This is a genomic window from Spongiibacter pelagi, assembly GCF_014705705.1.
Lineage (GTDB): Bacteria > Pseudomonadota > Gammaproteobacteria > Pseudomonadales > Spongiibacteraceae > Spongiibacter > Spongiibacter pelagi.
Genome location: NZ_JACXLD010000004.1, coordinates 230,687 through 287,518 on the forward strand (window position 1 = coordinate 230,687; position 56,832 = coordinate 287,518).

Genomic DNA, 56,832 nt, shown 5'->3' on the forward strand with positions numbered 1-56,832 from the left:
TGGACTGCCGATGCCGATGACTGACTACAGCGCATCGGGGCAGGTGAGTGACTTGGGCGAAGGACGTTCCCGTCTAGATTGGTATGGTCGCTGTAAACCATTGGAAGGTTTAAGCGAAGCCGATGCCAGCAAAATTCTCGAAGATACTTATGTGATGCTGCTTGGTTGGATTAATGACAGTGTAACCGCTTGAGCTCTGTTCAAGCGGGGCGCTTTCGAATTTTGCTAACTGACTTTATAGCGGCTTGCGGTCGCTGGCAGGGTGTCCACGCCAAGCAAATAGCGGCGCAATAAATCCAAACCGAGAGCGGTGACCATGTTTTGGAAAAAGGGCCGCTCAAAGGGCAGGCGCAGGCACAGTGTTTTGATATTGTCTGCGGCTCCCCAAGCTAGCCAGACTGTACCTACGGGTTTGTCTTCGGTTCCACCATCGGGGCCGGCTATACCGGTTACAGCAATACCCACATCCGCGCCGCTGACCCGCAATGCACCGCTGAGCATTTGCTGGGCGACCACTTCGCTTACCGCGCCTTCTTGCTCCAGCGCCTTCCAGCTAACCCCTAGTACTTCGGCTTTCATGCTATTGCTGTAGCTGACAATACCGCCTAAAAAGCGCGACGACGAGCCCGGAATGCGAGTGATTTCTGAGGCAATTAAGCCGCCGGTGCAAGATTCGGCGGTGACCATATTGCTGCGTTTATCATTCAATTGTTGCAAACACGCTGCGGCCATTGTGCAGGGCATTTCGCCTAAAACATGTTCGGCGAGTAGCGCTTTCACCTTGTTTTTCCAGCTTTCGAGTTGCTCGTCCATGCCTGCTAAGCGAGCGGTTAGTTTTACTTCTAGCACTGGGAATGAGGCGCGAAAACCCAATTCGATGGTTTCTGGCCAATCCGGAAAGGCATGGTCAAACATTTCCTGCAGAGTAGATTCGCCGAGCCCAAAAACACCGATCCGCACGGTTTTGATATAGCCGCTGGCATATCGAGATTGCAGGAAAGGGATAATCTGCTGGCTAAGCATGGGCCGCAGTTCTGAGGGCACCCCCGGTGTGGCAATAATAATGCAGCCTTGGTGCTGTAAGTTGATGCCAACAGCACTGCCGGTGGCATTGGGGATAATGGCGCTGCCTTTAGGTAAAAAGCTTTGTTTTAGGTTGGCTTTGTTTAGCTGATAGCCTCGTTGTTGTGCCCACTGTTGGAGATGTTCAAGTGCTTCGGGGTGTTGCTCTAAGGGGTTCCCGCTGACCTTGGCGAGAGCGTCGGCGGTAAGATCATCCACGGTAGGGCCGAGGCCGCCATTGATAATTAGCACGTCTGTATCACGACTGAGTAGGTCGATTTCCTCGCAGAGTAATTTTATATCATCGCCAACAGTCACCTTTTTATGAAGCCGCCAGCCGAGAGGAGCAAACTGGTTGGCAATCATTGAGGAGTTCGAGTCAATGGTATCGCCGGCCATTAATTCGTTGCCGGTGAGCAGTAAATTTATTTTCATGATTTCTCTATCGAAACGGGTAGTCTGTACTACGATTTGTATGGCGTTTGGGATTTAATTTAACACGACTTTGTCTTACAAAAATAAGTTATGACCAATAGGGAGAGAAATCATGAAATCGTCACTCACTAGCGCGTTGCTGGTACTCATTATTATTGCATTGGGTGCTTATGCCTTTTGGGATCACCGCATGCAAACTGAGCGTAATGCGGCGTTGCAGAATGAACTCATTGCGGTGAATAGCCGGCTCGAACGCTTGGAAATGAATATGGCTAAAACCCGCGCCGATATGGATGAGTTGGGTGAGTCATCGCTTGGCGGAATGATTGAAGATGCCAACGATGCCTTGATTGAAGGTTGGTCGGCGATGATGAATGCGGTGGGGCGCGAGTTGGAAACAGCCCGCCAAACGTTTGAGAAAAAGCGCCAAGAGATGGAAGCACAAAAACAGCAAGAAGATCAGTCTGCCGCTGGTAGTGGTGATGGGGCGCTATAAGCCCAGTAGGGAGCTTCTGATTAATTGCTGCGCTCGCTACATTAATCAGAATCTCCTAGGGTTTAGGAGCTGTTTGAATTAAGAGCTGGGCAGAATATCCAGCCTGCGGCCAGCACTCCAACCGCCATCAACTAAAAACTCTGAACCCGTTGAGTAACTGCTTTCGTCAGAGGCTAGGTACAGGCTCAGGTTGGCGACCTCGGCGGGCATTCCCACTCTTGGTAGGGGAAAGTCTGCGTAAAACGCATTGTCCTGTTCGGTGGGTTGTTGGTTGGGGGCGGCACCGTGCATGGTGCTAAAAATACCGCCGGGGTGAACGCTATTCACGCGTATGCCATAACAACCCAGTTCGATGGCGGCGGCTTTGGTGAGGCCGCGGATGGCAAATTTTGAGGAAATATAAGCGGAGAGTCCGTTTTTGGCTTGTATGCCGTCGATGGAGGAAATATTGATTATTGAACCGCCTCCGGCTTTTTTCATAGGTTCAATAGCGGCGCGAATGCCGTTGTAACAGCCGAGCTGGTTAATTTGAATAACCCGCATATAAGCATCGGCGTCGGTATCTTTGATTGAGCCGACGGCCAGCACGGCAGCGTTGTTAATCAAAATATTAAGGTCGCCAATGGCTTGGGCGGTTTCCATTAAGGCCTGCCAATCCGCTTCAGATGAGACGTCGCAGTGCTGGTAGGTGGCGTTTTCCCCCAGCGAATTTGCTAGCGCCTTGCCTTGTTCATCGAGGATATCGGCAATGATGACCTTGGCGCCTTCTGCTATAAAACGGGTGGCGGTGACCGCGCCGGTTCCGCCCGCGGCGCCAGTAATAATGGCGGTTTTTCCTGCCAGTCGTTGCATTATTATTTTCCTTGTTTGAGTGTGGCTTTATTAGAAATTTAAGGGGCTTGCCTGCCAATGCCCCAATTGGATGAGTGTGGCGTTATGGGATTTTTCAAGGCATGGGATGGTAAAAGCCTTGCCATGGTATTGGTGACGGTATGGGTGAGGGTATTGGTGACGGTATTGCTGATGGCGAGTTTTTTGGGCGTTTCGGCATGTAGTGAGCGTCCTGCAGGTGTGGCAGAGACGGCTCGGTCGAGTGATTCAACGGAAGTGCCTACATCGGAAGCTGCCAGTGCAACTAGTGCTGAATCGGTACTTTCTAAGCCTGACGGGGAGCAGGCATCCGCGACTGAAGAAGAGTCGGTTTCAGGCGAAGAAGTGGGTATCGAGCCGGAACAAGAATCAGAACCTAGCTCAGAACAGGGGGATTTAGATTTATCCTACGAGCCACAAGAGCGGCAAGGCCTGTCAGAAACAAATGAATTTTCCGAGTCATCCCAGCGGCCAATTAATATGGATAAGGCCTTTGCCGAACAAAAAGAGTCGGAGTCGCGCTTAAAAATTAATTCCAAGATACACGTTAAAGACGGCACTGATCTGAATAGTGTGCGACAGGATTATCGCGGTGCGGTGGATGGTGGCGAGGTGAGTGTGGAGTATAAAACGCGCTGAGCTATTTTTAAGTTGGTCGTGGACTAAGTTGGTCGTGAAGTAAGTTAGTCAGAGGAATCAGGCATATATAAAAAAGCCCCGAGAACGGGGCTTTTTTATTGCAGATGACTGGCGATTAACGCTTGTCCAGAGGTACGAAGTCACGCTGCGCTGGGCCGGTGTACAACTGACGTGGACGACCGATTTTGTAGCTGCCGCTGATCATTTCGTTCCAGTGTGCAATCCAGCCTGGGGTGCGGCCCAGAGCAAAGATTACGGTGAACATGCTGGTTGGAATGCCGATCGCTTTCAGGATGATGCCTGAGTAGAAGTCGACGTTCGGGTACAGCTTTTTAGATACAAAGTATTCGTCTTCCAGAGCAATTTGCTCCAGACGTTTGGCGATACGCAGCAGTGGATCGTCTACGCCCAGTTCAGCCAGTACTTCGTCAGCTGCTTGCTTCATTACTTTGGCGCGTGGGTCAAAGTTTTTGTATACACGGTGACCGAAGCCCATCAGACGGAATGGATCGTCTTTGTCTTTGGCCTTGGCAACAAATTCGTCGATGCGAGATTCGTCACCAATTTCTTCCAGCATATTCAAAACCGCTTCGTTGGCACCGCCGTGAGAAGGTCCCCACAGAGCTGCAATACCCGCAGAAATACAGGCGAAGGGGTTGGCGCCAGTAGAGCCAGCCAGACGTACCGTAGAGGTTGAGGCGTTTTGCTCGTGGTCTGCGTGCAGGATAAAGATTTTATCCATGGCGCGGGCCACAACGGGGTTCACTTTTGAAGGCTCGCAAGGGTTGCCAAACATCATGTGCAGGAAGTTTTCTGAGTAGCTCAGGTGGTTCTGCGGGTACATGAAAGGCTGGCCAATGGTGTATTTGTAAGTCATGGCCGCCAGAGTTGGCATTTTAGCGATCAGGCGAATAGCTGAAATTTGGCGGTGCTGTTCGTCTTTAATGTCCAGTGAGTCGTGGTAGAAGGCTGATAGGGCACCAACGACACCACACATAATTGCCATGGGGTGCGCATCGCGGCGGAAGCCTTTGAAGAAAGTGCTGACCTGGTCGTTGACCATGGTGTGCATACGCACTTTGTTTACAAATTTTTCTTTTTGCTCCGCAGTGGGCAGGGCTCCGTATAACAACAGGTAGCAGGTTTCTAAGTAGTCTGACTGCTCAGCCAGTTGGTCGATGGGGTAGCCGCCGTGCAGCAGAATGCCTTGGTTACCATCGATGTAAGTGATCTTTGACTCAGTAGATGCCGTAGAGACAAAGCCTGGGTCGTAGGTGAAGTAACCATTGCCGGTCAGGGGGCTAACGTCAATGACGTCTGGGCCAATGGTACCGGAGTAAACATCGAGCTCCAGTGTCTTACCATCTACGCTCAGGGTTGCTTTTTTATCGCTCATACGGGCTCCTATTTTTTCATAGCTTTTGGCGATGGCTTTTGATGTCTGGTAAACCACAGGGTAATTCGGCTACCCACATCAAAAAGCGGCCTTTCACGCCGAGGTCAACAGGGGGTGACCTCCGGGCATAGTAGGCGGGACTGACAATATAGAGAGATGAATTTGTTTGTCAACGGTGAAGACATTTTACCTTGGTCTAATTGATTCACCAATTGCTGTTGATTATTTTGTCGACCGAGCAGTAGTTGCGCCCCTTTATGGTGCGCTATATTTTGGATGGGGCGCTATGGCACCATAATTGTGCGAAATAGTGCCTTAAGCCCTTGATATTATGCTTGTTTGTGTCTTTATTTTAACTTAATTACCGGTTTGTAATTAATGGGGCATGGCACTATAATGCCCCGCGTTTCTTCAGGGGCGGGGCTCTGTAACGTAGTGCGCAGGCCTGCTGTACGCTGTCTCGCTCAGTAATACCGAAGACAACTCCTACTATTAACCGCCCGATTTACTTGGGCCAATGACTAAAAGTGTGGCAACCGTGAACGATAAACGACCTGTTAATCTGGATATCGGAACAATCGCACTGCCGATTACCGCGTATACATCAATATTGCATCGCGTCAGTGGCGTTTTTCTCGTCGCTGGAATGGCAGTTCTATTCTGGCTCCTTGGTACCAGCCTTTCTGGTGCAGAAGGTTTTGAACAGGCTAAAGCCTGTCTGGATTCTTTTTGGGGCAAGCTGGCCGTGTGGGCTGTGTTGGTCGGATTGAGCTATCACGCAGCAGCCGGTGTTAAGCACCTGATTATGGATGCCGGTATCGGTGAAACAATGAAGGGCGGTGAAACCGGTGCCAAGCTGGTGTTTGCGGTTACCGCGGTTATGGTTCTGTTGACGGGGTTGTGGGTATGGTAAAGGCAGTTACAAGCTTTGGCGGCAGTGGTCTGTCGGATTGGTTGGTGCAGCGCGTTTCTGGCGTTGTGCTGTTGGCTTACTTCCTGGTAGTGGGTTCTTTCTTGGTATGTAACGGTGCCGAGCTGACTTATGAGCAGTGGAGCGCCTATTTTGATTCCACATTTATGCGTGTGTTTAGCACTGCGGCGGTGCTGTCGGTTGTGGCGCACAGCTGGATTGGTCTGTGGAGCGTGTCCACTGACTATCTGACCGAGAGAATGATGGGTGGTAAGGGCACGGTTCTGCGTCTTGCTTTCCAAGCTGCTTCGGCAGTGGTTCTGTTCACTTACCTCGTCTGGGGCATCCAGATTCTGTGGAGTTAAGCAATGGCTAATGTTCGTACTATTTCTTTCGACGGTGTAATCGTCGGCGGTGGCGGCGCGGGTATGCGCGCGGCACTGCAATTGGCTCAGTCGGGCTACAAAACAGCAGTAATTTCTAAAGTATTCCCAACTCGCTCACACACTGTGTCTGCTCAGGGTGGTATTACCTGTGCAATCGCCAGTGCCGATCCTCAGGATCAGTGGCAGTGGCATATGTATGACACCGTAAAAGGTTCTGACTACATCGGTGACCAAGACGCGATTGAATATATGTGTCAGGTAGGTCCTGAAGCGGTATTCGAACTGGATCACATGGGTCTGCCGTTCTCACGTACCGAAGAAGGCCGTATTTATCAGCGTCCTTTCGGTGGTCAGTCTAAGAATTTTGGTGAGGGCGGTCAGGCTGCTCGTACTTGTGCTGCTGCTGACCGTACTGGCCACGCACTGCTGCACACGCTGTATCAGGGCAACCTGAAAAACAACACTGTGTTCTTCAATGAGTGGTACGCCACTGATATCGTGAAGAACCAAGACGGCGCGGTTGTGGGTGTTATTGCTATCTGCATCGAAACCGGCGAAGTGGTTTACGTTAAATCTAAAGCGACTGTGTTTGCTACAGGTGGTGCGGGTCGTATTTACGCGTCTACTACTAATGCGCACATCAATACTGGTGACGGTATTGGTATGGCACTGCGTGCAGGCTTCCCAGTACAAGACATCGAAATGTGGCAGTTCCACCCAACTGGTATCGCTGGCGCGGGTGTACTTGTTACTGAGGGTTGTCGTGGTGAAGGCGGCTATCTGGTAAATAAAGATGGCGAGCGTTTCATGGAGCGCTATGCGCCAAACGCGAAAGACTTGGCCGGCCGTGACGTTGTTGCGCGTTCAATGACTCGCGAAATCATCGAAGGTCGTGGCTGTGGTCCAGAGGGCGATCACGTATTCCTGAAACTGGATCACCTAGGCGAAGAAGTGCTGGAAAGCCGTCTGCCTGGTATCTGTGAGCTGTCGCGTACATTTGCACACGCTGACCCAGTAAAAGAGCCAATTCCGGTAATCCCAACCTGTCACTACATGATGGGCGGTATTCCAACCAATATTCACGGTCAGGCACTGACTGTAGACGCCAATGGCAACGATCAGGTGATCCCCGGTCTGTACGCCTGTGGTGAGGTGGCTTGTGTATCTGTACACGGTGCTAACCGTCTGGGTGGTAACTCACTGCTCGACTTGGTGGTATTCGGTCGTGCTTCAGGTCTGTTTATCGAGAAAGCACTGCGCGAAGGTATTGATATGCGCGATGCCTCTGAGACCGATCTTGAAAACGCGCTGTCTCGTCTGAACCGTGTGAACAACACTAAAGGCGGTGAGAAAGTGGCTGACCTGCGCAAAGAGCTGCAAGGCGTTATGCAGAATCACTTTGGTGTATTCCGTCGCGGCGACTACATGCAGGAAGGCGTTAAGAAACTGGCTGATCTGCGTGGTCGTATCGAAAACGCGCACTTGGAAGACAAGAGCAATGCCTACAATACTGCACGTATTGAAGCGCTGGAGCTGCACAACTTGTTTGAAGTGGCGGAAGCAACTGCGATTGCCGCTGAAGAGCGTAAAGAAAGCCGTGGTGCTCACGCTCGCGAAGATTTCCAAGATCGCGATGACGAAAACTGGCTGTGCCACTCTATGTACTACCCAGGTGAAAAACGCGTTGGTAAGCGTGCGGTTAACTTCGCACCAAAAACCCGCGAAGCTTTTGCGCCTAAAGTACGTACCTACTGATCCAGGAGATAGGCAATATGTTGAAGGTAAGTCTCTATCGCTACAATCCTGAGGTTGATCAGGAACCCTATATGCAAGACGTCGAGATCGATACCGCAGGTAAAGATCTGATGGTGTTGGACGTGTTGGAATTGCTGAAAGCCAAAGATCCTTCTTTGGCCTACCGCCGCTCATGCCGTGAAGGTGTGTGTGGATCAGACGGCATGAACATGAACGGTAAAAATGGCTTGGCTTGTATCACGCCAATTTCAGAAGCGCTGAAAAACGGCAAAGGCGGTAACACGCTGGTGCTGCGTCCGCTGCCTGGTCTGCCGGTTATCCGCGACCTGGTTATCGACATGAGCTTGTTCTATCAGCAGTATGAGAAAGTTAAGCCATACTTGGTGAACAACACGCCTGCGCCAGCCATCGAACGTCTGCAAAGCCCAGAAGAGCGCGCCAAGTTGGATGGTCTGTACGAGTGTATTCTCTGTGCCTGCTGTTCTACTGCGTGTCCGTCTTTCTGGTGGAACCCAGATCGTTTTATTGGTCCAAGTGGTTTGCTGCAAGCTTATCGCTTCCTGGCTGATAGCCGTGATACGGCTACCGAGCAACGTCTGTCTGAACTGGATGATCCATTCAGCGTGTTCCGTTGCCACGGTATCCAAAACTGTGTGAACGTTTGCCCTAAAGGTTTGAATCCTACCAAGGCAATCGGTCACATTCGCAATATGCTGCTGAGCCGGGGTACCTGATTTAGCAGTCGCCACCGGCCTAGTGCCGGTGGCAGCTTCCCGTTCTGCAGCGGGAATAAAAATTCTGCGGCTTTTCGTTACTGGCGGCAAAGATTGCCGGAGCGAAAACAAGAACTCGGCACTTACCGGTGCTATAAGAGATTTAAAGTATTGAAAGGGCAGGGGAAACCCTGTGGTTATTGCTGGACAGGCGGCGTACACTTAGCGCTGCTGGCCATCGGGCATGGAGAGGTGCGCTTATCGGCTCACCAATCCTCGGGCAAACCGACCTTTCCTGACAGGTGACAAGAATGCAGAATGCATCCATGGAGCTGCTGTGGCAGAGCTCCCATATATCCGGCGGAAATGCAGACTATGTAGAAGCGCTGTACGAAGCCTATCTTGATGATCCACAAGCCGTGCCAGATGAATGGCGTAGCTATTTCGACACTCTTCCCCGCGTCAGCGACGCCGTCCCCAGCGACACTCCTCACTCTCCTATCCGCGAACACTTTGCTCAATTAGCCAAACAGCCCGTTAAAGGCAATGGCGTCGTTAACAATCAAGTCAGTGACCACGAGCGCAAACAAGTCCGCGTTATTCAATTGGTGAGTGCGTATCGCCAGCGGGGCCATCAGGAAGCTTTGCTAGATCCGCTGGGATTGTGGCAGCGTTCCCGCGTACCTGATCTCGAGCTGCAATATCACCAGCTCAGTGAATCTGATTTCGATACCGTGTTCCAAACCGGCAGCATGTATATCGGTCGCGATCAGGCCACGCTACGTGAAATTTACGACTCGCTGCGCCAGACCTATTGCCGGTCGATCGGTGCGGAATTTATGCACATTGTCGATACCCGCGAGCGCGCGTGGATTCAGCAGCGTATGGAAAGCGTGCGTTCCAAGCCCGTGTACGAACTGGATGTGCGCAAACACCTGCTGGAGCGTTTGACGGCGGCTGAAGGTCTGGAGAAATCTCTGGGCTCCAAATACCCCGGTACCAAGCGCTTTGGTCTTGAGGGCGGTGAATCACTGATTCCAATGCTCGACGCGATGATTCAGCGCGTTGGTGGTTTCGGTGCCAAAGAAGTTGTTATCGGTATGGCCCACCGTGGTCGACTTAACGTACTGATCAATATTCTGGGTAAAAACCCCACCGAACTGTTCGATGAGTTTGAGGGTAAAGCCAAGTACGAAGGTTCTGCCGACGTTAAATACCACCAAGGTTTCTCATCGAATGTAATGACCTCTGGTGGCGAAGTGCACTTGGCCATGGCCTTTAACCCCTCGCATTTGGAGATTGTTTCTCCTGTAGTTGAGGGTTCGGTGCGCGCTCGTCAGGATCGCCGCGAAGACACTACGGGCAACACCGTTGTGCCGATTGTTATGCACGGTGATGCAGCTTTTGCGGGGCAGGGTGTGGTTATGGAGACGTTCCAGATGTCTCAGACCCGCGCTTACAAAACCGGTGGCACCATTCATATCGTAATTAACAACCAAGTTGGTTTTACTACCAGCTTGCAAGAAGATGCGCGCTCTACGGAGTACTGTACTGACGTTGCCAAAATGGTTCAGGCGCCGATCTTCCATGTGAACGGTGATGACCCAGAAGCGGTGTTGTTTGTTTCTCAGCTGGCCGCCGATTACCGCAATGAATTCAAGAAAGACGTCGTGATCGACCTGATGTGCTACCGCCGTCGCGGTCACAACGAGGCGGACGAGCCTTCCGGCACCCAGCCACTGATGTACAAGCAGATTGGCAAGCAAAAAACGACGCGTACTCTGTATGTGGATCGCCTGCTTGAAGAGGGCGCGATTGATAAAACCTTGGCCGACCAGATGGCGGATGAATATCGCCAGATGCTGGACGACGGTAAGCACGTTGCCAAGTCGCTGGTCACCGAGCCAAACAAGGCCATGTTTGTCGATTGGACACCATACCTTGGTCACGCTTGGGACGTCGCTAGCGATACCCGTATTGAGGCAAAAGAGCTGACCGCCATTGCCGATGGCATCAACTCTGTGCCTGCGGATTTTGCGCTACAGCGCCAAGTGCAAAAACTGTATCAAGACCGTAAAGAAATGGCCTTGGGTGAACAGCCAGTAAACTGGGGTTTTGCAGAAACCTTGGCCTATGGTTCCTTGCTGAAATCCGGTTATCAGGTTCGTATTACGGGTCAGGACGTGGGTCGCGGTACCTTCTCTCACCGGCATGCGGTATTGCACAGCCAAACCGATGCTAGCCGTTATGTTCCTCTGCAAAATCTGGCCGGGGCGCAAGCGGATTTCGATATCTACGATTCGCTGCTCTCTGAAGAGGCAGTACTGGCCTTCGAATATGGGTATTCCACCACACAGCCTAAGGCGCTGGTGATTTGGGAAGCCCAGTTCGGTGACTTTGCCAACGGTGCGCAAGTGGTTATCGACCAGTTCATCAGCAGTGGTGAATTGAAATGGGGTCGCCTCTGTGGTCTGACCATGTTGTTGCCACACGGTTACGAAGGGCAGGGGCCAGAGCATTCATCGGCTCGCCTTGAGCGCTTCATGCAACTGTGTGCCGAGCACAATATTCAGGTTTGTGTGCCTTCTACGCCTGCGCAGGTATTCCACATGCTGCGTCGTCAAGCGCTGCGTCCGCTGCGTCGGCCGCTGGTGGTGATGTCGCCCAAGAGCTTGCTGCGTCACAAAGAAGCGGTTTCAAGCATGGAAGAGCTGTCCAATGGTCAGTTCCAAAATGTGATTGATGAGACCGATGCGCTGGATAAATCAGAAGTTACGCGCTTAATTATCTGTAGCGGTAAGGTCTATTACGATCTGCGTGATGCCCGCCGTGAGCACGGTAAAAACAGCATAGCTATTGTGCGTTTGGAGCAGGTTTATCCATTCCCCTATGAAGATCTGCGCAATGTGATTGCCCAGTATCCTAATTTGAAGAAAGTAGTGTGGTGTCAGGAAGAGCCGCGCAACCAAGGGGCTTGGTATAACACGCGTCATCGTCTGTCGCGGGTAATTCGCAGCTTTAAGCCTGAGAAAAACCTGTTGCTGGGCTTTGTGGGTCGCGACCCCTCGGCTTCTCCAGCAGCGGGCTATATGGCACTGCATAACGAACAGCTGCAAACCTTTATTAAACAGGCGCTGAAACTCTGATTCAGCGTTATAACAACTTTTGTGCTTGAAAAACTGACACAGGAAAAATCATGAGTATTGATATCAAAGCGCCTACCTTTCCAGAATCTGTAGCGGACGGATCGGTAGCAACCTGGCATAAGCAAGTTGGTGAAGCAGTGAGCCGTGATGAGCCACTGGTCGATATCGAAACCGATAAAGTCGTGCTGGAAGTGGTTGCACCTGCGGATGGTGTACTGACAGAAATTCTGCGCGGTGAAGGCGATACCGTGCTGAGCGATGAAGTGCTGGCTAAATTTGCTGAAGGTGCTGCGGGCTCTGCTGCGGCTCCTACTGCTGAAGCACCAGCGGCGGCGGCAGCTTCCGCTGATGATGTGAAAGCCAGTCCAGCTGCGCGCAAGATGATGGATGAAAAAGGCCTGGATGCCAGCGCAATTACCGGCACCGGTAAAGGCGGCGTGATCACTAAAGAAGACGTGATGAATGCGGGTAGCGCGCCTGCGCCAAAAGCGGCTGCGGCGGCTCCAGTCGTTGAAGTGGCGGCGGGTGATCGCGTTGAAAAACGCGTTGCTATGACTCGTCTGCGCAAGCGTATTGCTGAGCGTCTGCTGGATGCCAGCCAGAAAACCGCGATGTTGACCACCTTTAATGAGGTCAATATGAAGCCGGTTATGGATCTGCGCAATCAATACAAAGACCTGTTCGAAAAGAGCCACAACGGCACGCGTCTGGGTTTCATGAGCTTCTTTGTTAAAGCAGCCTGTGAAGCACTGAAGCGTTTCCCTGTTGTTAATGCCTCTATTGACGGCGACGATATCGTGTACCACGGCTACCAAGACGTAGGTGTAGCGGTTTCCACCGATAAGGGCTTGGTTGTGCCTGTATTGCGCGACACGGATTCAATGAGCCTGGCCAAAATTGAAGAGAAGATTCGTGACTTTGGTCTGCGCGCCCGTGACGGTAAGCTGGGCATCGACGAAATGCAAGGCGGCACCTTCACTATCACTAACGGTGGTGTATTTGGTTCGCTGCTTTCAACCCCTATCCTGAACCCACCGCAAACTGCGATTTTGGGTATGCACAAAATCCAAGAGCGCCCCATGGCGGTTAATGGCAAGGTTGAGATTCTGCCAATGATGTACCTGGCGGTGTCCTACGATCACCGTTTGCTCGACGGTAAAGACGCGGTTCAGTTCTTAGTAACCATTAAAGACCTGCTGGAAGATCCGGCCCGTATTCTGTTAGAAGTTTGATTTGGGTTTTTATTGAATAACCAAATAAATCAGATTGTTACGGATTCTTTATAAGGTTTAACTGCAGGTAACTCCTGCAATGGGAAATGTGTTATGTCTAAGTATGATGTTGTTGTCATCGGTTCAGGCCCTGCGGGTTATCACGCGGCAATTCGTGCGGCGCAACTGGGTTTCAGCACCGCCTGTATCGAAGGCGATCTGAATAAAGGCGGCAAACCTGCCTTTGGTGGTACCTGTCTGAATGTGGGCTGTATTCCTTCCAAGGCACTGCTGGATACCAGCTTTAAATACCATGAAGCCAAAGACGGTTTTGCCGTTCACGGCATTAACGCAAAGGACGTCAGCATTGACGTTCCTGCCATGATTAAGCGCAAAGACGATGTTGTCGCTCAGCTGACCGGCGGTATCGGTGGTTTGTTCAAGGCTAACGGCGTTACCGCGATTGAAGGTTACGGCAAGCTGTTGGCGGGTAAGAAAGTGGAAGTTACCAAAGCCGATGGCGCGGTTGAAACACTGGAAGCTACCCACGTTATTTTGGCGGCAGGCTCCAAGCCGGTTGAAATTCCACCTACGCCACTCGATCAAAACCTGATTGTCGATTCTACCGGTGCGCTGGAATTCACCGCAGTACCTAAGCGTCTGGGTGTGATCGGAGCGGGTGTTATCGGTCTTGAGCTGGGCAGCGTTTGGTCGCGTCTGGGTAGTGAAGTGGTGGTGCTTGAGGCCATGCCCGAATTCCTGCCTATGGTCGATAAGCAGATTGGCAAAGAAGCCGCCAAAATCTTCAAAAAGCAGGGCTTGGATATTCGCCTTGGCTGCAAAGTGACTGGCTCCAGCCAAACTAAAACCAAAGTTAAAGTGACCTATAACGACGGCGAAAAAGATGTTGAAGAAGCCTTCGATAAATTGATCGTTGCTGTTGGTCGCAAGCCACGCACCGCCGGTCTGTTGGCCGATGATTGCGGCGTGAGCGCGGACGAGCGCGGCTTTATTCCCGTTAACGATCTGTGTGAAACCGGTGTGGCTGGTGTTTATGCGGTTGGCGATATTGTTCGCGGCCCAATGCTGGCTCACAAAGGCATGGAAGAGGGCGTGATGGTTGCTGAGCGTATTGCCGGCAAGAAGCCCACCGTTAACTACGATTTGGTGCCCAGCGTGATTTACACCCACCCGGAAGTGGCGTGGGTTGGTAAGAGCGAAGAGCAGCTCAAAGCCGATGGCGTTCCCTATGAAGTGGGTGTATTCCCCTTTATCGCCAGTGGTCGTGCGCTGGCCGCTAATGATGCCGGCGGTATGGTTAAGATGATCGCCCATGCGACTACTGATCGTATTTTGGGTTGTCAGATTATCGGCGCGAATGCCGCTGATTTGATGCAAGAAGTTGCAATCGCCATGGAGTTTGGCGGCAGCGCTGAAGACATTGGCATGATCATGTTTGGTCATCCCAGTCTTTCAGAGGGTGTAAAAGAGGCGGCTCTCGCCTTGGGTGGGCACGCGATCCACATCCCAAACCGCAAGAAGCGGAAATAGAATTTGCGGTGCGTCGCAAAATTCGGGAAAATACAGCCCCGAATTTTGCGTGCCAGCGCAATGTCAAACGGGGTGGACCATTCACTGACAGGGATGCTGTCCGCTTTTAATTTCCACACACCGAGATGGTAAATCCAATATGAACCTTCACGAGTACCAAGGCAAACAACTGTTTGCCCAATACGGGCTGCCTGTATCTAAAGGCTATGCCTGTGATACCCCGGAAGAGGCAGCGGCAGCTGCAGAAAAAATTGGCGGTGACAAATGGGTTGTTAAAGCCCAAGTTCACGCCGGTGGTCGCGGCAAAGCAGGTGGCGTTAAGCTGGTTAGCAGCACTGACGAAATCAAAGCTTTTGCTTCTCAGTGGCTGGGTAAAAACCTTGTTACCTACCAAACTGACGAAAACGGCCAGCCAGTTTCTAAAATTCTGGTTGAATCCTGCACTGATATCGACAAAGAGCTGTACCTGGGCGCGGTTGTAGACCGTTCTAGCCGTCGTATCGTTTTCATGGCCTCTACTGAAGGTGGCGTGGAAATCGAGAAAGTGGCTGAAGAAACCCCAGAAAAAATTCTGAAGGCGACTATTGATCCCCTGACTGGTGCGCAGCCTTACCAAGGCCGTGAGCTGGCTTTCCAACTGGGCCTGAATCCAACTCAGGTTAAGCAGTTCGTAAACATCTTCATGGGTTTGGCGAAGATGTTCGAAGAGAAAGATCTGGCGCTGCTGGAAATCAACCCTCTGGTTATCACTACCGAAGGCAATCTGCACTGTCTGGACGCCAAAATCGTTATCGATGGCAACTCAATCTACCGTCATAAAGATCTGCAAGAAATGCACGATCCTTCGCAGGAAGACGAGCGTGAGGCACGCGCGGCAGAATGGGATCTGAACTACGTAGCCCTGACCGGTAACATTGGTTGCATGGTAAACGGTGCGGGTCTGGCCATGGGTACCATGGACATCGTTTCTCTGCACGGCGGTTTCCCAGCTAACTTCCTCGACGTAGGTGGTGGCGCGACCAAAGAGCGTGTAACTGAAGCGTTCAAAATCATTCTTGAAGACAGCAAAGTTAAGGCCGTTCTGGTTAACATCTTCGGCGGTATCGTTCGCTGTGACCTGATTGCCGAAGGTATTATCGGCGCGGTTAAAGAAGTTGGCGTAAGCGTTCCTGTTGTTGTACGTCTGGAAGGTAACAATGCTGATCTGGGTTCCAAGCTGCTGTCTGAGTCCGGTCTGGACATCATTGCGGCCACTAGCTTGACCGATGCAGCCCAACAAGCCGTTAAAGCTGCGGAGGGTAAATAATGTCTATTTTGATCAACAAAGACACCAAGGTAATCTGTCAAGGTTTCACTGGTGGTCAGGGTACTTTCCACTCTGAACAAGCTATTGCTTACGGCACCAAAATGGTTGGTGGTGTAACTCCAGGTAAAGGTGGTACTGAGCACCTGGGTCTGCCTGTATTCAACACGGTTCAAGAAGCGGTTGAAGCGACTGGTGCAGAAGCGTCTGTAATCTACGTACCTGCAGCTTTCTGTAAGGATTCTATCCTTGAAGCGGCTAATGCTGGTATCAAGCTGATCGTTTGTATCACTGAGCACATCCCAGTAATGGATATGCTGCAGTGCAAAGTGAAGTGCGATGAGCTGGGTGTTCGTCTGATTGGCCCTAACTGCCCAGGCGTTATCACTCCCGGTGAGTGCAAAATCGGCATCATGCCCGGCCACATTCACTTGCCAGGTAAAGTCGGTATTGTTTCTCGCTCAGGTACCTTGACCTATGAAGCGGTTAAGCAAACCACTGACTACGGTTTCGGCCAGTCTACCTGTGTTGGTATCGGTGGTGACCCAATCCCCGGCTCTAACTTCATCGACATTCTGGCAATGTTCGAGAAAGATCCTGCGACTGAAGCGATTGTTATGATCGGTGAGATCGGTGGTTCTGCAGAAGAAGAAGCAGCGGCTTACATTAAAGCGAATGTAACCAAGCCAGTGGTTTCTTACATTGCGGGTGTTACTGCTCCTCCAGGAAAGCGCATGGGTCACGCCGGTGCGATCATTTCTGGTGGTAAAGGTACTGCTGACGAGAAATTTGCTGCTCTGGAAGATGCGGGCGTTAAAACCGTTCGCTCACTGGCCCAGATCGGTGATGCTCTGAAAGAAGTGACTGGCTGGTAAGCTAGTTCTTCTGTTCTCGCTCCAGTGCTAAGTGCTGGGGCGGGATACCTAAGTGATTAGGTAAAAATAGATACAAAAAAGGCGGCCAATGGCCGCCTTTTTTGTATGTTCTTGTTTTGTCGAGAGCAATTAATTCATTGCCAAACCGTTACGGTTGTAGAAGCGCGCGATGCGATTATATTTTTCTGCTTTGTTTTCCAGTGCGGCAATGGCGGCATTGAATTCAAAGCTATCGCTGCTTTCGCGGCATTCTTCCAGTTTGGTTTCAGCACGGCTGACGTAGTTTTGCATGGCTACAGCAAGGGCGGCAGCGTCTTCGAATTGTGTGTCAGCAATATCTGGGATGGAGGGGGAACCCAAAATGGCCAGAGTGGCACAGCCAGCAAAGCTGGTGTTGGCTGCAAATACCAGTGAAGAAATTGCAACGGCTTTAGTAAGTAAAGATTTCATGATCGTACCTCATAAACGATAAAATGAATGGGTGTTACTGATGCCGTGCAGTGTTACTCATCTACACAACTGTTATCTTAAGGCAAGATTTTAGAATTTTCATTCTAAAATCTATTTCATTGAATTAACTTTAGTTAATCTCAGAATTAGTCAATAAATATGACGTTTTATAGTGCGTCTTTTGACTGTTACCTATTGTGCTAAATTTGCACAAAGTCACGTGTTGCGTGCCATTGCGGTGCGTATTGGGATTTGAATCGCCTTCCTTTCTTATGCGTTCAGTCAGAATTCTTCTCTAGCTTTTCTAATGCCATATTTAGGGCCAAATATTTCTATGGTTTACTTCTTCAATAAAGTGAATCATGATTCACTTTATTGTTGGAGGGGTGAATGGCATACCGAGAAACCACCAAAGTTCTGGAAAAGAAAAGCCAGATGCGAAGCGAGATTCTGCGTTCAGCAGAAACGCTAGTTCGTGTTGGTGGCTTTAAAGCCTTAACCATCCAGGCGCTCGCAAATGATGTAAATATGAGTGTCGGCAATATTTATCGATATTTTGGTAATAAAGATGCGCTTAGCGTTGAGGTGTTTCGGCACTCAACCGAGCGCGAGTTGTTGGCGGTCGCTCAGGCAATTCAGGGGAAAACTGATATTTCGCAATCGTTAGAAGCGGGAGTGCGAGTTTTTGCCGAGCGTGCGTTTAGAGCGCCGGTACTGGCTTGGGCGCTGATCGCTGAGCCGGTAGAGCCGGCGGTTGATGAATCGAGACTGTTTTACCGAGAAGCCTATGCTCGGCTTTTTGAGAAGGTGATCGCTGAAGGGGTGGCTTCGGGAACGTTGCCTCAGCAAATTCCTGCACTTAGCGCAGCGGCAATTGTAGGGGCTTTAGCGGAGAGCTTGCTTGGGCCGCTGGAACACAACGGCCCCGAGCAAGAAGTGATCGACGGACTAGTGCTTTTTTGCCTGCGCGCGGTAGGCGCTTAATACGGAGTAAATGACAATGACAATAAGCGAAAGAAAAACAGTGGAAAGCCCGGTCGTGGACGCAGAGTCTGCAGCTCATACCCATGAGGTGTTTAATCAGGCGCGCCCCCTGGAAAACTACAATATGTTCGCTTCAGATACGGCGCTGAGTGAGGCTGTGAAACGTCATGGTGGTGAGGCTTCGTTGCCTGATTTGGCGGCCTATGGTGTGCGCTGTGGCAGTAGCGAGGTTATCGGCTGGGGTTTTGATGCCAATGAATTTAAACCGCAGTTTGATAGCCACGACCGTTATGGGAATCGTGCGGATCAGGTTCGGTTTCATCCGGCGTACCATGAACTGATGGCGATGGGGCTAAAGCAGGGGATTCATGCTTTGCCGTGGGAGGGGAATACCCGCTCCGCTAATGTGGTTCGTGCCGCATATAGCTATATGCAAACTCAGGTTGAGCCCGGCCACGGCTGCCCACTGACCATGACATTTGCTGCAGTTCCAACTATCCGTCTTACACCGAGTGTAGCTAAAGAATGGTTGCCCCGAATTTTGGCGCGGGACTACCAGCCGGAAAACAAACTTTGGCAGCAGAAAAGTGCGGTCACTATTGGAATGGGGATGACCGAAAAGCAGGGCGGTTCAGACGTGCGCGCCAATACCACTCGCGCTGTAGCTATTGAGGGGCGGGGGCCCGGTGCTCGCTATGAGTTGACCGGACATAAATGGTTTATGTCGGCACCAATGTGCGATGCCTTTTTAGTTTTGGCTCAGGCAGAAGGCGGTTTGAGCTGCTTTCTGGTACCGCGCTGGCGCAGTGATGAAACGAAAAACGCGGTGTTTGTTCAGCGCCTGAAAAACAAAATGGGCAACTGTTCCAATGCCTCTTCTGAGGTGGAGTTTCGCGGTGCGGAAGGCTGGATGCTGGGTGAGGAAGGTAGAGGGGTTCCCGCCATTATTGAAATGGTATCGCTTACCCGTTTTGACTGCATGGTGGGTTCAAGTGCGCTTCAACGACAGGCGGTAGTTCAGGCAGTGCATCATGCTCGTCACCGTGAGGCTTTTGGCAAGCGCTTGATCGATCAGCCATTGATGCGCAATGTTTTAGCGGATCTCCAGCTTGAAAGTGAGGCATCTCTGGCGATGACCATGCGCATGGCGGCGGCACTGGATCAACCTGATAATCACGATGAAAGCCTATTACTGCGGCTCGGTTTGCCCATTGGTAAATATTGGATCTGTAAGCGCACTCCCGGTCTTACCTATGAGGCCATGGAGTGTCTGGGTGGTAATGGCGTTATTGAAACGTCGATCCTGCCGCGTCTTTACCGCGAAGCACCGGTGAATGCCATTTGGGAAGGTTCGGGGAATGTGCAGGCATTGGATGTGATGCGCGCCATGATGAAATCTCCCGAGGCGGTATCGTGTTGGTTGGCTGAGGTGGAAAAAGCCTGCGGCCAATTTGCCGAATTAGATCAGCTTATTGGGCAAATCAAGCAGCGACTCAGCAAACCGGAAAATCTGGAATTTGAGGCGCGTATCCTGCTGGAAGAAATGGCCTTGTGCTTCCAGGCGGCAACGCTGCTTCAGTACGGTGACAGCAAGGTTGCCGAGGCGTATATGTTGTCACGTTTTCAGGGGCGTCATTCGCTCTATGGCAATCTACCTGCCAGCATTGATGTGGACGCGATTCTTTCTCGCGCATTACCGGAAGTTTATTAAGGTCTTGAAATCCGGGGGAGCGCCCCCATAACAGGCAACGAGTAGGGTGATCTCCTCGCGGGATCACCTGTCGTTTGTAATACCGTGTTATGGGATGAACGCATGTCCACTGTAGAAAAAGAAACAATGGGATTTCAAACTGAAGCCAAGCAACTGCTTCAGTTGATGATTCACTCACTTTATAGCAACAAAGAAATCTTCCTTCGCGAGCTGGTCTCCAATGCTTCAGACGCCGCTGATAAGCTGCGCTTTGAAGCCCTTGCTGATGGCAGCTTGTTTGAAAGCGATCCTGAGCTGCGTGTTCGTGTTACCGCAGACAAAGAGGCCGGCACCCTGACCATTAGCGATAATGGCATTGGTATGAGCCGTGAAGACGTGGTCGCCAACCTTGGCACCATTGCGCGCTCTGGCACTGCCGAATTCTTGAAAAACCTCAGTGGCGATCAACGCAAAGACTCCCAGCTTATTGGACAGTTTGGCGTGGGGTTTTACTCTGCCTTCATCGTTGCCGACCGGGTTGAAGTGTTCACTCGTCGCGCCGGTGCGCCTGCGGATCAAGCGGTACATTGGGAATCTTCCGGCGAGGCTGATTTCTCGGTAGAAGCGCACAATATGGCTGAGCGCGGCACCAAGGTTGTATTGCACTTACGCGAAGATTGTAAAGAATTTGCCGATGATTGGCGTTTGCGGTCCATCATCAAAAAATACTCTGACCATATCGGTATTCCGGTTGAAATGCCCAAAATGGCAAGCCCGGCAGAGGGTGAAGAAGAGCCTGCAGATAAGGCGCCAGAATTCGAAGCCGTTAATGCGGCTACCGCGCTGTGGACCCGTCCTCGCACCGAGGTGAGTGATGAGGAATACCAATCCTTCTACAAGCATATCAGCCACGATTTTAGTGATGCCTTGTATTGGAGTCATAACAAGGTAGAAGGCAAGCTGGAATATAACAGCCTGCTGTATCTGCCCAGCCAGCCGCCGATGGATATGTGGAATCGCGATGCGGTACGCGGGCTGAAGCTCTATGTGCAGCGCACCTTTATTATGGATGACGCTGAGCAATTCCTGCCTTTGTATCTGCGTTTTGTGAAAGGGGTGGTGGATTCAAACGATCTGTCGCTGAACGTTTCCCGCGAAATTCTGCAACAAGATCCGGTTGTGGATTCGATGAAAGGCGCGCTGACCAAACGCGTGCTGGATATGTTGTCGAAACTGGCTAAAAACGAGCCGGAAAAATATCAAACCTTCTGGAAAGCCTTTGGTCAGGTGATGAAAGAAGGTCCGGCGGAAGACTTCAGCAATAAGGACAAAATCGCCAAGCTGCTGCGCTTTGCGACGACTACAGACGATAAAGTCGAGCAGACACATTCGCTGGAAGATTACGTTAGCCGCATGAAAGAAGGCCAAAAAGACATCTTCTATGTGGTTGCCGAAAACCACAAAACCGCCGCTAACAGCCCGCATCTGGAAGTGTTCCGCAAGAAAGGCATTGAAGTTCTGCTACTTTCTGACCGGGTCGACGATTGGCTGATGAACCATATGCATGAGTTCGACGGCAAAACGTTAAAAGACGTGGGTCGTGGCCAACTTGATCTCGGCGAGCTGGAAGGCGAAGACGAGAAAAAAGCCCAAGAAAATCTGGCAGAACAACACAAAGACCTGATCGAGCGTGTTTCTAAAGCGCTGGGCGAGCAGGTTGAGTCGGTTCGTGCGACCGCGCGTTTGACTGATTCTCCCGCCTGCTTAGTGGTGGGTGAAGATGATATGGGTGCGCAAATGCGCCGCATTCTGGAGCAGGCCGGTCAAGCCGTGCCGGAAAGCAAGCCGATTTTTGAGCTTAACCCTGAGCACCCGCTGGTATTGAAGCTGGATAAAGAGCCCGACGAAGATCGTTTCGCCGATTTGGTTGATGTGCTTTTCCAGCAGGCGCATTTGGCCGAGGGCGCGCAGTTGGATGATCCCGCCGGTTATGTTCACAAATTGAATAAGCTCTTGCTTGAGTTGAGTGCTTGATAATCAAGGCGGCGTAAGCCGCCTTTTTTTATCGTGGTATTACACAGGTTTTCGCGCTGAGGGGTGATAAACTTGCAGAAAATCATAAAACGCTGGGGGAGAGGCTTAAATGCCGAATAAGCACAAGGTTGCCGTAGTGGGTGGAGGCAGTTTTGGAACAGCCATCGCCAATATTATCGCCGATAACGGTCACCAAATTACCCTGTGGATGCGCAGTGAAGAGCGCGTTAATGAGGTAAATAAGCAGCACACTAACGCCACCTATCTTCCCGATATATCCCTAAACTCAAATCTCAAAGCGACTACCGAACTCGATGTTGCGGTACGCGATTGCGATATTGTTTTTGTCGCGGTGCCGAGTAAATCTTGTCGCGATGTTTCCAAACAATTAAAGCCGCTATTGTCGGCGGGTTGTATGGTCGTTAGTACCACTAAAGGGATTGAGTCTGATTCCAATAAGCTAATGAGCGAAGTATTGGCGGAAGAGTTGGGCGATGTGCGCATTGGGGTAATGAGTGGGCCGAATTTGGCCAAGGAACTCGCCGCCCGACAAATTACCGGTACGGTGATCGCCAGTGCGGATGAGAGCTTAACTGAAACCATTCAGGACTTGCTGCAGTGCAGTTACTTTCGGGTTTATGCCGGTCATGACATCCACGGCGTGGAATTGGCGGGCGCCTTGAAAAATGTCTACGCCATTGTTGCCGGTCTGGCAGCCGCGCTGGGTTGTGGCGCCAATACCATTAGCATGTTGGTCACACGCAGTCTGGCGGAAATGAGCCGCTATGCGGTGCATAAAGGTGCTGACCCCATGACCTTCTTAGGGTTGGCGGGTGTGGGTGACTTGTTTGTTACCTGCACCTCACCGCTGAGCCGTAATTATCGGGTTGGTTTTCAACTGGGGCAGGGCAAGGCGCTGGATGACGTTGTTGCCGAACTTGGCCAAGTGGCAGAAGGGGTAAATACCCTGAAATTGCTCAAGCAGGAATCTGAGCAATTAAACATTTATATGCCTCTGGTCAGTGGCCTGTACGACATTATCTACAATGCCCGCTCGGTGGATGAGGTTATTGGCTCAATGATGTGGGCGGACCAAAACCGGGATGTGGAATTCTCGGTTAAGTCATCCTGAGCTACCCGTGCAAATTTTGTTGATGCGTCATGGCAGCGCTGCATGGGATGCCCCGACTGATGAACTACGGCCGCTGACCGAGCGCGGTGAGCTGGAAGTTGCGTCCGCAGGCGAATACCTGAAGCGCATGGGATGGATTCCTGATGCCATTTGCCGCAGCCCTTTTTTACGTGCGCGACAAACAGCGGATATTCTGAATCAACCGTGGCGACTTGCTATTGAAGAATCGGTGGCGCTCACACCAGAAGCTAGCTTGGCGCAGCTTGAAACCCTTCTCGGTAACTATGCCTCGTTCGAGCGGGTTTTGCTGGTGGGTCACAACCCGCTATTCAGCAATGCCTTTAATTATTTATGTGGCGATGCAAATACGCGCTGGGGTTTGCAGCCGGCAAGTCAGGCACTGTTCGTGATAGATATTATCGGACAAGCCTGCGGCACCGCCTTATCGCTTCGACACTTTCCGTCCTATGAATCGAATGCCCTGTGAGTTGATCTGAAATGGTTGAAGAATATTCCCTTATTCATGATGGGCTCAGACTCGCCGGGCGTTTGTGGGGCAAAGGCAATGGCCCGAAAATTATTGCCCTACATGGCTGGTTTGATAATGCCGCCAGCTTTGATGCCTTGGCTGAAAAGCTAACCAAGAAAGTGCCTGACTGCCAAATACTGGCCCTCGATCTTCCGGGGCATGGCCATAGTGATCATAAACCCGCCTCTGGCAATTATGCGATTTGGGACGATTTGCGCTCGGTCGTGGGCGTGGCAGATGCGCTGGCTTGGTCATCTTTTTATCTTCTGGGCCACTCTCGAGGCGCGATGATGGCGGCCATGCTTGCCGGGGCTTTGCCTGAGCGGGTATTGGGCGTGGTTTGCTTGGATGGTTTGCTGGCAGAGCCCACGCCGCAAGAGCAATTGCTGCCTCAGTTGGGCGAGTACCTGCGCGACTTTAGTCGGGAGCAGCGTCCGCCACGGGCTTTTTCGTCATTGGAAGAGGCCGCTGACGCTAGAATCCGCGTAATGAGCATGAAGCCGGAATCCGCATTGAAAATCGTTGCGCGCGGTACGACGCAAAATGCCGATGGCAGTTATTCCTGGTCCAGCGATCGTCGCTTAAGTTTGGCATCTCCCGTTAAATTAAGCATGGAGCAATGGCGGCTAGTAGCGAAGCCTTCGGTACCGGCGATGTTTATTTCCGCTAAACAGGGTTTGGGACCGGAGATTCTCAAACTACTGCCTGAGTTATCCGCGCACTTTGCGGTTCATGAGCTGGAGGGCGATCACCATTTCCATATGGATGTGGCGGTGGAAGGGATTGCTGAGCTAGTGGGGGAGTTTGTAAAAAACTAAATTGAGTGGATAGCTCTAAACGCAAAAACCCGATACTTTCTTACGAAAGTATGCCGGGTTTTTTATGTTTTGGTACGACCGGGTGGATTAACTCAAAACAGGCTGCCGCCTGTTTTTCCCTTTCAGGCTTCGCTGCCCGCTGAAAAAAAACGCGACAGCTCGGTTCAAATTGCGATGCAATTTGTCGAACCAGCGGTGTTTCTCAATCACTCAGTACGCCAAATGCAAAAAACCGGCACTTTCTTGCGAAAGTAAGCCGGTTTTTCGAATTTGGTACGACCGAGTGGATTAACTCAAAACAGGCCGTCGCCTGTTTTGCCCTTTCAGGCTTCGCTGTCCGCTAAAAAACGCGGCAGCTCGGTTCAAATTGCGATGCAATTTGTCGAACCAGCGGTGTTTCTCAATCACTCAGTACGCCAAATGCAAAAAACCGGCACGAGGCCGGTTTTTTTAGAATTTGGTACGACCGAGTGGATTCGAACCACCGACCCCCACCATGTCAAGGTGGTGCTCTAACCAACTGAGCTACGGTCGTATTAAGAAGGCGCGCATTATAATCAGGGTGTTGTTACATAACAAGTTTTTATCCTGATGACTTGTCTAAGAATGCCTGCTGTTTAATGGCCGTTAATTGATCTCGCAATCTGGCCGCATCTTCAAATTCCAAGTTTTTAGCGTGTTCCAGCATCTGCTGTTCAAGTTGCTTGATGGTTTTGGCGAGTTGCGCTGGCGATTGGTTTGCTGCATTGGCGAGGTAGTCGGCATCAGGTTCGGCGACTTTGCGCTTGTCACCTTTGTTACGTACCACTTTTGAGCCGGGAATAGCACCTGCTTCGAGAATATCAGCAATGGATTTCTTGACGCCCTTGGGAACAATGCCGTGTTCCTCGTTATAGGCAATTTGCTTGTTGCGGCGGCGCTCGGTTTCGTCGATGGCGCGTTGCATGGAGCCGGTAATTTTGTCGGCATAGAGAATGGCTTTGCCGTTGATGTTGCGAGCGGCGCGACCAATGGTTTGGATTAGGGAGCTGGTTGAGCGTAAGAAGCCTTCTTTGTCGGCATCGAGAATTGCCACCAGTGCAACTTCGGGCATATCCAAGCCTTCCCGCAGCAAGTTAATCCCTACCAGCACATCAAATTTGCCAAGGCGAAGGTCGCGGATAATTTCCACGCGCTCAACGGTGTCGATATCGGAGTGCAGGTAACGGCAGCGCACGTTATGTTCGTCCAGATATTCGCTTAAATCCTCGGCCATGCGCTTGGTGAGGGTAGTGACCAATACCCGCTCTTCGGCTTTAACGCGCAGCTGGATTTGAGAGAGTAGATCGTCAACTTGATTGGTGGCCGGGCGAATCTCCACTTCGGGGTCGATCAATCCCGTGGGGCGTACCACTTGCTCAACAGTGCGATCTGAGTGCTCTTGCTCGTAGGGGCCGGGCGTGGCCGAAACTAGAATGAGCTGCGGCACCAGTTTTTCCCATTCCTCAAAGCGCATGGGGCGGTTGTCCAGCGCTGAGGGCAGGCGAAATCCGTATTGCACCAGCGTTTCTTTGCGTGAGCGGTCGCCGCGATACATGGCGCCGATTTGAGGAATGGTGACGTGGGATTCATCCACGACCACCAGCGCATTTTCAGGCAGGTAGTCGAATAGGGTAGGTGGGGCCTCGCCGGGGTCGCGGCCTGACAAATAACGGGAGTAGTTTTCGATACCGTTGCAGTAACCCAGTTCACGGATCATTTCTAAATCGTAGCGTGTGCGCTGTTCCAAGCGCTGTGCTTCCACAAGCAGGTCATTGCTGCGCAAATGTTCCAGCCTTTCCTTCAGTTCCTCTTCTATGAAATCGACGGCTTTGAGTAGGGTTTCCCGTGGCGTTACATAATGGCTTTTCGGATAGATAGTCACGCGCGGATATTTGCCAAGCGCTTCACCGGTTAGCGGATCAAAGCCGCTAATGGTTTCAATTTCATCATCGAATAGTTCAACGCGAATGGCGTTTTTATCACTCTCCGCAGGGAAAATATCAATCACATCGCCGCGTACCCGATAAGTACCGCGCTGAAAGGCAATGTCGTTGCGGGTGTACTGAAGCTCTGCTAGCCGTCGCAATAATTTACGCTGATCAATCCGTTCGCCACGAACCAGATGTAACACCATTTTGAAATAGAGTTCGGGATCGCCCAAACCGTAAATCGAAGACACCGAGGCTACGATAATGGCATCGGAGCGTTCCATCAGTGCCTTGGTGGCGGAAAGGCGCATCTGCTCAATGTGGTCGTTAATCGAGGCGTCTTTTTCAATAAAGGTGTCGGAGGAGGGAACGTAAGCCTCGGGTTGGTAGTAATCGTAGTAAGAAACGAAATACTCCACCGCATTATTGGGAAAAAACTCCTTAAACTCGCCGTACAGCTGGGCCGCCAAGGTTTTGTTGTGGGCCATGACAATGGTGGGGCGCTGCATTGCCTCAACCACATTGGCGATAGTGAAGGTTTTGCCCGAGCCGGTAACCCCTAATAGTGTCTGGCTGTGCAAGCCAGCCTGAAGCCCTTCAATCAAAGCCTTGATCGCTTTGGGCTGATCGCCGGATGGCTGATAATTGGAAACAACTTCGAATGCTTTACTCATACTTCTTTATAACTGCGCGAGGTGTGGGCGGACAAGTTTTAGCCGTGAGTTTTACGGCGACAGTATAAACATTGATCACTCTGTAAGCTGCGGATAAATAAAACAAAAATCTCTAGTAAAAAAATTAAAACAGGGCTTGACGCTCCCGGGAAACGTCTTTAATATGCGCGGCCTTAGCTGATGAAGCTATTCCGCCTTAGCTCAGTTGGTAGAGCAAATGACTGTTAATCATTGGGTCGCTGGTTCGAGCCCAGCAGGCGGAGCCAAATTTAAAAAGCCCTGAAGTCCTAGACTTCGGGGCTTTTTTTTCTCCTTACGGTTTTGTTGATGGTTGGCTAGCACCCTATTAACTACTGATGAGCACAATCTGAGCACACTAGCTCTCAGAAGTGTTGGGTAGATTAGATCTAGTCATGGAGGCTATTCACAAGCTTCCTAGCTCCACGGCATCCTTTTTAACCACGCCTCAGAATACTGGGGAGCGAAGCTGTTATAGGCGCTTATACTCTTTAGCCACGGTGGTATTGATTTCAGCGGCCAGCAGTTGGGCATCACGCATCGTTTGTTGAACCAATTCCCAATTTGACCAGTGTTGAGCCCACTTCTCCTGACCCACTAGCTGCTCAAAATCGACTTGCGTTGGTTGTTGCCATTGCTCGTAACGCTCAAGCTTTTCCAATCTGGCGGCAATATCGGTCACACCTTTTGTTTTAGGTGATAAGGCCGCATCACTGACTATCCACATCCGCCAGTCTTTATTGCCCTTTGACTGATTGCACTTGCCGCACGCGGGAACGAGATTGTGAATCTCAGAAATGTAACCTGTTGGCTTCTTGTCCTTTACCAAGGGGCGAAGATGATCCCACTCAGACGCCACACTACCGCAATAAATACATTGGAAGGATTCGTGGTCCATTCCCAATATCGTCAGCGCTTCTTTGACTTCCTCATTCGTAGGCTCAATGACCGGAATGATTGAGTTAATAAAGGAGTTGGTAATGCTCGAAGAGCGCCCGGTGATTTTCATCGGCTTGGGCATTTTAAACAGCGATAGATAGTCCATAGCATTTAGTCGAATTTCGGAAATGTGGGCAGTTTCAAATCAATCATTTTTAGACAATGAGTCCCATCTACCGTTACGTTTGCGGATGATCGTTATTGGAAAGACTCTTTTTGCTCCTAGAGCTTCAAATTTTTCTGCCTCGACCATTGGTATGCCCCCATCGACTTCAATCAGCTTAGCTCTTACTGATTCACCGGGCACAATCAGTGGGTACGGATTCGATAACCACAACCAGCTCCCATAAAATCCATTCTCGGATTGAGAGTTGAATTGAGGCACTGTTAATCCGCCCCGTCTGTGCTTGCCACCTGATAGCAAAATGTCGATTTTCCAATGCACACCTGACAGGAATGTAAAATCCTCTTCAGACATTTCGATCAGGCAGTCGTAATCCGGCTCAACCATTTGCGTCATGAAGTTATTCCTTAAGTAGCTGGTCGAAGCTGCTTTAGTTGCTCTTGATATTTCACCTCATTGTTCTCTTTTAACTTCGCCAAATTCTGAAGTTTCCAGTGGACTGATGGGTACTCACCCTAATGGTTCTCAGACCAACCGGGTTCTAGGCGTAGTACTCAGTTAGTCATCCGCTCGAAAGCACAATGGCAGTGGGCTGACGAAATAGAAGGCGGTTTATTTTGTTGTCATTTTGGGAACTCATAGTACCTGTGTAGGTAAAAATATAAACTTACACAACCGACTTGGTTTAAATAATATTTAATACAGGTACTAAAAGTGCCTGTTTTTTTAAAATTGATAATCCTGCTTAGCGGCAAATAATGAGTAGAGTAGACTTCGGGGCTTTTTTTGGTTTGTATTTACCCTCACAGATTTCATTTCTAGCAGGCAAACAATGTACGCAGAACACGAAGAACACTATATCCACCGGCAGGGCTGGTTACGTGCGGCGGTTTTGGGCGCCAATGATGGCATTGTTTCTACTGCGAGCTTGTTGGTCGGTATGGCCTCTGCGCACAGTTCGCCGCAGACGATTTTGATCGCTGGGGTTGCCGGTTTGGTTGCTGGGGCCTTGTCGATGGCGGCGGGGGAGTTTGTGTCGGTAAGTTCTCAGGCGGATATTGAGCGAGCTGATCTAGCTCGCGAAGAGCGCGCGCATCGAAAATATCCAGAGCAAGAGTTGGCGGAGTTGGCGGAGATTTATCGAGCTCGAGGTCTTGAGGCTGGGATGGCGCTGGAGGTAGCGAAACAGCTCACAGAGCATGATGCGTTGGAGGCTCATGCCCGTGATGAGTTGGGTTTGAGTGAGGCTAATGCAGCAAGGCCTTTGCAAGCCGCTTTTGCCTCGGCGCTTGCGTTTGCCTGTGGTGCGATTTTTCCGTTGTTGGCGGCGGTGTTTGCGCCGCTTGAATATACGGCTTTGGCGATAGTTCTCGTTGCTTTGTTGGCATTATTGGTAACGGGGAGTCTTGCCGCCTCTGCGGGTGGTGCTCAGCGCCTCCGAGCCATTGCCCGTGTGACTAGCTGGGGAGCGCTGGCAATGGGATTAACCGCTATAGCGGGCAAGGTTGTGGGGGCGTAGAGTTCGAATTTAGCTAAACGTTTTCGCCCAAGCTTTTTCTTAAATGGGTGAAATTTAATAGCGTGTGATCTTCCCATAGTTGTACGAGATAGGGCAGCGCGCTAATCCCTTCTATGCCCGCTGGCAGTGCGTAATGCCGCTGGTTGTCATCAACCTCGATAACATCTTCCAGTTCCAGAAATACGGTGAGATCAGCGAGACGTTTACAGGTTTTGATCATTGAGACGAGGCATTGTTTCTGATTTTGGCCGGCCTCGCGCTCTAAGCTAGCCATTGCCGCAAGGCGTTTATGATGCGTGTTACGCACTTCGTCCCACCATGTTCCAAACTTTCCGCGCGGCTTTTGTTGCGCTGAGTAGAGCGCCTGTAATTTTTGTTGGAGTTTGTGTGCCTGGGGTTCAAAGGTGTTAATGGCGCTGCGGAATTCTTGTGCGGGAGTATTGCTGTTCGCCGAGCTTGCTGGCCCTTTTTGCGATTGCACGCTGAAGATTTGATCTTGGCGCTTTTCGATTAGGCAGAGATAGGAAAGCAGGCGTAATTCCAGTTCTTCAGCCGATTTGCTATAGGCAACGGCGTATTGGCTGGCATAGTCGCGAACGTCGGTAGCCAATTGACTGATAAGTGAATGAAGGTGAAAGAAAAGATAGTCGTGATCATCGTTTGATTTCGCCAGCTGCCGAACCGCTAGGGGAAGCTTGCTTAGGATTTGCTGGACTAATACTTCTTCGTAAGCGGTGAGGCGTTTTCTGATTTGCTCTTCAAGCTCCGATCCGTCGGCGGCGATTTCCAATTTTAGTATCGGTTGCAGAGCGTTTAGGCGGGCGTCCTTGAATTGCTCAACTAGTTTGACAATATCTTGTGAAATTTGGCGCTCAAGGGTGAGGATGCGAGTCACCGTCCACAATAAGTGGTTGGCTATTTTATTAATATTCAGGGATTTTAGCGGAATTGCCATCGCCTGAAAAAATGCTGTGCTTTCATTCATGGCTGAGTCTTCGCTAAGGAAGCGTCGTGCCGAATACGGGTTTTGCTTAAAGTCTCTAACAGGGCCAACCAAGTAGATATAACGTGTGGTGGTAATGACATCGCATTGCCGTACTTCGGCTTCGTTGGCAATTTGCTCTGCGATCAGTGGGTGGTTCCATTGTCGTAGTTCGTCGATGGGTGTCAGTCTGAAACGATAGCCAAGCATTTGATGGCGGATAAAGACTTCAATCAAATAATCTTTGATGATGCCTGTAGTTAGTCCTCGGCGAGTCTGGGGTGGCGTAAATTCCGACTCTCTTACTATCGAGACCAGTTGATCGAGATGCGCTTGTCGAACCCGATTTTTCTCCCGCTTCTGGGCTAGGTCGCTATTTGGATCAAAGCTTTCAACAATGCTCAGGCTACTTTCGAGTAGATCGGCAAAATCAAAAACATCACGCGTAATTCTTAATTCTTGGTAGGTTTTTTCCAGCTTATTGATAATGGAATGAAGCTGGGGCGATTTAATTTCGCCACGAATTTCAGTGGGAGAGGGGCGGCCGGGGAAAACCAGCTTTTTGGCTTGGGTGTCGAGTCTTATACCTTTTGGCGCCAAATGCCGACTAAACGCATATTTGCGTTCGACATTGCTTAAGTCTTTGAATAAGGCACTGACTTCTTTGTGCCATTCGCTATCCAGTAGCGGGTCGAGCGCTTGTAACTTGGCGGTAATGGCGGGGTTGAGGCGCGGGCGTCCGTTACTGCTTGCAGCGATTGCTGTGGCGGAGTTTGACATCGTCCTTGTCGTCATGGCGCTAATTCCCTAAGCCCGAATTTTGTGGTCTTTGAGTCTAGCTAAATCGCGGTATTTTTGGCAATGCTTTTGAACGCTTGCGCCAGCTATCGGCAATCAGGATAATTGCCGCTCTTTTTCAGGTCGCCACGACCTGCTTTCATTAAATCATGCGGCCCTTGGTAGCGGTCGCCACTGTAAAAGGATACTGCCATGCCTGTTATAACTCTCCCGGACTCCAGCAAGCGCGAATTTGATCATCCCGTTACCGTGATGGACGTTGCTGCCTCTATTGGTCCCGGTTTGGCAAAAGCTACTGTGGGTGGTCGTGTGAACGGTCAGCGGGTCGATACCTGCGAAGTGATTAGCGAGGATGCTGAGCTAACACTGTTTACACCTAAAGATGAAGACGGCCTGGAGATTATTCGCCACTCCTGCGCGCACTTATTGGGGCACGCCCTTAAGCAGCTTTGGCCCGATGCCAAAATGGCCATTGGCCCCACTATTGATACCGGCTTTTATTACGATGTCGATCTCGATCATATGCTGACCGATGAAGACATCGCCAAGCTGGAAGCGCGGATGAAAGAGCTGGCAGCGACCGGTTACGAAGTCGTTAAAAAGAAAGTTAGCTGGGAAGAAGCGCGCGCGACTTTTGAAGGCCGTGGCGAAAGCTACAAAATGGAAATTCTCGACCGCGACGTAGCCCGCGACGATCAACCCGGCCTGTATCACCACGAAGAATATATTGATATGTGCCGTGGCCCCCACGTGCCCAATATGACCTTCTGTAAGCACTTCAAATTGCTGCGGGTCAGCGGTGCCTACTGGCGCGGTGATTCCAAAAATAAAATGCTGCAACGCATTTACGGCACCGCCTTCGCCGACAAGAAACAGCTCTCGGCCCATCTCACCATGATGGAAGAGGCCACTAAGCGCGATCACCGTAAAGTCGGCAAAAAACTCGATCTGTTCCACCAGCAAGAAGAAGCGCCGGGCATGGTGTTCTGGCATCCAAAGGGCTGGACGGTTTATCAAACCATTGAACAGTACATGCGCGCTAAGCAGCGCCGTCATGGTTATAACGAGATCAAAACACCGCAGGTGGTGGATATCACCCTGTGGGAAAAATCCGGTCACGCCGATAAATTCAGCGATGGCATGTTCCGTTTAACGGCGGAAGAGCGCGAATTTGCCGTTAAGCCAATGAACTGCCCCTGTCATATTCAGGTGTTCAATCAGGGCTTGCGTTCTTACCGTGATTTGCCGCTGCGTTTGGCAGAATTCGGCAGCTGCCACCGCAATGAGCCTTCCGGCTCACTGCACGGCATTATGCGGGTGCGTGGTTTTACCCAAGATGATGCGCACATTTTCTGTACTGAAGATCAGATTCAGAGCGAAGTGGCTGAGTTTATCGATTTTCTGCATGAGGTTTATGCGGACTTTGGTTTTAGCGAAGTGATTTATCGTCTTTCAACTCGCCCTGAGCAACGAGTGGGTAGCGATGCCGATTGGGATCGTGCCGAGCAGGCCTTGGCTTTGGCGCTCGACAGCAAGCAATTGCCTTGGGAAGAGTTGCCCGGCGAAGGTGCTTTTTATGGCCCCAAAATTGAGTTTTCTCTAAAAGACTGTATCGGCCGGGTGTGGCAGTTGGGCACTATTCAGGTCGATTTCTCTATGCCGGGTCGTCTTGGCGCGCAGTATGTTGATGAAGATGGTGCGCGCAAAACGCCAGTGATGTTGCACCGCGCAATTTTGGGTTCTTTTGAGCGCTTTATTGGGATTTTGATCGAACATTATGAGGGCGCTTTCCCGCTTTGGCTGGCCCCCGTTCAGGCGGTAATTAGTCCAATTACGGATAAACAGGCCGATTTTGCCTCAGAAGTGCAAGAATTCCTGTCAGAACACGGGTTTAGAGTCGAAACAGACTTGAGAAATGAGAAAATCGGCTTTAAAATCCGCGAGCACACAATCCAGAAGGTTCCTTACCTGTTTGTCGTCGGTGACAAAGAGGTGGAATCTCGTACTATTTCAGTACGCACAAAGAGTGGCGAGGATCTAGGTTCAGTCTCAATGGAGGCGTTAAAAAACCTGCTCGCTGAAGGTGTGGCCCAGCGTGGCCGCGCAAATACGGAGAATTAGCAATCAAACGAGATGATGGAAAAGGACGCAGCAAGCGTCTGCCGACGAACGACGAAATTGAAGCAAGAGAAGTTCGCTTAATCGGTGCCGATGGTAGCCAGGTTGGTATTGTTTCTATAGATGAGGCCATAAAGGCCGCTGAAGAAGCCCAACTGGATCTTGTACAAATTGCTGATTCTGACCCCGTAGTCTGCAAAATCATGGACTACGGTAAGCATGTTTTCGAGGCCAAAAAGCAACAAGCTGCGGCTAAGAAAAAACAGGTTCGTACTCAGGTTAAGGAAATCAAATTCCGGCCTGGAACGGATGAAGGGGATTATCAGGTAAAACTGCGCAACCTGATACGTTTCCTTGAGCATGGGGATAAAGCCAAGGTGACCTTGCGTTACCGCGGTCGTGAGATGGCCCACCAGGAACTTGGCCTGCAGTTGCTACAGCGAGTGGAAGCAGACCTCGCTGAATACGGTGCTGTAGAGCAGTTTCCAAAAATGGAAGGTCGTCAGGCAACCATGGTAATTGCCCCGAAAAAGAAAAAGCAGTGAGCTCATAGGGCCTGCTTTATTTGTAATTTACAAATGCGGAGTATCTAAACGATGCCAAAAATCAAAGTACACAGTGGGGCTGCAAAACGCTTCAAAAAAACCGGAAGCGGTTACAAGCGTAAAAGCGCTCATAAGAGTCACATCCTGACCAAGATGACTACCAAGCGTAAGCGTCAGCTGCGTGGTACCAGTGCCGTCCATAAATCGGACAAGGTATTGGTAGATCGCATGTTGCGCGCCATTTAATTCGCCGTCATCAACGTATTTAAAAGGAAGAGACTATGCCTCGCGTAAAACGTGGTGTGACTGCACACCGTCGCCATAAAAAAATTCTGAAGCAAGCTAAAGGCTACTACGGTGCGCGTTCGCGTATTTACCGTGTTGCCAAGCAAGCGGTAATCAAAGCTGGTCAATATGCGTACCGTGACCGTCGCGCCAAGAAGCGCACTTTCCGCGCGCTGTGGATCACCCGTATCAATGCGGCTTCTCGTGCCAATGGCCTGAGCTACAGCCGTCTGATCGCTGGTCTGAAGAAAGCGGATATCGCATTGGACCGTCGCGTTCTGGCTGACCTGGCCGTACATGACAAAGCTGCTTTTGCTGCTGTGGTTGATCGCGCAAAAACCGCACTGGCCTAAGACTGTTGCCGCGTAAGCGGCGCAGTTATGCAATTTGAAATAGGGAAAGGGTGCACAGCTCTTTCCCTATTTTGTTTTTAGATTCGAAAAAAGTGTACATGGGAACGCATTATGCAAAATCTTGAGGCCCTGAGAGCTGAGGCAGCGGACAAAATCGCGGCAGCCGAAGACGCGCAGGCACTGGATCAGGTACGGGTTGAGTATCTGGGCAAAAAAGGCTGTATTACTGAATTGCTGAAAGGGCTTGGTGCGCTGTCAGCGGAAGAGCGGCCAGCCGCCGGCGCAGAAATTAACAAGGTTAAGCAGGCGCTATCAGAGCAGATTAACGAGCGTAAAGCCCTGCTGGAGCAAGCGGCAATCGATGCGCGCTTGGCCGCCGAAACCATCGATGTGACCCTGCCGGGTCGCGGTCAGGATCTGGGTGGCTTGCACCCGGTTAGCCGCACCATCGAGCGTATCAGCGAGTTCTTTGCCAATATCGGTTTTGATATTGTTGAAGGTCCGGAAATTGAGGACGACTACCACAATTTCGAAGCCCTCAATATTCCCGCACATCATCCTGCGCGCGCCATGCACGATACTTTCTATGTTGAAGAGGGTACGGTACTGCGCACCCATACTTCACCGGTACAGGTACGGGTGATGGAGTCGCAAACGCCGCCGCTGAAATTGATCTGCCCCGGCCGCGTGTATCGCTGTGACTCCGATTTAACCCACACGCCAATGTTCCATCAGGTCGAAGGCCTGTTGGTGACGGAATACTGCAGCTTTGCTGACCTCAAGGGCATGCTCGAATCTTTCCTGCGCGCCTTTTTTGAAAAAGAGTTGGCGGTGCGTTTTCGCCCCTCATATTTCCCCTTTACCGAGCCCTCCGCTGAAGTCGATATTCAGTGCGTAATGTGCGGTGGCGAAGGTTGTCGCGTTTGTAGCCAAACGGGTTGGATTGAGATTCTGGGCTGCGGCATGGTGCATCCCAAGGTTTTCGAATACTCGAAGATCGACACTGAAAAATACACCGGCTTTGCCTTTGGTCTGGGTGTCGAGCGCTTGGCCATGCTGCGTTATGGGGTGAATGACTTACGTCTTTTCTTTGAAAACGACCTGCGTTTTCTGGCGCAATTTCGCTAGGCATACACCAAAACACAACAGATTCTGGACAGATTTAAACAATGAAATTCAGTGAAAAATGGCTACGCGAGTGGGTCAATCCGGAAATTGACAGCGACACTCTGGCGGCACAATTAACCATGGCTGGCTTGGAAGTAGATGCGTTGGAGCCCGTTGCCGGAGCCTTTAGCGGTGTCGTGGTGGCGGAAATCCTGAGTGCAGAACCGCATCCCGATGCCCAGAAACTGCAAGTTTGCAAGGTCAATGATGGCGTAGAAACTCTGCAAATTGTTTGCGGCGCGGCCAATGCTCGTCCCGGCATTAAAATTCCCTGCGCCCGTGTTGGTGCGGTATTGCCCGGTGATTTCAAAATCAAAAAAGCCAAGCTGCGCGGCGTAGAATCCTTTGGGATGCTCTGTGCCGAGCAAGAGCTGGGTATGGCGGAGTCTTCCGATGGCCTGATGGAGTTGGCTGCCGATGCGCCGGTTGGTACGGATATTCGTGAATATCTGCAACTGGACGACAATCTTTTCGAATTGGGGCTGACCCCAAACCGGGCGGATTGCCTGAGTGTTCGCGGCATTGCCCGCGAAGTCGCCGTTCTGAATAAAATCCCCTTCGTTGAGCCAGAATTTGCGCCGGTAGCCGCCGCTATTGAAGATGTCTTACCCGTTCAAATCGACGCGGGCGAAGATTGCCCACGTTACGTTGGTCGTGTGGTGCGCGGTATTGATATCGCCAAGCCAAGCCCGTTGTGGCTGCAAGAGAAACTTCGTCGCAGTGGCTTGCGCAGCATTGATGCCGTAGTCGATATTACCAATCTGGTCTTGCTCGAGCTGGGTCAGCCGATGCATGCCTTTGATCTTGAGAAGCTAAGCGGCGGCATTGTGGTGCGCAAAGCAACGGAAGGCGAAAAACTGACGCTATTAGACGAACAGGAAATCGAGCTGCGTGCTGATAGCCTTGTGATCGCGGATCAAACAAAGCCATTGGCACTGGCCGGTATTATGGGTGGTCTTGATTCAAGTGTTGGCGATCAGACTCGTGACCTGTTCCTTGAGGCCGCCTTCTTTGCGCCAGATAAGCTCGCCGGACGTGCGCGTAGCTACGGTCTGCATACTGACTCTTCACATCGCTTTGAGCGGGGTGTGGATTACGCATTAGCCGAGCGCGCTATTGAGCGTGCGACTCAGCTGATTATTGAAATTTGTGGCGGTCAGGCTGGGCCTACCATCAAACAAAACGGTGCAGAAATTCCAGAACCGCAGGCGATTACGCTGCGCGCTGCGCGTATTAAGCGCATGTTGGGTATGTCACTCCCTAATGATGAAGTTGTTAATATTATCAGTGGCTTAGGACTAGATATTAAAGCAGAAGGAGAGGGCTGGAAGGTCTTTTCTGCCAGTTGGCGCTTCGATATTGCAATTGAAGAAGACCTGCTCGAAGAGCTTGCTCGAATCTACGGCTACAACCGTTTGCCGGTCACACCCATGAGCGCCAATCTGGAGATTATTCCCAAACCAGAAAAATTGCGCCCACAGTCTCAAATCAGACGCCAGTTGGTTGCGCGCGGCTATCAAGAAGCGGTGACGTACAGCTTTATCGACCCCGCACTGCACGAAATCGTCTCAGAAGGCGGTGGTATCGAGCTAATGAATCCTATTAGCGCGGATATGGCCATTATGCGCGATTCGCTGTTTCCTGGTTTGTTGAAAACCGCAGAATACAACAGCAAGCGCCAGCAACAGCGGGTACGCTTGTTTGAAATCGGCCTGCGATTCAATGGCAAAGCGGCGGGCGAGCAAATTCCGACATTGGCTGGTTTGATCACTGGCCGGCGTTCACCGGAAAGCTGGAATGAGTCTGGTGAGCTGGTAGATTTCTTTGACCTTAAGGGCGACCTGGAAGCGCTGCTGGCACTATCGCCGTCCAGCGTGAGCTATGTCGCGGGTTCGCGCAAAGCCTTACACCCCGGTCAAAGTGCTCAGATTGTAGTCAGTGACAAGGCTGTGGGTTGGATCGGAGCCCTGCACCCCAGTGTGCAAGCTAAGTTGGACATGCCGAATTCGGTTTATCTGTTCGAAATTGATCTGGCGGTACTGACTGAAAATCGTGTGCCTAAATTTGAGCCGCTGTCGAAATTCCCAGAAGTTCGCCGCGATATTGCGGTGATCGTACCTAAAGCCGTCGCGGCTCAAGCGCTGTTAGATTGCGTTAAAAAGGCGGCGGGTGAACAGCTTCACAACTTGAGACTGTTTGATATTTATCAAGGTAAAGGTATTGATCCAGAACGAAAAAGTATTGCACTAGGCTTGACGTTTAGGGATTCATCGCGCACCCTTAATGAGGAAGAAGTCAGTCAATCTGTTGCGGCGGTTGTCGACGCTCTGCAGCAGGACTTAGGTGCAACGCTCAGGAACTGATCTAAAGGAAATGTGACATGACCTCCCTCACAAAGGCGGAAATGGCTGAGAAACTCTACGAGGAACTCGGTTTTAATAAACGTGAGGCAAAAGAACTGGTTGAGTTATTTTTCGAGCAGATTCGCCATTGCCTGGAAGATAATGAGCAAGTGAAAATTTCTGGTTTTGGAAACTTCGACCTGCGTGACAAAAGTCAGCGCCCCGGTCGAAATCCCAAAACCGGCGAGGAAATTCCCATTTCTGCACGGCGTGTGGTCACTTTCCGTCCAGGCCAGAAGTTGAAATCCAGGGTGGAAGATTATGCTGGAACCAAGTCATAACGATGAGCTGCCCCCCATTCCGGGGAAGCGCTATTTTACAATCGGTGAAGTCAGTGAGCTGTGTGCGGTTAAACCACACGTTTTGCGTTACTGGGAGCAAGAATTCCCGCAACTGGCTCCGGTAAAGCGGCGTGGAAATCGCCGCTACTATCAACACCAAGACGTGTTGATGATTCGTCAGATCAGAAGTCTGCTTTACGAGCAGGGTTACACCATTGGCGGCGCTCGTCAGCGCATGTCTGGCGAGTCTGCAAAAGATGAGTCAACCCAGGCTAAGCAATTGATTCGACAGATGATTGGTGAACTTGAAGAATTGTCGAAAGTTCTTAAAAGATAGTTCACAGCTTTGTCATCTTCGGGTATGATGCCCAACCTCAAATCGGGGCGTAGCGCAGTCTGGTAGCGCACCACACTGGGGGTGTGGGGGTCGCAGGTTCGAATCCTGCCGTTCCGACCATATCTTAAAAGGCCGCTCATTAGAGTGGCCTTTTTTGTTTCTGCGAAATCTTGCGCCTTTTAAGTAGCTCTTTGGGCTAATGACGATAACAACAGGCCAGTTGTTGCCGATCGATCAAAAAAACCACATAGATTCCCCCGGCTAAAGCCGGGGTTCTTACCGTTACAGCTCCATTCGGAGCTGATCTGAATCCTTTCGTCCTTGGTACTCAACGTAGCGACGAATGACGTGTTCATCTATTCCTACGCTGCTGACGAAGTATCCTGGCGACCAAACTACATTTTCTTTCCAATAAACTTTGGATAACCACTTAAAGGTCTTACGCATGTGGGACGCCGATCGGCCTTTTAGCTGCCCCATTACATCAGCTATCGCATATTTCGGCGGGATTTCCATAACCATGTGCAGATGATCTTGATCAAAGTCGATCGTCTCTATCGTAACGCCAGGCATACTTCTCAGCAGCTTCGGGAGTACTACCCGCAGATAGTCCTCGACGAAAGGCTTCAGTATCCGCCGCCTGTATTTGGTTACCCAAATAACGTGATATTGGAGGCGATAAACCCCATGTGCCGAATAGCCAACTTCCATCTGGCTACAATACAGCCGGCGGGCTCATTCATCCACGGTGCATATTCCGCCCCAACCTGAACACCGATTCCGGACGAACGTGAACACCCATTCCGATCCATCGTGAACGCTGATTCCGGCGCAACGTGAACACTTTTACCGGGATCTCCGGAATCATTGTTCATCTTCCCGGAACCGGCGTTCACGTTGTACCGGAATCCCGCTCAACGCATTGATTTTCTTTGAATTTGCTAACCTCTCCGCTTTTTCCGGAGGGGCCATGCCAGCCAAGAGGATCACCATGCGTAACATCCGTGAAGTGCTGCGGCTTCGACTCGCCGCCAACCTGTCACTGCGGCAAATCAGCGCCAGTACCAAGACCAGCCTCGGCGCCATCCAGAAACTGGTGGCGCGAGCCGAGGAACTTTCCCTGACGTGGCCGTTGCCGGCCCAGCTCGACGATACCGCTCTGGCCAAGCTGTTTTATCCACAAGCTGATGCCACTGTATCCGACCGTTATCACGTCCCCGACTGGGCCAGCGCCCATCAGGAACTCAAACGCAAGGGCATGACCAAGCAGCTCTTGTGGGAGGAGCACACCGAGCAGTTTCCCAACCGTTGCTACAGCTACTCTCAGTTCTGCGATCTCTACCGGCAGTGGGGCAAACGGCAGAAGCGTTCCATGCGCCAGATCCACAAGGCAGGCGAGAAGTGCTTTGTGGATTACTGCGGACAGACGGTGCCCATCGTTAACGGCAGCACCGGCGAGATCCGCGAGGCCCAGATCCTTGTTGGTGTGCTGGGCGCTTCGAACTACACCTATGCCGAAGCTACCTTCAGTCAATCCTTGCCGGACTGGCTTGGCAGTCATACTCGCATGCTAACCTTTTTTGGCGGTTGTCCCGCGATGATCGTGCCGGACAACCTGCGTAGCGGCGTCAGCCGTGCCTGTCGTTATGATCCCGATCTCAACCCCAGCTATCAGCAGTGGGCTGCACACTACCGCGTGGCCGTCGTGCCGGCTCGCCCCTACAAGCCCAAAGACAAATCCAAGGCAGAGGTCGGCGTACAAATCGTGGAGCGCTGGATTCTGGCGCGTCTGCGACGACAGACCTTCTTCTCTCTGGCAGAACTGAATCGCTGTATCCAGGCGTTGCTGCAAGAACTCAACGCCAAGCCCTTCAAGCAATTGCCCGGCAACCGGATCGAAGCCTTCCAGTCATTGGATAAGCCCGCACTGAACCCGCTACCCACCCAGGCCTACCGCTTTGTCGACATCAAGCCGGTGAAGGTCAACATTGATTACCACGTGCAATACCAACAGCATCATTACTCCGTACCGCACCACTATGTGGGTGAAACCCTGGAGCTACACGCTAGCGAATCCCTGATCACAATCTACTTCCGCCAGCGCCAGATTGCCTCCCATCCGCGCGGCCAGCGCCCCGGCACCACAACCGAAGCCGCGCACATGCCCACACGACACCGCAAACACCAGCAGTGGACACCGGGTCGTTTAAAGCAATGGGCAAGCAAGATCGGGCCGGAAACGCTTGTCTGGGTGGATGCCCAACTGCGTGCCCGCGCCCATCCGGAACAGGCCTACCGGGTCTGCCTGGGTTTACTGAACCTGAGTCGGGAATATCCTCATGAGCGCCTGAACGCTGCCTGCCACATCGCCAACCAGCAGAGCCTGCAAATCAAATCCCTGCTGCGCAGCCAGCTCGATACCTTGCCGGATCAAACCAGCCTGAACCTCTCACTGCCTCAGGATCACGACAATATCCGTGGCCCCAACCACTTCCACTGACCCGAACCGCTGAACTAACCGGAGAACCCATGACGACACAAACTCTGACACAACTGCGCCAACTCAAGCTCGGTGGCATGGCTGCCGCTTTGCAGAATCAACTGGAACACGCGGGCACCTATGACGATCTGGCTTTTATGGATCGCCTGAACCTGCTGCTGGATCACGAGAATCTGACCCGCCAGTCACGCAAGCAGGAACGCCTGGTTCGCCAGGCCCGCTTCAAATTGCACGCCACGCTGCAGGACATCGACTACCAGCATCCACGCGGGATAAAAGCCGCTGACATCGCCGCACTGGCCCAAGGCGACTGGATCAAGCGGGCTCAGAACTTACTCATTACCGGCCCCTGTGGCAGCGGCAAAACCTACCTCGCCTGCGCCCTCGGCCATAACGCCTGTCTGCACGACTACAGCGTCCGCTACTACCGACTGTCGCGCCTTCTGCTTGCCCTGACCCAGGCCAAAGCCGACGGCAGCTATCACAAGCAGCTCGCTCTGCTGGCAAAAATTGATTTGCTGGTCATCGACGATTGGGGGTTGGAGCCACTGACGGCAGCGCATCGCAACGATCTGATGGAGATCATGGATGACCGCCATGGCCACCGCTCGACGCTCATGATTAGCCAGCTACCCACCGATCAGTGGTATGCCAGTATCGGCGACAACACTCTGGCCGACGCTATTCTCGACCGACTGATGCACAACGCACACCGGCTGACACTGAAAGGAGAATCGATGAGAAAAATACTCGGTCGGTTGACCGATGATGAACACCTGAGATAAAAACACGAACCGATCAGGCGTTGGGCATTTAGGTGTTCACGTTCCGCCGGATCAGGTGTTCATGTTCGCCGGAATACGCACACGGGTAAACCCGTGGTGTTCTGTCCGCTTCGCGGCCGCGTGCATAAATAGTAATAACCCCTTATTTTTCAATGCAATTATTCTTGTATTTTGGTAGGGCGGCCTATAAATTCGGTTAGGCTTGTACCAGATTGCTATTTGTTTCAGTTTTTAGATAAAATTACTGGCTTTTTTGTCACCTAACAAAAGGAATTGTCGGTGAATATAGAGCAGAAAAAATCTATTACTGCGAGCTTGTATGACAAAGTTTTGCAAACTGCGAATGAATTGCTGCAAAGCGCAAAGAAATTTCATATAAGTTATCTGCAATCAAAGTCAGACCCAACTTACGAAGAAATTGCTGAGTTGATCGATGATGTTTGTAAGATCATTGTGGTTCTTTGCGAAGATGTAGATGAGCCCGAGTTGGGGGCTAAAGCTTTTGAATATTGTGCGTATGTAAAAAACATGGCAATTGCCATTAAAGAGGGCGATGAAACCGCGCTTGAAAGATACGTAGAAGAGCTTGATAGAAAGTCTTTTTTATAAAACAGGGACGCTCAGGAGGGCATGTTATGAATGACATCGAGTTTATGAGGCTAGCAAAATTAGCCAATGATCAGTTGGATCGAATTTCTGATCTGATCAAAAAAGGCAGAAAAGATGCCAAGAATCGCGCAGAGTCTAAGCGCGTCAAAAAAGCCGCCTAATCAAGTTTATGTCTAAAAGCCCCGCCATCGAGTGGGGCTTTTTCTTAACCACTTTCCAAATTATTACTCCTTTAAATTCAATATCTTTCATCCAAGCGCCGTTCCGCAGCGTAAGAGTTCTCGACAACAAGCTGGCTGAGTAGTTTTGCTATTCATGACTCAACAATAGGTTGTGCCTTGTGCGGCCTATTTCATTGATGCCTAGTCGTTAATTTCACCATTTGAGAACCAATATGAAGCGAGTAGCCATCATCGGCAGTGGCATTTCTGGACTGTCAGCGGCGTATTACTTACAGCGAAACTACCAAGTCACCCTGTTTGAGGCGAACGATTATCTCGGTGGTCACACGGCAACCGTAGATGTTGAGGTGGCTAGCGGCACATACGCCATCGACACCGGCTTTATTGTTTTCAACGAGCGTACTTACCCCTTGTTTCTTGGCCTGCTTGATGAGATCGGGCTGGCCAAGCAAGAGACTGAAATGAGCTTCAGCGTGAGTAATCGCGTAAGTGGCTTTGAATATAACGGCCACAATCTAAATTCGCTGTTTTGTCAGCGCTCGAATCTGATCTTCCCGAAGTTTTACCGTTTCATTTTTGAAATTCTGCGCTTTAACAAGCTGGCAATCGCCGCATCGGAGCAGGGTGTTGTGAGTCCTGATTTGCGTTTGGGGGATTTTCTCGACCAGCACAAATTCTCTGAATTTTTCTGCCAGAACTATATCTTGCCCATGATTGCCGCCATCTGGTCGTCGGCTATCGCGGATGCGCGAGATTTTCCGCTGCATTTCTTTCTCAAATTCTTTGTTAATCACGGCTTGCTACAGGTGGCGAATCGCCCCCAATGGTATGTGATTCCCGGCGGAAGCCGCAGTTATATCCCACTGTTAACCCGCGAGCTTTCAGATATCCGGCTAAATACGCCAGTACTTGCGGTTGAGCGGGGTGACTCAGGCGTGCAGGTGCTGACGCCCGGCCACAGTGAGCATTTTGACGAGGTGATTTTTGCCTGTCACTCGGATCAAGCGCTTGCCATTTTGGGGGCCTCGGCAAATGCCAAGGAAAAGGCTATTTTGGGGGCGATTCCCTATCGTGACAATTCGGTGATTTTGCACACCGATGATCGACTTTTGCCGCGCCACCGTAACGGATGGGCAAGTTGGAATTTTATGTTGGCTGAGGCGGAGGATGCGCCGCCGAGTGTGACCTACAATATGAATATTTTGCAGGGAATTGATTCGCCAGAAACCTTCTGCGTATCTTTGAATCAGGATACGTTGATTAACCCCGATAAAATTTTGGGCAAGTACTGTTATGCCCATCCCCATATCAATGCCACAACCATTGCTGCACAACAGCGCCGCCATGAGATTTGCGGTGTGCAGCATACCCATTTCTGTGGCGCTTATTGGTATAACGGCTTTCATGAAGATGGTCTGCGCAGCGCGGTAGATGTGGTTAAACGCTTGGGAGTTAGCATCTAGTGAGTTCAGATGCTGTTTATCAGTCCCCATTAAAGAGTGGCGTTTATCGCGGCCGTATTCGTCATCGCCGATATTCACCCAAACCGCATGCCTTCTCGTATCCGCTTTATATGTTGGCGCTGGATTTGGATGAGCTAGAGCAGTTACAGGCTCAAGGGCAAAAGCGAATTGGAAGGTGGCTCGGTATTAATTGCTGGGCGCCCATTGCTGTGCACCGGGAAGATTATCTTCGCGGATGTCAGGGTTCTTTGAAGAAAGCATTACAAGCCAAGGTCGCAGAGTTGGGCGGCGATAGGGCACAGGTCGAGCGCGTGGTGCTGGTGTGCCAGCCGCGTTGTTTTGGTCTCTATTTCAGCCCCATTAATTTGTTTTTTTGTTACGACGCTAACGATCAAGCGGTGTATATGGTGGCCGAGGTCAGCAATACGCCGTGGAATGAGCGTCACTACTATCTGGTTCACCTGGCCACTCAGCACACCGCCCTAACGGACAAGGCCTTTCATGTATCGCCGTTTATGCCTATGGATATGCAATATCACTGGCAGGTGACGCCGCCGGCTGAGCGCTTGCGTATCAATATTGAGAATAGAAATACCGAACGAGTGTTTGACGCCACGCTGGCCATGCGCCGTTCTGAGCTTACCGCTAAAGCATTGCGTGGGGTGTTGTTGTCGCACCCCAATATGGTGCTGAGCATGTTGAAAGGCATTTATTGGCAGGCACTGCGCCTGTTTTTGAAACGAACCCCCTTACATCTTTATCCCAAGGAGTCCTGAAATGGAAGCAAGTATCAGTCTGTCCGAACTGAGTTGGCTGCAACGCCTAGCTCGGGCTCAGGTCTTCAAAGTGCTCAGCCAAGTTGAGGGTGGCGGGCTTACCCTAAAAGAGCAGGGCCAAGAATTTTTCTTTGGCGATTCAAACTCTGATCTGCAGGCAGATATTCGGGTGAATAAGCCGGAGTTTTACACCCGCATTTTGTTTGGCGGCAGCATTGCGGCGGCGGAATCCTGGGTGGATCAAGATTGGGAAAGCGATACCTTAACTCAAGTTATTCAGGTATTTGCTCGCTGTTTACCGGTGATAGAAAAACTAGAGCAGCGTTTTGCCTGGTTGCGTATGCCCGCTGAAATGATCGGTCGCTTTGTCAGACGTAATACCAAAGAGGGTAGTCGTACCAATATTGCCGCTCATTATGATCTTGGCAATGATATGTACCGCCTGTTTCTCGATCCCTATATGCAGTATTCCTCGGCGATCTTTCCGTCTTCAGCCTCAACACTGTCGGAGGCTCAAGAATATAAAATGTGGAAAATCTGCGAGGCCTTGGAACTGGGCCCCGAAGATCATTTATTGGAAATTGGTACCGGCTGGGGTGGCTTGGCCTGTTATGCCGCCAAGCATTATGGCTGTCGAGTGACCACCACCACACTGTCGGGCGAGCAGTTTAAGTTAGCTCAGCAGCGCGCGCTGGATATGGGAGTGTCAGACAAGGTTGAGTTCTTGCTAAAAGACTACCGTGATTTGGAAGGGCAGTTTGACAAGCTGGTTTCAATCGAAATGATAGAGGCGGTGGGTCACGAATTTCTTGGGCAGTACTTTAGCGCCTTAAATAATTTGTTAAAACCCGGCGGTAAATTACTGATTCAGGCGATCACCATTGCCGATCAGCGCTATGAGGCCTATCGGCGCAGCACTGATTTTATCAATCGCTATATTTTCCCCGGTGGTTGTCTGCCCTCGGTGAGTGTGATGATGGAGCAATTGCGCGCGCAAACCCGCTTTAATCTGGACTCGATTCAGAGTTATGGGCTGGATTACGCACGCACCTTGGAGGTATGGGAACAGCGTTTTAACGAAAATCACAGCGCACTGAATAGCCTCGGTTACAGCGACGATTTTCAGCGTCTTTGGCAGTTTTACTTTGCCTATTGCCAGGCGGGCTTTTTGGAAGAAACCATCAACTTAATCCACTTTCAGGCCAGCAAACAGCGTTAACACTGAATCCGCCGCTCGCCTGCGCAAATATTAGTTATTGGGGTATCATGCTTCTTTGATTAAGCCTGTTTAAGAAGCGATACCCCCAATATGAAATGCACTATGGTGCCGGTAACGGCTTACCAACAAAATTGTTCTGTACTGGTTTGTGAAAAAACCGGTGATGCTGCGGTCGTTGATCCCGGTGGCGATATTGAGCGCATCGAAGCGGCCATTGAAAAATTAGGCGGCACCCTCAAAGTTATATTTCTTACCCACGGTCATATGGATCATTGCGCGGCGGCAGACGTCATGCGTAAAAAATATGGCGTAGAAATTATCGGCCCTCACAAAGAAGACGATTTCTGGATTGATAAGCTGCCCGACTGGTGTCAGATGAGCGGCTTTCCCCATGCCGATGCTTTTACTCCAGATAAATGGTTGCTTGATGGCGACACCGTTAGCTTTGGTGAGGAAACGCTAGAAGTACTGCATTGCCCCGGCCATACCCCCGGCCATGTGGTGTTTTATAGCCCTGAAAATCGCTTGGCGATTGTTGGCGATGTGCTGTTTCAAGGCTCTATCGGTCGCACCGACTTCCCCAAGGGGGATTACGACACCCTGATTAATTCCATTACCGGTAAACTCTGGCCACTTGGCGATGACGTGACTTTTATCCCCGGTCATGGCCCCACCTCGACCTTTGGTCACGAGCGCGCGACTAATCCTTTTGTCGGTTCTAAATTCGGCTAATCGTTATGAGTAATGAATTTACCCATTTTGACGCCAAAGGCGATGCCGTCATGGTGGATGTCAGTGAGAAAGACATTACCGAACGGATTGCTGAAGCGGCGGGCTCGGTGTCAATGAAGCCGGAAACCTTGGCCATGATTGCCCGAGGTGATCATAAAAAGGGCGACGTCTTGGCGGTGGCGCGTATCGCGGGTATTCAGGGGGCAAAAAAATGCCCGGACCTGATTCCGCTGTGTCATCCCTTGATGTTGTCCTCGGTGAAATTGGAATTTCAATTAAACGAGGCGGACAGCAAAGTTGAAATCCGCTCGCGTTGTAAACTTTCAGCCCAAACTGGCGTTGAAATGGAAGCGCTAACGGCGGTTTCCGTGGCGGCACTGACTATCTATGATATGTGTAAAGCCGTGGATAAGGGCATGGAGATCGGTGAAATTCGCCTGCTCAGCAAATCCGGCGGCCGCTCCGGTGATTGGTTTGCCGAGGACAAAGCGCCGTGATTAAGGTCTTATTTTTTGCCCGTCTGCGGGAAGAGTTGGCCTGCGATTCTTTGTCCGTGGACTTTGCCGGGAGCGTTGCAGAATTAAAAGCAGCATTGCTCGAGCGCGGTGTCGCGTGGTCCGCCCTTGAAGCCGACAATATTGTTTGCGCGGTGAATCAGTCTGTCGCCAAAGACAGTCAAATAATCCAGGCCGGTGATGAAGTGGCATTTTATCCTCCGGTAACGGGCGGTTAGTTATGCGTATTTCGGTACGGGTTCAGGAAGTCGATTTCAATCTCAGCGCGGAAAATAACGCGCTGCGAGCGGATGACGATGGCATTGGTGCTATTGCGCAATTTGTCGGCGTGATGCGCAATCAAAATGACGGCGATACAGTGTCGGCTATGGAGCTGGAGCATTATCCGGGCATGACCGAAAAAGCGATTACCGAGATTATTACTGAAGCCAGTTCCCGTTGGACATTGCGTGCCGCTACGGTGATCCACCGGGTTGGCAAAATCCTGCCCGGCGAGCAAATTGTTTGGGTTGCGGTATGCGCCAGTCATCGCCACGAAGCCTTTCAAGCTTGTGAGTTCATCATGGACTTTCTTAAAAGCCGTGCGCCTTTTTGGAAAAAAGAAACCTTGGCCGATGGCTCAAGCCGCTGGGTAGATGCCCGTTGCAGCGATGCTGCCGCTTTAGCTCGGTGGTAACCTCGCTACTAATGTCTCACTGCTAGCCGCGAACTGGTACTCCCCCATATTCGGTAGTCGGTTCATAATAGGGCTTGTGTATACTAGCCACATCATTTCAATCTCACAGAAAAGAACAGGAATATTATGAGCCTTGATCCGCGCGCATTTCGCAATGCCCTTGGCCAGTTTGCGACCGGGGTATGCGTTATTTCTGCAAGCCCGGCGGGTTGCGAACCCTTTGGTATGACAGTTAACTCCTTTGCCTCGGTATCCCTCGATCCCGCCTTGGTATTGTGGAGCTTGCGCAACGATTCTGAATGTTTCGACGCCTTTCAAGCTGCTAAGGGCTTTACCGTAAATGTGCTGGCCAGCGATCAGCTGAATATTTCCAATCGCTACGCCCAGAAAGATAATCACAAGCTTGTAGAAGGCGATTACCGCATTGGTAAAAGTGGTTTGCCGGTAATCCGTAATGCCTTAACCAGTATGGAATGTGAGGTTTGGCAGCGCTACGATGGTGGCGATCACCAAATTCTAGTGGGTAAGGTGATTGAGCTTTCCAGCAAACCCACCGGCAAGCCCTTGTTATTTCACGCTGGAAAATACGCAGAAATTCATTAAGCTAGGCGTTTTCCCCTTGCGGTAAGTACCGGCCAGCTTGTATGAATTTTTGTAGTGAATGTGGTTCAAAAGTCGTTGAAAAAATTCCGGCGGGGGATAACCGCCGCCGCTTCGTCTGTGACGCCTGTGATTTTATTCACTATCAAAATCCGCGTACTGTAGTGGGCTGCTTGCCGGTTTCTGGCGATAAAGTCCTGCTGTGCCGTCGGGCCATTGAACCCCGCTTAGGCTATTGGACCGTGCCCGCCGGTTTTATGGAAAACGGCGAGACCATGCTGGAAGGGGCGCTCCGCGAAACCCAAGAAGAAGCCGCCGCTACCGTTAAAGATGAAACCCTCTACCGCTTATTTGATATTCCCCATATCAATCAGGTCTATGTGTTTTTCCGTGGCGAACTCGACGGAGACTACGGCGTGGGCCCAGAAAGTTTGGAGTCCCGGCTGTTTTCCGAAGATGAAATCCCCTGGTCAGAATTAGCCTTTCCGATTGTTACCGATATCCTGCTGGAATATTTTGAAGACCGAAAAACCGGCGAATTTCCTATTCGGGTAACCAAGCCCGGCCCGCAGTGGGCCAAAGATGTGGGTTACTTTCGAAAAGAAGAGAACTGATCCTCGCTAGTCAGTTGTACGCGCGCCGGAATCCGCGCTATTCTCATTGCAACATCCAATGACAATAAGAATGGCGGAGCATGTAATGAAATCCCGATTCCTGCTGGTAGATGTGTTTTCCGATAAAGCTTTTGGCGGTGCCAAAATTGCGGTTTTTCCCGAAGCCGACAAACTCGCCCCTGAGCAAATGCAGATTCTCTCCTCTGAATTAAATAATGACGAAACCGTGTTTATTCGCCGGGGCGAAGGGCGGGCACTGGCCGATTTAAAAGTGTTCGCTGCTCGCGGAGAAATGGGGGTAGGAAGTCACACGGCGGTTGCGGCTGCGGCCGCCTTGTTTAGTGAGAATAAACTCGATACCGCCGTAGATCACATTCCACTCAGCCAAAATGGTCAGGCGTTAGAGTTGTTCTATAGCCAGACTGATAAGGGGTTCAAAGCGCAGCTGGGCTGGAAAGTGGATGCGCAGATCGATCGCTACACGCCGAGTGCTCAAGAATTACAAGCCATTCTCGGTTTGGGCGAACACGATATTGAAATCATCAAAGCTCAGCCATTATTTGTTTCATCGCAAAAGCCGTATCTCATTGTACCGCTGCGATCGCTTGAGGCAGTTTATCGCGCCAAATTTAATAGCGAGGCTTGGGCACAAAGCAGCGCATCCTCAATACCCGTCGGCGATATTTTGCTGTATTGCCCAGAGACGGAAAGCAAGCAAGCTGATTTCCATCTTAAACTGCTAGGGCCCTATATTTCCCAGCATGAAGATCCGCCGATTGGTGCCGCCGCCCCGGCGTTTGCTGCCTATATCCGCGAGATTCAAAAACTGGCCAGTGGTCGCCATGCACTAGTACTTGAGCGCGGCCGGATGTCGGTTAGGCAGAGTATTTTGCAAATGGAATTTGTACACAGCCAAACGGCGGCGCTTTCTGTGCACATTGGTGGTCATGCGGTGGTTGTGGCAGAGGGGACGATTCAAACACCATAAGAGCTAGAATTAATGCTTAAAAGCCGGCTGTTGCTTGATGTGCCTCGGCCGGCTGCGTAACATCCTGCCAGTGATTGACTGGATCTTTATCATTTATGCCCGCTGCACTTTCTCCCGAAGCCCTTATTGCCCTTGCTATAGCCTGTGCTGTACTGGGTTTGCCCTTGCTTTTTTTAGTCTGGCGCTTGCTCGCAGCTAAAGCGCAGTTGCAACGCGCCCGCGAAAAACAACAAGCTCTAGAGACTGAACAAGCGGTTTATCTGGAGCGATACAACCATCTTCAAGCGGCGAATCAGCAGCATCAAAAACAGCTTGAGCAAGCCTCTGAGGAGCTGGATTCACGCAATCGGCAAATTGCGCAGCAACAGAGTGATATAAGCCATTTGCGCAGCACCGCCGATGAGAAAATTGCGCTTTTAACTGAAACCCGAAAGCAGTTGACCGAGCAATTTGAAAGTCTGGCGGGCAAAATTTTTGAAGAGAAGCAGCGCAGTTTTCAGGAGCGCAGTACCGCGAGTTTGGAATCTTCGCTAAAGCCTTTTAAGGAACAGCTGCAGGAATTCCGGCAGCGTGTGGATATGATCCACAGCAAGGATAACGAGCAACACGGTGAGTTGCGTCAGCAATTGCTCAATCTGCAAAAAATGAACGACACCATTAGTCAGGATGCCCAAAATCTGACAAAGGCGCTAAAGGGCGATAATAAAAAACAGGGTAACTGGGGCGAGGTGATTTTAGAGCGCGTGCTGGAAGAGTCAGGTCTGCGCAAAGATCATGAATACCAGACCCAGCAGAGTTTTACCGATGAAACCGGACGCCGCCGCCAGCCCGATGTGGTAGTGCACTTGCCAGATGGCAAAGACATTGTGATCGATGCCAAGGTGTCGCTGATTGCCTACGAGCGTTACTGTAGCGCCGAGGATGACGCTGAAAAACAACAGGCTCTGCGCGAACATATTCAATCACTTAAATCCCATATTAGCGGCCTCAGCAACAAGGCTTATGAGCATATTGAGGGTTTGCGAACTCTCGACTTCGTGTTCATTTTTATTCCCATTGAAAGCGCTTATATGGTGGCTTTTGAAAAGGATGCGGAGATGTTCCGCAACGCCTATGAGCAGAATATTGTGGTAGTGGGGCCAACTACCTTACTGGCCACGCTGCGCACCGTACAAAGTATTTGGCGCCATGAGCGCCAAAATCAAAATGCTGAAAAAATCGCCAGACAGGCGGGGGCATTGCACGATCAATTTGCACTGGTTTTGGAATCTTTTCAGGATCTGGGCAAGCATATGGATCGTAGTAAAGAGGCTTATGAAAAGAGTCTCGATCGGCTCAGTCGTGGGCGTGGCAATTTAATTGGTCGCGTCGCGAAACTGGAAGCCCTAGGCGCCAAGGTTAAGAAAACCTTGCCAGCCGAGTTGCTGGAGCAAGCCGATGAGATCGATGACGATAACACTGAAGACAACCAAGAGAATTAAGAGGAAAGTATGGCACACCCTAAAATTGGCAATATGGCTCCGGCCTTCAGTCTGCAAGATCAGAATGGCGACAGCATTAGCCTGAAAGATTTCAAAGGCAAAAAACACGTGGTGCTGTACTTTTATCCCAAGGCGAAAACGCCCGGCTGCTCGGTGCAAGCCTGTGGTGTGCGCGACAGCTATGCCGAATTTGAAGCGCGTAACACCGTGGTATTGGGCGTGAGTCCAGATCCAGTCGCAAAGCTAAAGAAGTTTGAAGAACTGCCCAAGAAAGACAGCCCCGCGCCGCTGAATTTCCCCTTGCTCTCAGATGAAGATCACGCCATTGCCGATAAATATGGCGCTTGGGGCCCCAAGAAATTTATGGGGCGCGAGTTTGACGGCATTTTGCGCAGCACCTTTATTATCGGCAGTGATGGTCGTTTGAAAGCGATCATGGACCCGGTAAAAACCAAGACCCATGATGCGGATGTGCTCGCTTTATTGGATGAGTTACAGCTCAGTTAATTAACAAATAGGCCTTGGAATATTATTCCGCTTGATCCTGAGTTTGCTCACGAAGTTTGCGGTACTCATTAATATCTTTGCCAATAAGATCGAGGCAAAGTTTAAGAACTACCGCATCATCGAGAAAGCCCGCGATAGGAATAAAATCCGGCAGGGCGTCCAGCGGCATTAGGATGTAGAGCAGGGCGGTGGTTGCTGATCCTAGCGACCACCAAGGCACCTCGCGGTATTCGCCGGTAACATAGTCCTTAATCATGCTGAACAGAGTGCTGACTTGCGCCAAAAAAGGCGCCAATGACGCGCTATTTATCACCTTGCGCAATATCTTGTCGCGGTTACTGAGCGCCGTTTCCAGCGTTTGTTCGTTGGATTGGGTGCGTCCTTCTTCCAGTATTTTGGCTGCGCGTTTCTCAGAAAACAGGGCCATAGGTGAACTCCTTGTTCAGCGAATCTCTGCTACCAGTCTGTTCTACCTATCTAGGTTTGACAAGTTACGCTTACGTTAACGAACAATCCTAACTTAAATGCTGTGGGAGTTTTCATTTAAAAAAATCTAAAGATTTAAAGCAATGTCTTAACTCGATTTTCGTGTGTCAACAAATGCTGTTAATCTTTGCTAAAAACGAACTAAATTCAATATGTTGCGGTAAGGAATACCAATGAAAATACATCCCATTAGTTTGTTGTTGCTTCTCTCGCTACCTCTTATGACGGCCCATGCAGGTGGGCCGATACGGTCGATGACTGGAGGAAAGTGTATTCCACTAGAAAGTCAGGCTGAGCTCTGTCGAGAAGCCGGAGAACGGTGGCTTGTCATGAAGGCCGATGGTTCTGGAACAATGGTGATGGGGTTTGTGAGGAGTTCGCCTACTTATAAAGATATGCAAAAGATCTCCAAAAAATTTGGTGGCAAACGCGAGAAAATCCCGGAGAGTAAATGCAAAAAAGACTGGGGAAGAAAACACCCATGGGGATTAATTGCAGCAACCGGTACCTCTCCGGTCGAGCCCGCCGCTTACCAACTCATCATTCCAATATCGGATAAATTTGCCATCGCCCAGCCTTACAAGGACATAGACTGTCATTGGAACGATGAATACTACCTAGTAGAAATCGATAACAAACTCAAAAAGCTTAAAGAGCCTCTAGGTAAAGGTAGAACGTATTACACCATGGGGGGCTATTCCATGCAGAGCCCGGTAAGAGTCTTTATTGCTAGGGGCACCACTAATGTAGGTGAAAATACGGTCAAATTTGAGCAGCTGGGGCCAGATGGAACGGTGGTCGCGACCTACGACAATATTATTTTCAGCAAGGCTAAGCTGACCTTTTACACACAAAATGAAACCGGTCTGATCTTTGCCAAAGCAATTGACCCTAAAACCGGCGATGAAGCCTCTGTGCGCTGGGGGGCTATGGGTGACTTTCTTGGCTATTATCCGAAGATCGATATTGTTGAGACGATGTATAACTTAGAAAAGAAGACATCAGGCAGTTATCTGATGCAAGCCGTCGGCCGTCTTCCTCTGCAAACGGATCTACCCAACCATACATTGTATGTACCACTGGATGAGCAGGGCGAGCCCGTCAAGGGCCCTAAAAACTTTGTGGGTATGACACCGCTTTATGACAATTATTGGGGTTTTAATGAGAGCCAGGAGAAATACAAAGACTGGTTGCTCGTATACAAAACACCTACTGGCTTCAGTTACAAAATTGCGGGCAAGGCTACGCGGGGCAGTGTCAGAAACACGGGTGAAACTTCCCCGATCAGTATTTTGGCCTCGGAGGCTGACTACGTCATGTTGGCCGATTTTGATTATCGAAGAGAAGAAGGTGCACGCCAGTACAAGTCAAACAGTGATATTTGGCAATCTTATTTTATTCAATTTTATACCGCCTACGAAGCCGATGGCGTGACGCCAAAGCCCAATGCCTACCCCGGAAAATGGCATTCTTTAAGCGCCTCGATGAGTAGACACATGGTGGTAGATAAAGAACATAAAACGGAACTGGCAACGGCATATGGGCAAAATCGATACGGATGGGGTGATAGATTTACCGCGATTCAAGCGGTCTATCAGAATGCTCTAAAATCTCGTGCAGACAGTTTGGCTCGCAAGAGAGCCTACGAGGCAAAAATCGCTGAATCTAAGCGTCGTCGAGAGGAAGAGCGTGAACGTGCTTATAAGGCAGCGCAAGAGGAATGGCGTAAACAACAGGCTTTCCAAGCGGCCAACCCATCCAATCGCAACAGCTCTCAGAGCTTTGGCGATGCATTGAATGCTTGGGGTGATGCGATGATTAAGCAAGGTCAGATCAATAACCGCAATAACAGTTATAACGGTTACCGTCGGGACTGTTACAACAATTATGATGGTACTGAAACCTGTTTTACCTCAAAACGATAATTCGCAATGACAAAATGGATCACACACTCTGAGTGGTGGATTCCTCGAATTGTGTGGGTTTGGGGTGTGTTAACGCTGCTTGTAGCTAATTTATGGAAAAAATATGGCAACGGCTAAATACGAGATAAAACCGTTATCACCTCAGGATAGAAAACGCATAAAAAATCAATATTGGTTGATAGGGGGTTTTTTGCTATTTTCCGGAGCGATCTTCTATGTGATTTTTACTTCGATCATTTCTTCAGCCCATAACAGCGCCATCCCAATGATCATTTTTGGTGTTTTTGGCGCGATTTTCGTGGCTGTCATTACAAGCATCGCCCTGCAAAATTACTTAGAACTTAGAGACGGAGTCAAACATTGTTACACGGGAGTAGTGACCAATAAGCGCGTTAATAGGCATACCTCCAGAACAGGAAATAATCTCTCTCCAAATCGCGCGGGTCATGGGGGGGGGCGAACCAGAACGACCATCACGCACTATTTATCTATTAACGGCGAAGAATTAAGGGTGACGCCGAAAGAATATAATGACGTTTCCGTAGGTGATGAAATTTCATTAGATGTCAGCCCGCAAAAAAAGCTAATACTAGGTTTTGAGATTTTGAATACCTATGTCAATGAGCGAGTTGAAGAAGCCCCTAAGGTCCAAAAAACCAATTCTTCCCGAAAAAGAAGAGAATTGCATATTTCTCATGCAGAGCGCTCATTGGTTAAGAAGCTTTTCTTTAAGCAATGGCGTAAGAAGCTGTATTTCTTTATCGCCATGTTTGTCCTGTTTTTCCCTATATTTACGACCAATTTGATCCTCTTTTCTTTTCCTCTGGGCATGGTTCTGTTGTACAAGGCTTCACGTCTTTTGTCAGAGTACAATGTGTTTCGACGGTTTATGAATACTGATCGAGGCAAAATAGAAATTAGAACGAGCGTAAAAGACAAATTGACGACAACGTCTAATATAGCAAAAACAAAGTACCGGCTTTTGACCGCTGAGGGGCAGTGGGAAGTGACCGAGGAAATTTACGAAAAGTTATCAGCCTCAGATGCCATTACGCTATATAAGCCGGCACATTTGGATATGATTTTTGCGGTTAGCCATCCAAATGAAAAGAGTGTTCTGTATCTGGAGTAGTAATCTGCTTTTATTGATTTACCAGGGGCTATTTTTATTGTTAATGAATGCGTTGAACCGTTTCCCTAGCTCGCGTCCATCCTTAAAATCAGTAATGTCGCTCTCTCGAATAATGCCTAAGCGCTGATAAGGAAACTTCGTATTCTGTGGCTGCATGAATGACAATTTGTGTGTCCCATTCCCAAGCGTCAACACGCCACCACCCATAAACATATACCACGGCGAATGGAAATTGGCGCCTGACCGCTGAGTGCGAAATACTTCAAATTCTCGGCCTTCGGATATCTGTTCGAAAGCGCCTTTTTTACCCACCACCAGATCGAGCTTCTTCCTGCCGAAAGTCCCAGTGTCGATGAGCGTAAATGAAATCTCATCACCCTCAATTGATAAGTAGCCAGGGGCGCTGTGAAATAATCCGTTTAGCAGCCAAGTTTTAAATATCATTGTCTTTCCTTAACGCGTGATCTGAGTTTCTATACTAGGATGAGTCATCAGGTCAAATGTTCGCTGTTGTCACGTTGGAGTTGGCTGAAAGGAATTTGAAGCTCATTACTGAATATATTGCGCTTTTAGGTCGCTCTTCAGTAATTTTCCCGCCGCATTGCGGGGTAAAGGCGTGGGGCTAAACCAGATATTTTCTGGGATTTTAAAGGCGGCTAATCGGGATTTGAGTTGTTCTTTAAGACTTTCTGGCTGAAGCTCAACACCGTCTTCTAACACAATCACGGCAACGGGAACCTCGCCGAGTCGTTGATCGGGTAAACCA

The 56,832-nt window shown here is 50.5% G+C and carries 57 protein-coding genes and 3 tRNA genes (2 of these 60 only partly in view); 47 read left to right on the plus strand and 13 right to left on the minus strand.

The window, feature by feature from the left end; all coding sequences use genetic code 11:
• Positions 1–193, plus strand: the 3' end of a protein-coding gene (locus IB286_RS09075; RefSeq protein ID WP_190764686.1) for an SRPBCC family protein. Its footprint begins 230 nt before the window's first position; 193 of the gene's 423 nt are visible here — the last part of the coding sequence; the start codon falls outside the window, past its left edge; it ends in the stop codon at positions 191–193.
• Between the two features lie 32 nt (positions 194–225).
• Here the strand turns inward: IB286_RS09075 and IB286_RS09080 are convergent, their stop codons facing one another.
• On the minus strand, positions 226–1,497 hold the full coding sequence (locus IB286_RS09080) for a CinA family nicotinamide mononucleotide deamidase-related protein (protein ID WP_190764688.1): 1,272 nt from the start codon (positions 1,495–1,497) through the stop codon (positions 226–228).
• A 112-nt stretch (positions 1,498–1,609) separates the two neighbouring features.
• On the opposite strand from IB286_RS09080, the gene IB286_RS09085 reads away from it, so the two are divergent.
• A complete protein-coding gene (locus IB286_RS09085; RefSeq protein WP_190764690.1) occupies positions 1,610–1,993 on the plus strand; it encodes a hypothetical protein in 384 nt (127 codons plus the stop codon).
• A gap of 78 nt (positions 1,994–2,071) precedes the next feature.
• On the opposite strand, the gene IB286_RS09090 is transcribed toward IB286_RS09085, so the two are convergent.
• A complete protein-coding gene (locus IB286_RS09090; protein WP_190764692.1) occupies positions 2,072–2,845 on the minus strand; it encodes a glucose 1-dehydrogenase in 774 nt (257 codons plus the stop codon).
• Between the two features lie 57 nt (positions 2,846–2,902).
• On the opposite strand from IB286_RS09090, the gene IB286_RS09095 reads away from it, so the two are divergent.
• Complete coding sequence (locus tag IB286_RS09095) at positions 2,903–3,502, plus strand: hypothetical protein (protein WP_190764694.1); 600 nt, start codon at positions 2,903–2,905, stop codon at positions 3,500–3,502.
• Positions 3,503–3,617: 115 nt separating this feature from the next.
• Here the strand turns inward: IB286_RS09095 and IB286_RS09100 are convergent, their stop codons facing one another.
• Positions 3,618–4,898, minus strand: a complete 1,281-nt coding sequence (locus tag IB286_RS09100) for a citrate synthase (RefSeq protein ID WP_190764702.1) — start codon at positions 4,896–4,898, stop codon at positions 3,618–3,620.
• 538 nt (positions 4,899–5,436) lie between these two features.
• On the opposite strand from IB286_RS09100, the gene sdhC reads away from it, so the two are divergent.
• The 9 genes from sdhC (at position 5,437) to sucD (ending at position 16,748) form a co-directional block, all read left to right on the plus strand.
• A complete protein-coding gene (sdhC, locus tag IB286_RS09105) occupies positions 5,437–5,811 on the plus strand; it encodes a succinate dehydrogenase, cytochrome b556 subunit (RefSeq protein ID WP_398284924.1) in 375 nt (124 codons plus the stop codon).
• The gene (sdhD, locus tag IB286_RS09110; protein WP_190764706.1) at positions 5,805–6,173 is read left to right on the plus strand and encodes a succinate dehydrogenase, hydrophobic membrane anchor protein; all 369 of its coding nucleotides are present in this window, start codon (positions 5,805–5,807) and stop codon (positions 6,171–6,173) included. The genes sdhC and sdhD overlap by 7 nt, the downstream gene beginning before the upstream one ends.
• 3 nt (positions 6,174–6,176) lie before the next feature.
• Positions 6,177–7,949 (plus strand): succinate dehydrogenase flavoprotein subunit, encoded by a 1,773-nt coding sequence (gene sdhA, locus IB286_RS09115; protein WP_190764708.1) that lies wholly within the window; start codon positions 6,177–6,179, stop codon positions 7,947–7,949.
• Between the two features lie 17 nt (positions 7,950–7,966).
• Positions 7,967–8,683, plus strand: a complete 717-nt coding sequence (locus IB286_RS09120; RefSeq protein WP_190764710.1) for a succinate dehydrogenase iron-sulfur subunit — start codon at positions 7,967–7,969, stop codon at positions 8,681–8,683.
• Between the two features lie 290 nt (positions 8,684–8,973).
• Entirely contained in the window at positions 8,974–11,808 is a 2,835-nt protein-coding gene (locus tag IB286_RS09125; RefSeq protein WP_190764712.1) for a 2-oxoglutarate dehydrogenase E1 component, read from the plus strand.
• Between the two features lie 50 nt (positions 11,809–11,858).
• Positions 11,859–13,040, plus strand: coding sequence for a 2-oxoglutarate dehydrogenase complex dihydrolipoyllysine-residue succinyltransferase (odhB, locus tag IB286_RS09130; RefSeq protein ID WP_190764714.1), 1,182 nt, complete (start codon positions 11,859–11,861; stop codon positions 13,038–13,040).
• Positions 13,041–13,133: 93 nt separating this feature from the next.
• On the plus strand, positions 13,134–14,570 hold the full coding sequence (gene lpdA, locus IB286_RS09135) for a dihydrolipoyl dehydrogenase (RefSeq protein WP_190764716.1): 1,437 nt from the start codon (positions 13,134–13,136) through the stop codon (positions 14,568–14,570).
• A 139-nt stretch (positions 14,571–14,709) separates the two neighbouring features.
• Positions 14,710–15,876, plus strand: coding sequence for an ADP-forming succinate--CoA ligase subunit beta (gene sucC / locus IB286_RS09140; protein ID WP_190764718.1), 1,167 nt, complete (start codon positions 14,710–14,712; stop codon positions 15,874–15,876).
• Positions 15,876–16,748, plus strand: coding sequence for a succinate--CoA ligase subunit alpha (gene sucD, locus IB286_RS09145; protein WP_190764720.1), 873 nt, complete (start codon positions 15,876–15,878; stop codon positions 16,746–16,748). Before sucC ends, sucD begins: the two co-directional genes overlap by 1 nt.
• A gap of 129 nt (positions 16,749–16,877) precedes the next feature.
• Here the strand turns inward: sucD and IB286_RS09150 are convergent, their stop codons facing one another.
• Positions 16,878–17,198, minus strand: coding sequence for a hypothetical protein (locus tag IB286_RS09150; protein ID WP_190764722.1), 321 nt, complete (start codon positions 17,196–17,198; stop codon positions 16,878–16,880).
• A 390-nt stretch (positions 17,199–17,588) separates the two neighbouring features.
• Between IB286_RS09150 and IB286_RS09155 the strand changes: the two genes are divergently transcribed.
• The 6 genes from IB286_RS09155 to IB286_RS09180 all read left to right on the plus strand — a co-directional run bounded on the left by IB286_RS09155 (position 17,589) and on the right by IB286_RS09180 (position 24,385).
• Entirely contained in the window at positions 17,589–18,182 is a 594-nt protein-coding gene (locus tag IB286_RS09155) for a TetR/AcrR family transcriptional regulator (RefSeq protein ID WP_190764724.1), read from the plus strand.
• A gap of 16 nt (positions 18,183–18,198) precedes the next feature.
• Entirely contained in the window at positions 18,199–19,893 is a 1,695-nt protein-coding gene (locus tag IB286_RS09160) for an acyl-CoA dehydrogenase family protein (RefSeq protein WP_190764726.1), read from the plus strand.
• 102 nt (positions 19,894–19,995) lie between these two features.
• Positions 19,996–21,906, plus strand: coding sequence for a molecular chaperone HtpG (gene htpG / locus IB286_RS09165; protein WP_190764728.1), 1,911 nt, complete (start codon positions 19,996–19,998; stop codon positions 21,904–21,906).
• Positions 21,907–22,015: 109 nt separating this feature from the next.
• On the plus strand, positions 22,016–23,038 hold the full coding sequence (locus tag IB286_RS09170) for an NAD(P)H-dependent glycerol-3-phosphate dehydrogenase (protein WP_190764730.1): 1,023 nt from the start codon (positions 22,016–22,018) through the stop codon (positions 23,036–23,038).
• The gene (gene sixA, locus IB286_RS09175; protein ID WP_190764732.1) at positions 23,010–23,525 is read left to right on the plus strand and encodes a phosphohistidine phosphatase SixA; all 516 of its coding nucleotides are present in this window, start codon (positions 23,010–23,012) and stop codon (positions 23,523–23,525) included. Before IB286_RS09170 ends, sixA begins: the two co-directional genes overlap by 29 nt.
• 11 nt (positions 23,526–23,536) lie before the next feature.
• Positions 23,537–24,385, plus strand: a complete 849-nt coding sequence (locus IB286_RS09180; protein WP_190764734.1) for an alpha/beta fold hydrolase — start codon at positions 23,537–23,539, stop codon at positions 24,383–24,385.
• Between the two features lie 458 nt (positions 24,386–24,843).
• Here the strand turns inward: IB286_RS09180 and IB286_RS09185 are convergent.
• Positions 24,844–24,920 (minus strand) — tRNA-Val (locus tag IB286_RS09185).
• A 48-nt stretch (positions 24,921–24,968) separates the two neighbouring features.
• Positions 24,969–27,008: an excinuclease ABC subunit UvrB gene (gene uvrB / locus IB286_RS09190; protein WP_190764736.1), complete on the minus strand. Its 2,040-nt coding sequence runs from the start codon at positions 27,006–27,008 to the stop codon at positions 24,969–24,971.
• Between the two features lie 190 nt (positions 27,009–27,198).
• On the opposite strand from uvrB, the gene IB286_RS09195 reads away from it, so the two are divergent.
• Positions 27,199–27,274, plus strand: a tRNA-Asn gene (locus IB286_RS09195).
• Between the two features lie 224 nt (positions 27,275–27,498).
• Here the strand turns inward: IB286_RS09195 and IB286_RS09200 are convergent.
• Positions 27,499–28,071 (minus strand): HNH endonuclease, encoded by a 573-nt coding sequence (locus IB286_RS09200; RefSeq protein ID WP_223826251.1) that lies wholly within the window; start codon positions 28,069–28,071, stop codon positions 27,499–27,501.
• A gap of 39 nt (positions 28,072–28,110) precedes the next feature.
• Positions 28,111–28,485 (minus strand): hypothetical protein, encoded by a 375-nt coding sequence (locus tag IB286_RS09205; protein WP_190764738.1) that lies wholly within the window; start codon positions 28,483–28,485, stop codon positions 28,111–28,113.
• A 436-nt stretch (positions 28,486–28,921) separates the two neighbouring features.
• On the opposite strand from IB286_RS09205, the gene IB286_RS09210 reads away from it, so the two are divergent.
• A complete protein-coding gene (locus tag IB286_RS09210) occupies positions 28,922–29,608 on the plus strand; it encodes a VIT1/CCC1 transporter family protein (protein ID WP_190764740.1) in 687 nt (228 codons plus the stop codon).
• A 13-nt stretch (positions 29,609–29,621) separates the two neighbouring features.
• Here the strand turns inward: IB286_RS09210 and IB286_RS09215 are convergent, their stop codons facing one another.
• Entirely contained in the window at positions 29,622–31,385 is a 1,764-nt protein-coding gene (locus IB286_RS09215) for a hypothetical protein (protein WP_190764742.1), read from the minus strand.
• 195 nt (positions 31,386–31,580) lie between these two features.
• Between IB286_RS09215 and thrS the strand changes: the two genes are divergently transcribed.
• The 9 genes from thrS (at position 31,581) to IB286_RS09260 (ending at position 38,996) form a co-directional block, all read left to right on the plus strand.
• Complete coding sequence (thrS, locus tag IB286_RS09220) at positions 31,581–33,509, plus strand: threonine--tRNA ligase (RefSeq protein ID WP_190764744.1); 1,929 nt, start codon at positions 31,581–31,583, stop codon at positions 33,507–33,509.
• Positions 33,510–33,547: 38 nt separating this feature from the next.
• Complete coding sequence (gene infC, locus IB286_RS09225) at positions 33,548–34,051, plus strand: translation initiation factor IF-3 (RefSeq protein ID WP_223826291.1); 504 nt, start codon at positions 33,548–33,550, stop codon at positions 34,049–34,051.
• A 51-nt stretch (positions 34,052–34,102) separates the two neighbouring features.
• Positions 34,103–34,297, plus strand: coding sequence for a 50S ribosomal protein L35 (rpmI, locus tag IB286_RS09230; protein ID WP_190764746.1), 195 nt, complete (start codon positions 34,103–34,105; stop codon positions 34,295–34,297).
• Between the two features lie 35 nt (positions 34,298–34,332).
• A complete protein-coding gene (gene rplT / locus IB286_RS09235) occupies positions 34,333–34,689 on the plus strand; it encodes a 50S ribosomal protein L20 (RefSeq protein WP_190764748.1) in 357 nt (118 codons plus the stop codon).
• A gap of 111 nt (positions 34,690–34,800) precedes the next feature.
• Positions 34,801–35,817 carry a phenylalanine--tRNA ligase subunit alpha gene (gene pheS, locus IB286_RS09240; RefSeq protein ID WP_223826252.1) on the plus strand — a complete coding sequence of 339 codons (1,017 nt, stop codon included), beginning with the start codon at positions 34,801–34,803 and terminating at the stop codon, positions 35,815–35,817.
• Positions 35,818–35,858: 41 nt separating this feature from the next.
• Complete coding sequence (gene pheT, locus IB286_RS09245) at positions 35,859–38,219, plus strand: phenylalanine--tRNA ligase subunit beta (protein WP_190764750.1); 2,361 nt, start codon at positions 35,859–35,861, stop codon at positions 38,217–38,219.
• Positions 38,220–38,236: 17 nt separating this feature from the next.
• On the plus strand, positions 38,237–38,539 hold the full coding sequence (gene ihfA / locus IB286_RS09250) for an integration host factor subunit alpha (RefSeq protein ID WP_190764752.1): 303 nt from the start codon (positions 38,237–38,239) through the stop codon (positions 38,537–38,539).
• Positions 38,520–38,876, plus strand: a complete 357-nt coding sequence (locus IB286_RS09255; RefSeq protein ID WP_190764754.1) for a MerR family transcriptional regulator — start codon at positions 38,520–38,522, stop codon at positions 38,874–38,876. The genes ihfA and IB286_RS09255 overlap by 20 nt, the downstream gene beginning before the upstream one ends.
• Positions 38,877–38,919: 43 nt before the next feature.
• Positions 38,920–38,996, plus strand: a tRNA-Pro gene (locus tag IB286_RS09260).
• Positions 38,997–39,158: 162 nt separating this feature from the next.
• On the opposite strand, the gene tnpA is transcribed toward IB286_RS09260, so the two are convergent.
• A complete protein-coding gene (gene tnpA, locus IB286_RS09265) occupies positions 39,159–39,587 on the minus strand; it encodes an IS200/IS605 family transposase (protein WP_190764756.1) in 429 nt (142 codons plus the stop codon).
• A 259-nt stretch (positions 39,588–39,846) separates the two neighbouring features.
• Here tnpA and istA point away from each other — a divergent pair, with 259 nt between their 5' ends.
• The 16 genes from istA (at position 39,847) to bcp (ending at position 52,523) form a co-directional block, all read left to right on the plus strand.
• A complete protein-coding gene (gene istA, locus IB286_RS09270) occupies positions 39,847–41,376 on the plus strand; it encodes an IS21 family transposase (protein ID WP_190764965.1) in 1,530 nt (509 codons plus the stop codon).
• Positions 41,377–41,405: 29 nt separating this feature from the next.
• Positions 41,406–42,161: an IS21-like element helper ATPase IstB gene (gene istB, locus IB286_RS09275; protein WP_190764758.1), complete on the plus strand. Its 756-nt coding sequence runs from the start codon at positions 41,406–41,408 to the stop codon at positions 42,159–42,161.
• Positions 42,162–42,440: 279 nt separating this feature from the next.
• On the plus strand, positions 42,441–42,770 hold the full coding sequence (locus IB286_RS09280; RefSeq protein ID WP_190764761.1) for a hypothetical protein: 330 nt from the start codon (positions 42,441–42,443) through the stop codon (positions 42,768–42,770).
• 26 nt (positions 42,771–42,796) lie between these two features.
• Positions 42,797–42,931 carry a hypothetical protein gene (locus IB286_RS15625; protein ID WP_263399073.1) on the plus strand — a complete coding sequence of 45 codons (135 nt, stop codon included), beginning with the start codon at positions 42,797–42,799 and terminating at the stop codon, positions 42,929–42,931.
• Between the two features lie 233 nt (positions 42,932–43,164).
• Positions 43,165–44,415, plus strand: coding sequence for an NAD(P)/FAD-dependent oxidoreductase (locus IB286_RS09285; RefSeq protein WP_190764762.1), 1,251 nt, complete (start codon positions 43,165–43,167; stop codon positions 44,413–44,415).
• The gene (locus IB286_RS09290; RefSeq protein WP_190764764.1) at positions 44,415–45,191 is read left to right on the plus strand and encodes a DUF1365 domain-containing protein; all 777 of its coding nucleotides are present in this window, start codon (positions 44,415–44,417) and stop codon (positions 45,189–45,191) included. The genes IB286_RS09285 and IB286_RS09290 overlap by 1 nt, the downstream gene beginning before the upstream one ends.
• 1 nt (position 45,192) lies before the next feature.
• A complete protein-coding gene (locus IB286_RS09295; protein ID WP_190764766.1) occupies positions 45,193–46,410 on the plus strand; it encodes an SAM-dependent methyltransferase in 1,218 nt (405 codons plus the stop codon).
• A gap of 90 nt (positions 46,411–46,500) precedes the next feature.
• A complete protein-coding gene (locus tag IB286_RS09300) occupies positions 46,501–47,142 on the plus strand; it encodes an MBL fold metallo-hydrolase (protein WP_190764768.1) in 642 nt (213 codons plus the stop codon).
• 5 nt (positions 47,143–47,147) lie between these two features.
• Entirely contained in the window at positions 47,148–47,639 is a 492-nt protein-coding gene (gene moaC, locus IB286_RS09305) for a cyclic pyranopterin monophosphate synthase MoaC (protein ID WP_190764769.1), read from the plus strand.
• Entirely contained in the window at positions 47,636–47,875 is a 240-nt protein-coding gene (gene moaD / locus IB286_RS09310) for a molybdopterin converting factor subunit 1 (protein WP_190764770.1), read from the plus strand. The genes moaC and moaD overlap by 4 nt, the downstream gene beginning before the upstream one ends.
• A gap of 2 nt (positions 47,876–47,877) precedes the next feature.
• The gene (gene moaE / locus IB286_RS09315) at positions 47,878–48,333 is read left to right on the plus strand and encodes a molybdopterin synthase catalytic subunit MoaE (RefSeq protein ID WP_190764771.1); all 456 of its coding nucleotides are present in this window, start codon (positions 47,878–47,880) and stop codon (positions 48,331–48,333) included.
• Between the two features lie 126 nt (positions 48,334–48,459).
• The gene (locus tag IB286_RS09320) at positions 48,460–48,936 is read left to right on the plus strand and encodes a flavin reductase family protein (protein WP_190764772.1); all 477 of its coding nucleotides are present in this window, start codon (positions 48,460–48,462) and stop codon (positions 48,934–48,936) included.
• A 41-nt stretch (positions 48,937–48,977) separates the two neighbouring features.
• Positions 48,978–49,547: an NUDIX hydrolase gene (locus IB286_RS09325; RefSeq protein WP_190764773.1), complete on the plus strand. Its 570-nt coding sequence runs from the start codon at positions 48,978–48,980 to the stop codon at positions 49,545–49,547.
• Between the two features lie 85 nt (positions 49,548–49,632).
• Positions 49,633–50,535 carry a PhzF family phenazine biosynthesis protein gene (locus IB286_RS09330; protein ID WP_190764774.1) on the plus strand — a complete coding sequence of 301 codons (903 nt, stop codon included), beginning with the start codon at positions 49,633–49,635 and terminating at the stop codon, positions 50,533–50,535.
• Positions 50,536–50,630: 95 nt separating this feature from the next.
• Positions 50,631–52,016 carry a DNA recombination protein RmuC gene (gene rmuC / locus IB286_RS09335; protein ID WP_190764775.1) on the plus strand — a complete coding sequence of 462 codons (1,386 nt, stop codon included), beginning with the start codon at positions 50,631–50,633 and terminating at the stop codon, positions 52,014–52,016.
• 9 nt (positions 52,017–52,025) lie between these two features.
• The gene (bcp, locus tag IB286_RS09340) at positions 52,026–52,523 is read left to right on the plus strand and encodes a thioredoxin-dependent thiol peroxidase (RefSeq protein ID WP_190764776.1); all 498 of its coding nucleotides are present in this window, start codon (positions 52,026–52,028) and stop codon (positions 52,521–52,523) included.
• A gap of 22 nt (positions 52,524–52,545) precedes the next feature.
• Here bcp and IB286_RS09345 read toward each other — a convergent pair whose 3' ends face one another.
• Positions 52,546–52,950 carry a YkvA family protein gene (locus IB286_RS09345; protein ID WP_190764777.1) on the minus strand — a complete coding sequence of 135 codons (405 nt, stop codon included), beginning with the start codon at positions 52,948–52,950 and terminating at the stop codon, positions 52,546–52,548.
• Positions 52,951–53,182: 232 nt separating this feature from the next.
• On the opposite strand from IB286_RS09345, the gene IB286_RS09350 reads away from it, so the two are divergent.
• Entirely contained in the window at positions 53,183–54,934 is a 1,752-nt protein-coding gene (locus tag IB286_RS09350) for a hypothetical protein (protein ID WP_190764778.1), read from the plus strand.
• A 103-nt stretch (positions 54,935–55,037) separates the two neighbouring features.
• Positions 55,038–56,066, plus strand: coding sequence for a hypothetical protein (locus IB286_RS09355; RefSeq protein ID WP_190764779.1), 1,029 nt, complete (start codon positions 55,038–55,040; stop codon positions 56,064–56,066).
• A gap of 18 nt (positions 56,067–56,084) precedes the next feature.
• On the opposite strand, the gene IB286_RS09360 is transcribed toward IB286_RS09355, so the two are convergent.
• Positions 56,085–56,510 carry a hypothetical protein gene (locus tag IB286_RS09360; protein WP_190764780.1) on the minus strand — a complete coding sequence of 142 codons (426 nt, stop codon included), beginning with the start codon at positions 56,508–56,510 and terminating at the stop codon, positions 56,085–56,087.
• A 105-nt stretch (positions 56,511–56,615) separates the two neighbouring features.
• On the minus strand, positions 56,616–56,832 hold the final stretch of the coding sequence (locus IB286_RS09365) for a class I adenylate-forming enzyme family protein (protein ID WP_190764781.1). Its footprint extends 1,526 nt past the window's final position; 217 of the gene's 1,743 nt are visible here — the last part of the coding sequence; its start codon lies off the right edge, out of view; it ends in the stop codon at positions 56,616–56,618.

Excerpts from the sequence above, each read along its gene's own strand:
- sixA (WP_190764732.1), top strand. The coding sequence starts at position 23,010 with ATGTGGAATTCTCGGTTAAGTCATCCTGAGCTACCCGTGCAAATTTTG.
- IB286_RS09285 (WP_190764762.1), top strand. The coding sequence starts at position 43,165 with ATGAAGCGAGTAGCCATCATCGGCAGTGGCATTTCTGGACTGTCAGCG.
- IB286_RS09090 (WP_190764692.1), bottom strand. The coding sequence starts at position 2,845 with ATGCAACGACTGGCAGGAAAAACCGCCATTATTACTGGCGCCGCGGGC.
- IB286_RS09120 (WP_190764710.1), top strand. The coding sequence starts at position 7,967 with ATGTTGAAGGTAAGTCTCTATCGCTACAATCCTGAGGTTGATCAGGAA.
- moaE (WP_190764771.1), top strand. The coding sequence starts at position 47,878 with ATGCGTATTTCGGTACGGGTTCAGGAAGTCGATTTCAATCTCAGCGCG.
- moaC (WP_190764769.1), top strand. The coding sequence starts at position 47,148 with ATGAGTAATGAATTTACCCATTTTGACGCCAAAGGCGATGCCGTCATG.
- IB286_RS09160 (WP_190764726.1), top strand. The coding sequence starts at position 18,199 with ATGACAATAAGCGAAAGAAAAACAGTGGAAAGCCCGGTCGTGGACGCA.
- tnpA (WP_190764756.1), bottom strand. The coding sequence starts at position 39,587 with ATGGAAGTTGGCTATTCGGCACATGGGGTTTATCGCCTCCAATATCAC.
- istB (WP_190764758.1), top strand. The coding sequence starts at position 41,406 with ATGACGACACAAACTCTGACACAACTGCGCCAACTCAAGCTCGGTGGC.
- IB286_RS09125 (WP_190764712.1), top strand. The coding sequence starts at position 8,974 with ATGCAGAATGCATCCATGGAGCTGCTGTGGCAGAGCTCCCATATATCC.
- IB286_RS09095 (WP_190764694.1), top strand. The coding sequence starts at position 2,903 with ATGCCCCAATTGGATGAGTGTGGCGTTATGGGATTTTTCAAGGCATGG.
- thrS (WP_190764744.1), top strand. The coding sequence starts at position 31,581 with ATGCCTGTTATAACTCTCCCGGACTCCAGCAAGCGCGAATTTGATCAT.
- IB286_RS15625 (WP_263399073.1), top strand. The coding sequence starts at position 42,797 with ATGAATGACATCGAGTTTATGAGGCTAGCAAAATTAGCCAATGATCAG.
- IB286_RS09300 (WP_190764768.1), top strand. The coding sequence starts at position 46,501 with ATGAAATGCACTATGGTGCCGGTAACGGCTTACCAACAAAATTGTTCT.
- rplT (WP_190764748.1), top strand. The coding sequence starts at position 34,333 with ATGCCTCGCGTAAAACGTGGTGTGACTGCACACCGTCGCCATAAAAAA.
- uvrB (WP_190764736.1), bottom strand. The coding sequence starts at position 27,008 with ATGAGTAAAGCATTCGAAGTTGTTTCCAATTATCAGCCATCCGGCGAT.
- IB286_RS09295 (WP_190764766.1), top strand. The coding sequence starts at position 45,193 with ATGGAAGCAAGTATCAGTCTGTCCGAACTGAGTTGGCTGCAACGCCTA.
- rpmI (WP_190764746.1), top strand. The coding sequence starts at position 34,103 with ATGCCAAAAATCAAAGTACACAGTGGGGCTGCAAAACGCTTCAAAAAA.
- IB286_RS09080 (WP_190764688.1), bottom strand. The coding sequence starts at position 1,497 with ATGAAAATAAATTTACTGCTCACCGGCAACGAATTAATGGCCGGCGAT.
- sdhA (WP_190764708.1), top strand. The coding sequence starts at position 6,177 with ATGGCTAATGTTCGTACTATTTCTTTCGACGGTGTAATCGTCGGCGGT.
- IB286_RS09320 (WP_190764772.1), top strand. The coding sequence starts at position 48,460 with ATGAGCCTTGATCCGCGCGCATTTCGCAATGCCCTTGGCCAGTTTGCG.
- ihfA (WP_190764752.1), top strand. The coding sequence starts at position 38,237 with ATGACCTCCCTCACAAAGGCGGAAATGGCTGAGAAACTCTACGAGGAA.
- IB286_RS09085 (WP_190764690.1), top strand. The coding sequence starts at position 1,610 with ATGAAATCGTCACTCACTAGCGCGTTGCTGGTACTCATTATTATTGCA.
- IB286_RS09350 (WP_190764778.1), top strand. The coding sequence starts at position 53,183 with ATGAAAATACATCCCATTAGTTTGTTGTTGCTTCTCTCGCTACCTCTT.
- bcp (WP_190764776.1), top strand. The coding sequence starts at position 52,026 with ATGGCACACCCTAAAATTGGCAATATGGCTCCGGCCTTCAGTCTGCAA.
- IB286_RS09200 (WP_223826251.1), bottom strand. The coding sequence starts at position 28,071 with ATGGACTATCTATCGCTGTTTAAAATGCCCAAGCCGATGAAAATCACC.
- IB286_RS09355 (WP_190764779.1), top strand. The coding sequence starts at position 55,038 with ATGGCAACGGCTAAATACGAGATAAAACCGTTATCACCTCAGGATAGA.
- IB286_RS09330 (WP_190764774.1), top strand. The coding sequence starts at position 49,633 with ATGAAATCCCGATTCCTGCTGGTAGATGTGTTTTCCGATAAAGCTTTT.
- IB286_RS09360 (WP_190764780.1), bottom strand. The coding sequence starts at position 56,510 with ATGATATTTAAAACTTGGCTGCTAAACGGATTATTTCACAGCGCCCCT.
- odhB (WP_190764714.1), top strand. The coding sequence starts at position 11,859 with ATGAGTATTGATATCAAAGCGCCTACCTTTCCAGAATCTGTAGCGGAC.
- IB286_RS09325 (WP_190764773.1), top strand. The coding sequence starts at position 48,978 with ATGAATTTTTGTAGTGAATGTGGTTCAAAAGTCGTTGAAAAAATTCCG.
- IB286_RS09155 (WP_190764724.1), top strand. The coding sequence starts at position 17,589 with ATGGCATACCGAGAAACCACCAAAGTTCTGGAAAAGAAAAGCCAGATG.
- lpdA (WP_190764716.1), top strand. The coding sequence starts at position 13,134 with ATGTCTAAGTATGATGTTGTTGTCATCGGTTCAGGCCCTGCGGGTTAT.
- htpG (WP_190764728.1), top strand. The coding sequence starts at position 19,996 with ATGTCCACTGTAGAAAAAGAAACAATGGGATTTCAAACTGAAGCCAAG.
- IB286_RS09345 (WP_190764777.1), bottom strand. The coding sequence starts at position 52,950 with ATGGCCCTGTTTTCTGAGAAACGCGCAGCCAAAATACTGGAAGAAGGA.
- IB286_RS09170 (WP_190764730.1), top strand. The coding sequence starts at position 22,016 with ATGCCGAATAAGCACAAGGTTGCCGTAGTGGGTGGAGGCAGTTTTGGA.
- IB286_RS09255 (WP_190764754.1), top strand. The coding sequence starts at position 38,520 with ATGCTGGAACCAAGTCATAACGATGAGCTGCCCCCCATTCCGGGGAAG.
- IB286_RS09150 (WP_190764722.1), bottom strand. The coding sequence starts at position 17,198 with ATGAAATCTTTACTTACTAAAGCCGTTGCAATTTCTTCACTGGTATTT.
- sucC (WP_190764718.1), top strand. The coding sequence starts at position 14,710 with ATGAACCTTCACGAGTACCAAGGCAAACAACTGTTTGCCCAATACGGG.
- sdhD (WP_190764706.1), top strand. The coding sequence starts at position 5,805 with ATGGTAAAGGCAGTTACAAGCTTTGGCGGCAGTGGTCTGTCGGATTGG.
- pheT (WP_190764750.1), top strand. The coding sequence starts at position 35,859 with ATGAAATTCAGTGAAAAATGGCTACGCGAGTGGGTCAATCCGGAAATT.
- sucD (WP_190764720.1), top strand. The coding sequence starts at position 15,876 with ATGTCTATTTTGATCAACAAAGACACCAAGGTAATCTGTCAAGGTTTC.
- rmuC (WP_190764775.1), top strand. The coding sequence starts at position 50,631 with ATGCCCGCTGCACTTTCTCCCGAAGCCCTTATTGCCCTTGCTATAGCC.
- IB286_RS09100 (WP_190764702.1), bottom strand. The coding sequence starts at position 4,898 with ATGAGCGATAAAAAAGCAACCCTGAGCGTAGATGGTAAGACACTGGAG.
- istA (WP_190764965.1), top strand. The coding sequence starts at position 39,847 with ATGCCAGCCAAGAGGATCACCATGCGTAACATCCGTGAAGTGCTGCGG.
- IB286_RS09180 (WP_190764734.1), top strand. The coding sequence starts at position 23,537 with ATGGTTGAAGAATATTCCCTTATTCATGATGGGCTCAGACTCGCCGGG.
- pheS (WP_223826252.1), top strand. The coding sequence starts at position 34,801 with ATGCAAAATCTTGAGGCCCTGAGAGCTGAGGCAGCGGACAAAATCGCG.
- IB286_RS09210 (WP_190764740.1), top strand. The coding sequence starts at position 28,922 with ATGTACGCAGAACACGAAGAACACTATATCCACCGGCAGGGCTGGTTA.
- IB286_RS09205 (WP_190764738.1), bottom strand. The coding sequence starts at position 28,485 with ATGACGCAAATGGTTGAGCCGGATTACGACTGCCTGATCGAAATGTCT.
- IB286_RS09215 (WP_190764742.1), bottom strand. The coding sequence starts at position 31,385 with ATGACGACAAGGACGATGTCAAACTCCGCCACAGCAATCGCTGCAAGC.